At 68.9% G+C, this 41,496-nt stretch carries 44 protein-coding genes (1 of these 44 cut by a window edge); 28 read left to right on the forward strand and 16 right to left on the reverse strand.

The features are described from left to right. A protein-coding gene (locus tag ACXJKJ_RS09055) for a hypothetical protein (protein ID WP_457389879.1) crosses the window boundary here: on the reverse strand, positions 1–124 show its start. It extends 1,613 nt beyond the left edge of the window; 124 of the gene's 1,737 nt are visible here — the first part of the coding sequence; its start codon is at positions 122–124; its stop codon lies off the left edge, out of view. Positions 125–282: 158 nt separating this feature from the next. Between ACXJKJ_RS09055 and ACXJKJ_RS09060 the strand changes: the two genes are divergently transcribed. Next, complete coding sequence (locus ACXJKJ_RS09060; RefSeq protein WP_457389880.1) at positions 283–573, forward strand: hypothetical protein; 291 nt, start codon at positions 283–285, stop codon at positions 571–573. On the opposite strand, the gene ACXJKJ_RS09065 is transcribed toward ACXJKJ_RS09060, so the two are convergent. The 3 genes from ACXJKJ_RS09065 to ACXJKJ_RS09075 are packed head-to-tail and all read right to left on the reverse strand — an operon-like array spanning position 570 to position 2,257. Next, on the reverse strand, positions 570–1,115 hold the full coding sequence (locus tag ACXJKJ_RS09065) for a DUF924 family protein (protein WP_457389881.1): 546 nt from the start codon (positions 1,113–1,115) through the stop codon (positions 570–572). The two genes, ACXJKJ_RS09060 and ACXJKJ_RS09065, sit on opposite strands and share 4 nt — an antisense overlap. After that, the gene (locus tag ACXJKJ_RS09070) at positions 1,112–1,330 is read right to left on the reverse strand and encodes a hypothetical protein (protein ID WP_056200707.1); all 219 of its coding nucleotides are present in this window, start codon (positions 1,328–1,330) and stop codon (positions 1,112–1,114) included. Before ACXJKJ_RS09070 ends, ACXJKJ_RS09065 begins: the two co-directional genes overlap by 4 nt. Positions 1,331–1,369: 39 nt before the next feature. Beyond that, positions 1,370–2,257 carry a hypothetical protein gene (locus ACXJKJ_RS09075; RefSeq protein WP_457389882.1) on the reverse strand — a complete coding sequence of 296 codons (888 nt, stop codon included), beginning with the start codon at positions 2,255–2,257 and terminating at the stop codon, positions 1,370–1,372. A gap of 144 nt (positions 2,258–2,401) precedes the next feature. Here ACXJKJ_RS09075 and ACXJKJ_RS09080 point away from each other — a divergent pair, with 144 nt between their 5' ends. From ACXJKJ_RS09080 to ACXJKJ_RS09115, 8 genes are all read left to right on the forward strand, one after another. Next, positions 2,402–3,301: an AAA family ATPase gene (locus ACXJKJ_RS09080; RefSeq protein ID WP_457389883.1), complete on the forward strand. Its 900-nt coding sequence runs from the start codon at positions 2,402–2,404 to the stop codon at positions 3,299–3,301. Positions 3,302–3,304: 3 nt separating this feature from the next. Next, positions 3,305–4,549, forward strand: a complete 1,245-nt coding sequence (locus ACXJKJ_RS09085; protein WP_457389884.1) for a vWA domain-containing protein — start codon at positions 3,305–3,307, stop codon at positions 4,547–4,549. 117 nt (positions 4,550–4,666) lie between these two features. After that, positions 4,667–4,981, forward strand: a complete 315-nt coding sequence (locus tag ACXJKJ_RS09090) for a BON domain-containing protein (protein WP_056200713.1) — start codon at positions 4,667–4,669, stop codon at positions 4,979–4,981. Between the two features lie 90 nt (positions 4,982–5,071). Continuing rightward, the gene (locus ACXJKJ_RS09095) at positions 5,072–5,620 is read left to right on the forward strand and encodes a CoxG family protein (RefSeq protein ID WP_457389885.1); all 549 of its coding nucleotides are present in this window, start codon (positions 5,072–5,074) and stop codon (positions 5,618–5,620) included. A gap of 219 nt (positions 5,621–5,839) precedes the next feature. Then, a complete protein-coding gene (locus tag ACXJKJ_RS09100; protein WP_457389886.1) occupies positions 5,840–6,943 on the forward strand; it encodes an acyltransferase family protein in 1,104 nt (367 codons plus the stop codon). Between the two features lie 137 nt (positions 6,944–7,080). Continuing rightward, complete coding sequence (locus ACXJKJ_RS09105) at positions 7,081–9,072, forward strand: ferritin-like domain-containing protein (RefSeq protein WP_457389887.1); 1,992 nt, start codon at positions 7,081–7,083, stop codon at positions 9,070–9,072. Next, a complete protein-coding gene (locus ACXJKJ_RS09110; protein WP_457389888.1) occupies positions 9,053–11,869 on the forward strand; it encodes an ATP-binding protein in 2,817 nt (938 codons plus the stop codon). The genes ACXJKJ_RS09105 and ACXJKJ_RS09110 overlap by 20 nt, the downstream gene beginning before the upstream one ends. Positions 11,870–11,882: 13 nt before the next feature. Continuing rightward, positions 11,883–12,269, forward strand: a complete 387-nt coding sequence (locus ACXJKJ_RS09115) for a DUF488 domain-containing protein (protein ID WP_457389889.1) — start codon at positions 11,883–11,885, stop codon at positions 12,267–12,269. A gap of 173 nt (positions 12,270–12,442) precedes the next feature. Here the strand turns inward: ACXJKJ_RS09115 and ACXJKJ_RS09120 are convergent, their stop codons facing one another. Together ACXJKJ_RS09120 and ACXJKJ_RS09125 are read right to left on the reverse strand one after the other, a co-directional pair. Beyond that, complete coding sequence (locus tag ACXJKJ_RS09120; protein ID WP_056200736.1) at positions 12,443–13,138, reverse strand: helix-turn-helix transcriptional regulator; 696 nt, start codon at positions 13,136–13,138, stop codon at positions 12,443–12,445. Positions 13,139–13,368: 230 nt separating this feature from the next. Next, on the reverse strand, positions 13,369–13,764 hold the full coding sequence (locus ACXJKJ_RS09125) for a VOC family protein (protein ID WP_457389890.1): 396 nt from the start codon (positions 13,762–13,764) through the stop codon (positions 13,369–13,371). Positions 13,765–13,849: 85 nt separating this feature from the next. On the opposite strand from ACXJKJ_RS09125, the gene ACXJKJ_RS09130 reads away from it, so the two are divergent. Together ACXJKJ_RS09130 and ACXJKJ_RS09135 are read left to right on the forward strand one after the other, a co-directional pair. Then, the gene (locus ACXJKJ_RS09130; protein ID WP_457389891.1) at positions 13,850–14,428 is read left to right on the forward strand and encodes a TMEM165/GDT1 family protein; all 579 of its coding nucleotides are present in this window, start codon (positions 13,850–13,852) and stop codon (positions 14,426–14,428) included. Positions 14,429–14,493: 65 nt separating this feature from the next. After that, on the forward strand, positions 14,494–14,814 hold the full coding sequence (locus ACXJKJ_RS09135) for a DUF805 domain-containing protein (RefSeq protein ID WP_457320852.1): 321 nt from the start codon (positions 14,494–14,496) through the stop codon (positions 14,812–14,814). Here the strand turns inward: ACXJKJ_RS09135 and ACXJKJ_RS09140 are convergent. After that, a complete protein-coding gene (locus ACXJKJ_RS09140; protein ID WP_457389892.1) occupies positions 14,803–15,696 on the reverse strand; it encodes a LysR family transcriptional regulator in 894 nt (297 codons plus the stop codon). The two genes, ACXJKJ_RS09135 and ACXJKJ_RS09140, sit on opposite strands and share 12 nt — an antisense overlap. A gap of 105 nt (positions 15,697–15,801) precedes the next feature. On the opposite strand from ACXJKJ_RS09140, the gene ACXJKJ_RS09145 reads away from it, so the two are divergent. Next, on the forward strand, positions 15,802–16,668 hold the full coding sequence (locus tag ACXJKJ_RS09145) for an oxidoreductase (RefSeq protein WP_457389893.1): 867 nt from the start codon (positions 15,802–15,804) through the stop codon (positions 16,666–16,668). 41 nt (positions 16,669–16,709) lie between these two features. On the opposite strand, the gene ACXJKJ_RS09150 is transcribed toward ACXJKJ_RS09145, so the two are convergent. Together ACXJKJ_RS09150 and glpK are read right to left on the reverse strand one after the other, a co-directional pair. Beyond that, the gene (locus ACXJKJ_RS09150) at positions 16,710–17,183 is read right to left on the reverse strand and encodes a hypothetical protein (protein ID WP_457389894.1); all 474 of its coding nucleotides are present in this window, start codon (positions 17,181–17,183) and stop codon (positions 16,710–16,712) included. 33 nt (positions 17,184–17,216) lie between these two features. Next, positions 17,217–18,683: a glycerol kinase GlpK gene (gene glpK, locus ACXJKJ_RS09155; RefSeq protein WP_457389895.1), complete on the reverse strand. Its 1,467-nt coding sequence runs from the start codon at positions 18,681–18,683 to the stop codon at positions 17,217–17,219. A gap of 22 nt (positions 18,684–18,705) precedes the next feature. On the opposite strand from glpK, the gene glpD reads away from it, so the two are divergent. After that, the gene (gene glpD, locus ACXJKJ_RS09160) at positions 18,706–20,190 is read left to right on the forward strand and encodes a glycerol-3-phosphate dehydrogenase (RefSeq protein ID WP_457389896.1); all 1,485 of its coding nucleotides are present in this window, start codon (positions 18,706–18,708) and stop codon (positions 20,188–20,190) included. On the opposite strand, the gene ACXJKJ_RS09165 is transcribed toward glpD, so the two are convergent. Then, positions 20,174–20,845 carry a hypothetical protein gene (locus ACXJKJ_RS09165; RefSeq protein WP_457389897.1) on the reverse strand — a complete coding sequence of 224 codons (672 nt, stop codon included), beginning with the start codon at positions 20,843–20,845 and terminating at the stop codon, positions 20,174–20,176. The genes glpD and ACXJKJ_RS09165 overlap by 17 nt on opposite strands. A 55-nt stretch (positions 20,846–20,900) precedes the next feature. Between ACXJKJ_RS09165 and ACXJKJ_RS09170 the strand changes: the two genes are divergently transcribed. Continuing rightward, positions 20,901–21,869, forward strand: coding sequence for a DMT family transporter (locus tag ACXJKJ_RS09170; RefSeq protein ID WP_056201328.1), 969 nt, complete (start codon positions 20,901–20,903; stop codon positions 21,867–21,869). A gap of 22 nt (positions 21,870–21,891) precedes the next feature. Here ACXJKJ_RS09170 and ACXJKJ_RS09175 read toward each other — a convergent pair whose 3' ends face one another. Further along, a complete protein-coding gene (locus tag ACXJKJ_RS09175; RefSeq protein ID WP_457389898.1) occupies positions 21,892–22,656 on the reverse strand; it encodes a metallophosphoesterase in 765 nt (254 codons plus the stop codon). Positions 22,657–22,710: 54 nt separating this feature from the next. Beyond that, positions 22,711–23,472: a YecA/YgfB family protein gene (locus tag ACXJKJ_RS09180; RefSeq protein ID WP_056200764.1), complete on the reverse strand. Its 762-nt coding sequence runs from the start codon at positions 23,470–23,472 to the stop codon at positions 22,711–22,713. 380 nt (positions 23,473–23,852) lie between these two features. Between ACXJKJ_RS09180 and ACXJKJ_RS09185 the strand changes: the two genes are divergently transcribed. The 4 genes from ACXJKJ_RS09185 (at position 23,853) to ACXJKJ_RS09200 (ending at position 30,025) form a co-directional block, all read left to right on the forward strand. Continuing rightward, positions 23,853–26,393, forward strand: coding sequence for a TonB-dependent receptor (locus tag ACXJKJ_RS09185; protein WP_457389899.1), 2,541 nt, complete (start codon positions 23,853–23,855; stop codon positions 26,391–26,393). A 45-nt stretch (positions 26,394–26,438) separates the two neighbouring features. Further along, positions 26,439–27,695, forward strand: coding sequence for an MFS transporter (locus ACXJKJ_RS09190; protein ID WP_457389900.1), 1,257 nt, complete (start codon positions 26,439–26,441; stop codon positions 27,693–27,695). Next, positions 27,692–29,263, forward strand: a complete 1,572-nt coding sequence (gene treF / locus ACXJKJ_RS09195; protein WP_457352187.1) for an alpha,alpha-trehalase TreF — start codon at positions 27,692–27,694, stop codon at positions 29,261–29,263. The genes ACXJKJ_RS09190 and treF overlap by 4 nt, the downstream gene beginning before the upstream one ends. A 69-nt stretch (positions 29,264–29,332) precedes the next feature. Next, complete coding sequence (locus tag ACXJKJ_RS09200) at positions 29,333–30,025, forward strand: CAAX prenyl protease-related protein (protein ID WP_457389901.1); 693 nt, start codon at positions 29,333–29,335, stop codon at positions 30,023–30,025. On the opposite strand, the gene ACXJKJ_RS09205 is transcribed toward ACXJKJ_RS09200, so the two are convergent. Further along, positions 29,994–30,770 (reverse strand): helix-turn-helix domain-containing protein, encoded by a 777-nt coding sequence (locus ACXJKJ_RS09205; RefSeq protein ID WP_457389902.1) that lies wholly within the window; start codon positions 30,768–30,770, stop codon positions 29,994–29,996. The two genes, ACXJKJ_RS09200 and ACXJKJ_RS09205, sit on opposite strands and share 32 nt — an antisense overlap. A gap of 198 nt (positions 30,771–30,968) precedes the next feature. Between ACXJKJ_RS09205 and ACXJKJ_RS09210 the strand changes: the two genes are divergently transcribed. The 7 genes from ACXJKJ_RS09210 (at position 30,969) to ACXJKJ_RS09240 (ending at position 37,170) form a co-directional block, all read left to right on the forward strand. After that, positions 30,969–31,436, forward strand: coding sequence for a YiaA/YiaB family inner membrane protein (locus ACXJKJ_RS09210; protein WP_457389903.1), 468 nt, complete (start codon positions 30,969–30,971; stop codon positions 31,434–31,436). A gap of 15 nt (positions 31,437–31,451) precedes the next feature. Further along, complete coding sequence (locus tag ACXJKJ_RS09215) at positions 31,452–31,892, forward strand: hypothetical protein (protein ID WP_457320002.1); 441 nt, start codon at positions 31,452–31,454, stop codon at positions 31,890–31,892. Continuing rightward, positions 31,889–32,674, forward strand: coding sequence for a DUF2145 domain-containing protein (locus ACXJKJ_RS09220; RefSeq protein WP_457389904.1), 786 nt, complete (start codon positions 31,889–31,891; stop codon positions 32,672–32,674). The genes ACXJKJ_RS09215 and ACXJKJ_RS09220 overlap by 4 nt, the downstream gene beginning before the upstream one ends. A 134-nt stretch (positions 32,675–32,808) precedes the next feature. After that, positions 32,809–34,713: an MFS transporter gene (locus tag ACXJKJ_RS09225; protein WP_457389905.1), complete on the forward strand. Its 1,905-nt coding sequence runs from the start codon at positions 32,809–32,811 to the stop codon at positions 34,711–34,713. Further along, positions 34,710–34,964 (forward strand): hypothetical protein, encoded by a 255-nt coding sequence (locus ACXJKJ_RS09230; RefSeq protein WP_056200783.1) that lies wholly within the window; start codon positions 34,710–34,712, stop codon positions 34,962–34,964. The genes ACXJKJ_RS09225 and ACXJKJ_RS09230 overlap by 4 nt, the downstream gene beginning before the upstream one ends. Further along, on the forward strand, positions 34,961–35,704 hold the full coding sequence (locus ACXJKJ_RS09235) for a prolipoprotein diacylglyceryl transferase (protein ID WP_457389906.1): 744 nt from the start codon (positions 34,961–34,963) through the stop codon (positions 35,702–35,704). The genes ACXJKJ_RS09230 and ACXJKJ_RS09235 overlap by 4 nt, the downstream gene beginning before the upstream one ends. Then, a complete protein-coding gene (locus ACXJKJ_RS09240) occupies positions 35,701–37,170 on the forward strand; it encodes a radical SAM protein (RefSeq protein ID WP_457389907.1) in 1,470 nt (489 codons plus the stop codon). Before ACXJKJ_RS09235 ends, ACXJKJ_RS09240 begins: the two co-directional genes overlap by 4 nt. Here the strand turns inward: ACXJKJ_RS09240 and ACXJKJ_RS09245 are convergent. The 3 genes from ACXJKJ_RS09245 to tgt all read right to left on the reverse strand — a co-directional run bounded on the left by ACXJKJ_RS09245 (position 37,136) and on the right by tgt (position 39,471). Continuing rightward, the gene (locus ACXJKJ_RS09245) at positions 37,136–37,645 is read right to left on the reverse strand and encodes a hypothetical protein (RefSeq protein ID WP_457352176.1); all 510 of its coding nucleotides are present in this window, start codon (positions 37,643–37,645) and stop codon (positions 37,136–37,138) included. The genes ACXJKJ_RS09240 and ACXJKJ_RS09245 overlap by 35 nt on opposite strands. A 141-nt stretch (positions 37,646–37,786) precedes the next feature. Then, complete coding sequence (cysC, locus tag ACXJKJ_RS09250) at positions 37,787–38,329, reverse strand: adenylyl-sulfate kinase (RefSeq protein ID WP_457389908.1); 543 nt, start codon at positions 38,327–38,329, stop codon at positions 37,787–37,789. Positions 38,330–38,343: 14 nt separating this feature from the next. Beyond that, on the reverse strand, positions 38,344–39,471 hold the full coding sequence (gene tgt, locus ACXJKJ_RS09255; protein ID WP_457352174.1) for a tRNA guanosine(34) transglycosylase Tgt: 1,128 nt from the start codon (positions 39,469–39,471) through the stop codon (positions 38,344–38,346). Positions 39,472–39,539: 68 nt separating this feature from the next. On the opposite strand from tgt, the gene ACXJKJ_RS09260 reads away from it, so the two are divergent. From ACXJKJ_RS09260 to ACXJKJ_RS09270, 3 genes are all read left to right on the forward strand, one after another. After that, positions 39,540–40,343 carry a substrate-binding periplasmic protein gene (locus tag ACXJKJ_RS09260; RefSeq protein ID WP_457389909.1) on the forward strand — a complete coding sequence of 268 codons (804 nt, stop codon included), beginning with the start codon at positions 39,540–39,542 and terminating at the stop codon, positions 40,341–40,343. 32 nt (positions 40,344–40,375) lie between these two features. After that, positions 40,376–40,981, forward strand: coding sequence for an IMPACT family protein (locus tag ACXJKJ_RS09265; protein WP_056200808.1), 606 nt, complete (start codon positions 40,376–40,378; stop codon positions 40,979–40,981). A 348-nt stretch (positions 40,982–41,329) separates the two neighbouring features. After that, a partial coding sequence (locus ACXJKJ_RS09270) for a transposase (RefSeq protein ID WP_457389911.1) occupies positions 41,330–41,496 on the forward strand: 167 nt, incomplete at its 3' end.

Consider the following 41,496-nt stretch of genomic DNA (forward strand, 5'->3'; position numbering starts at 1 on the left):
GCAGGCCCGGCGTCGCCGGGTCGACGACATGCACGTTGGGGCCGAAGTCCGGCACGTCGACCGCCAAGGCCTGGGCCGCCAGACCGACGGCCAGCACGGCCGCCATCGCTCGCTTGCACTGCATGTCTCTTCCTCGCCAGGTCTCTGGTTGCCGCTGTTTGGAATCGGTTCCAATTCGCATATTGGATCATGTCGAGGCCGCCTGGTCTTCAGGGTTACTGCGGCGGCGGGCGGCGCACAATGGCGGCACTTGAGCAGCCTGCAACCAGGCGAGGAGGCCAGATGAGCCAGGGCTTCGGTCACGAATTGCCATCACGGCACAACCAGCAGGAGCACCGTCAGGTCTCCCGCTACCTGATCGTCATCGCGTCAAGCGGCGGCCCGGTCGCCAAGCTCTTTCTGGACAGCCGCGAACAGGTGGGCGAATTCGATGCCAGCACTGAAGAGGTCGCCGTCATGACGCGCAACGCGTCGTCGTCGACGGGCGCTTCCGGCCCCGAATGGAACAAGGCCCTCGCCGGCCACAGCGCCGAGGAGCGCGCGACCGCGACGGTCTACCTGCTCGACGTCTAGAAGCTCGATCCCGGCTGCTTCAGGAAGGCTTCTTCCTCGGCCGTCGACGCGCGGCCAAGGATGGTGTTGCGGTGCGGGTAGCGCCCGAAACGGTCGATGATGGCCTTGTGCTTGAGCTCGAAGTCGTGCGTGCCTTGCGGCGCGCGTTCCTTCATCAGCGGCTCGCCCGCCGCGTGGATGGCGGCGGATTCGCTGTGCATATAGGGCATGAAGAGGAAGGCGCGCTGCTCGACCGGCAGGGCCAGGTCGGCACCGGCAGCGACGGCCTCCTGCGCCAGCGCGAGGGCCAGCGGATCGGCCGCGAAGGCGCCGGGCGTGCCGCGGTGGATGTTGCGGGCAAACTGGTCCAGCACGATGACCTCGGCGAGCCGACCTTCGGGCACCGCGCGCCAGGCGAAGAGTTCGCAGCGTTTGGCCTGTTCATGCAGGGCGCCGAAGCGCGTGCGGACCAGCTCGTCGAAAGCGGTGTCCACCGTCCACCACTGCGCAGGCTTGATCTCCTGGAACCAGAAGCGAAGGATGTCGTCAGGCGTGGCCCTCATTTGCGCCCGCCAAATACCAGCAGCAAGCCGCCGACCGCAATTGCGCCCACGCCCAGCCACACCGGCAGATTGACTTCCTCCTTCTGCTTGGCCGACAGCTCCAGCGGCCCGAGCTTCACGACGGTGCTGTCCTTGGTGTAGCTGAAACCGCCAGTGGCCAGGCTGGCGGCGCCGGCGATGAGGAGGAGTACGCCGACGATCTTGGCGAAGTTCATAACAGGGCTTCCATGGGGTGAAGACCCAAGCTTAGAGCCTCACCACGCGTAGCTCGCCCCCAGCAACCCGTAGTTCACGCCTCCCTGGGGCCCGCGGCTGCGGCCGACGCCGGGCGTGACGGTCCAGCCGGCCCCCGCGGCGATGGCCGCCTTCATCTGCACGCTGCGCAGGTTGCCGCCATCGTGCAGCCGGTCCTGCATCACCTCGCCGTTCAGCGCCACGCGCTCGCTGACGCGGTAGGTGGCGCCGAGCTGGTGGCTGCGGTCCAGCGCCGCCTCGTCGCGGTTGATGGCCGTCACGCGATTGCTCAGCAGCGGCACACCGGCCAGCAGGCCGCCGCTGTTCGTCGCTTGCGTCGTGCTCGTCGTGTAGCGGTTGCGCATGACGGCGCCGTAGACGCTCAGGCGCGGCGTGACCGCCACCGCGCCGTGCACGCCCAGGCCATGGCCCCGCAGGCGCTGCTCGACCGGCGTGGCCGCGCCGCCGCTTGACGCCACCGTGCCCCGCGCACGGGCACTGCGCTTCACCGCATCGATACCGACGTTGACGCCCTCCGCCGGCCGCCAGTCCACCGCTGTAGCCAGGTCCGTCTGGCGCAGGCGCTCACCGTCGCGGCGCTGGCTGGCGTTCACACTGGCCTGCCAGGCCTTGCCGGCCACGCCACCACCGACCGCGACCTGCCGGGGCTTGACGCTGTTGCCACTGGCCAGGTCGTGGCTGCGCGACTGGCCGGCGCCCAGTTGCACCCAGGCGCGCTCACCCACGGGCAGGCTCACCGCCGCCGCCGCACTCTGATTGCGCTGGCCGTCGCGCTGCACAGCGAGGTTGACGGCGCGTTTGTCGGCATTCGGTGCCGCCTCCTCGGCGTGGGCCATGCCGGCCAGCATCAGGGCGGCGGCGATGAGGCAGAGTTTGGACGTGTTCATGAGCGGGCTCCATGGATGTCGAGGGCTGCGGGACGCTTCGGTCCCTCAACCCGACAACGCCGCCCGCGGCACAAAACTTCCCCGCCCAGATGTAAGCAGGCGCAGCCCACCGCATACTTGCTCCAACTACCCATGAGGCCTGCCGTGCCCGATCCCGCTCCGGACAGCAGCATCGACGCCGTCGCCCAGGCCCTTCAGGCCCAGGCCTATCTGCCCTCGCGCGAGCTGGCGACAGCCGCCTTCCTCGCGCTGCGCCTGTCGCGGCCCTTGCTGCTGGAAGGCGCGCCRGGAACCGGCAAGACGGCCATTGCSGCGGCACTCGCCASSGCSCTSGGCCGGCCGCTGATCCGCCTGCAGTGCTACGAAGGCCTGGACCTGGCCGCRGCSGCCTACGARTGGAAYTACGCGCGGCAGATGCTGGAGATCCGCCTCGCGCAGGCACACGAAMGTGAACGCACGGCCGACGAACTCTTCGCGCGCCGCTTCCTYATCGAACGCCCGCTGCTGCAGGCGCTGACGACAACCCCGGCGCCCGTGCTGCTCATCGACGAGCTGGACCGCGCCGACGCGCCCTTCGAAGCCTTTCTGCTGGAGTTCCTGGCCGACTTCCAGATCACCATCCCCGAACTCGGCACCCTCACGGCCGCCACACCACCGCTGGTCATCCTCACCAGCAATCGCAGCCGCGAGATCCACGACGCCGTCAAGCGCCGCTGCCTCTATCACTGGGTGGACTTTCCCGATGCCGCGCGCGAGCTCGCCATCGTCAGCGCGCGCTTGCCGCAGATCGAGCGGCGGCTGGCGCAACAGGTCGTCGCCTTTGTGCAGGGCCTGCGCCAGCTCGACCTCTACAAGCTGCCCGGCCTGGCCGAAACGCTGGACTGGTCGCGCGCCCTCATTGAGCTGAACGCCATCAGCCTGGACCCGGCCACGGTGCAGTCGACCTTGGGCGTGCTGCTGAAATACCAGGACGACATCGCCCGCGTGCAGGGGAGCGAGGCCGCAAGGCTGCTTGCAGAACTGCGGCAGAGCGTCGAGGGCTGAGCCGTGGACCCGCATGCCGAGCGCTGGGCCGCTCCCGAGCCGGCATGCATCCCCTCGGGGGATCGGCTGGTGTACCCGCCGGCCGAGGGGCACCACCTGGCGGAAAACCTTGTGCATTTCGGCCGCGTCTTGCGCACGGCCGGCTTGGCCCTAGGCACCGACCGGCTGCTGCTCGCCGCCCAGGCGCTGGAAGTCGGCGGCCTGGCCTCGCGTGCCGACTTCAAGGCGACGTTGGCCGCCTGCCTGGTCGACCGGCCCGAGCACCGGCCGCTGTTCGAGCAGGCCTTCCACGTCTTCTGGCGCGACCCCGACCTGCTCGGCCGCATCATGGCCCTGCTGCTGCCGCGGGCCCAGGGCCGTGCGGGCGCACCGCCACCACCCGAGAACCGGCGCCTGGCCGATGCGCTGTTTCCTGGCGCGCCTGCCGATTCGCCGCGCGCCGAGCAGGTCGAGATCGAGGCGCGTCTGGACGCCGGCAACCGCGAGCTGCTGCAGCGGCGCGATTTCGACACGATGACGGCCGCCGAATGGGCCGCCGCGCGCCAGGCCCTCGCCGCGTTGCAGCCGCGMCTGGCGCAACAGCTCACGCGCCGCCATGCGCCCGCGCCGCAAGGCCGCATYGCCTGGCGCGCCACGCTGCGCGCCGAGGCGCGGTGCGACTTCGCCCTGCCCACCCGTGAGCGCGCCCGCCGCCGCCCGACACCCCTGGTGCTGCTGGCCGACATCTCGGGCTCCATGGGCCGCTATTCGCGGGTGCTGCTGCATCTGGCCCAGGGCCTGTTGAATCCGGCCGGCGCGGGCGAGGCCCCCGTCGTTGAAGCCTTCGTCTTCGGCACCCGGCTCACGCGCATCACGCGCCAGCTCAAAGCCCGCGACCCCGACGCGGCGCTGGCCGCCGTGTCCGCCGCCGTGCCGGACTGGGCCGGCGGCACCCGCATCAGCCAGAGCCTGCATGCCTTCAATCGCGACTGGGCGCGCCGCGTGCTGGGCGGCGGCGCGGCCACGGTGCTGCTCGTCACCGACGGCCTGGAACGCGACGCCGAGGACGGCGGCTCGCACCTGGCCTTCGAAGCCGAGCGGCTGCGCCTGTGCTGCCGCGAGCTGATCTGGCTGAACCCGCTGCTGCGCTTCAAGGCTTTCCAGCCGCGCGCCGCGGGCGTGAAGGCACTGCTGCCCCAGGTGACTCGCCATCTGCCGGTGCACGACCTCGACAGCATCGACCGCCTGCTCGACGCCCTGAAGCGATAGCCCACGTCCTACAGGCTGGCGGCGCAACGTCCGCCCTGCACGGGCAGTCCCACTGCTTAGATTTCGGTTTCGGCGGTGCGCATCCAGTGCTACCGCTTCCGATTGAAAGGAAGAGTCATGAAGATTTCGCAACTCGCTTCGCTGCTGGTCGCCGCTGCCCTGGTCACGCCGCTGGTCGGCCATGCCGATGACAAGCCGCCCGGCGCGGCCAAGGCCTGGGTCAAGGACTCGGTCGTGACGACCAAGATCAAGACGCAGCTCGCCACCAGCAAGATCTCGTCGCTGGCCATGGTTCACGTCGAGACCGACGCCAACGGCTATGTGCAGCTGACCGGCAAGGTCGCCACGCAGGCCGAGAAGGACCGCGCCGAAGCCATCGCCAAGGCAGTCGACGGCGTGAAGTCGGTCGACAACCAGCTGACCGTCAAGTAAACAGCGCCCCCCGGCCTCCCGCGCTGCCCGTCAGGCCCTGTCTGGCGGGCAGCGCTTTTTGTTGGCCGGGCCGACGGTCAGAATCGGTGCATGAATCTGACCGGCCAGCAGCATCTGCCCGTGTCCCAGGCCCAGGCCTGGGCCGCGCTGAACGACACCGCGATGCTGCAGGCCGCCGTGCCCGGCTGTGAGGCCCTCACGTCGACCGGCGACAACGCCTTTGACCTGTTGATGGCCGTGTCCATCGGGCCCGTGAAGGCCAGGTTCAAGGGCAAGCTGCAACTGTCCGAGTTGACCCCGCCTCTGAGCTACCGCATCGGCTTCGAGGGCTCGGGCGGCGCGGCCGGCCATGGCAAGGGCCAAGCCTTCGTCCAGCTGCAGGCCGTGTCGCCCAGCGAAACGGTGCTGAGCTATGACGTGACGGCCAGCGTCGGTGGCAAGGTGGCGCAGATCGGCTCGCGTCTGGTCGATGCGGCGGCACAAAAGCTGGCGCAGGACTTCTTCATCCGCCTGCAGGCCGCGCTGGTTGAGCGCCATCCGCCAGCCGCCGCGCCGGCCCTCGCCGCAAGTGCCGCGCCGGCCGAGCGCCGCCACGCGCTGCAGCGCCTGCGCGCCTGGCTGCGCCGCTGGTTCGGGTGAGGCGGTTTGCAAAGAACAAGCACCTCTTCGTGACCAGCTGAAACACCATGGGGATTTCCCCAGCGCGCCACCGGTACAATTTCACATGTCCGAGACAACGGGCCTGCCTGCGCAGGCCCGTTCTTTTTGTGCAATGAATCCACAGCCCCCGCACCCACTTCGCTCGCCGCCCTCCCGGGGTGTGCGTCAGCGCGTGCCAGCGGCTGGGCCGCATTGATCATGTCCAGCCCCGCCGGCCGACTGCCCCATCTTGACGTCCTGAAGGCGCTCGCGGCACAGATCATCGTGCTGCACCACCTGGTCAGCTACGGGCCGATCGCCCGCGCCGCCCACGCCGCCCTGCCCCTGCTGGCCGGCGCCATGCATCAGTACGGGCGCATGTCGGTGCAGATCTTCCTGGTCGTCGGCGGCTATCTCAGCGCGCGCGGCCTGTCGCCGCGTGGACAGGCCCTGCAGGCCGCCGTGCCCGAGCTGCTGTGGCGGCGTTATCTGCGGCTGGTGCTGCCCTTCCTGGCGGCGCTGGCCCTGACACTGGGCATCTCCGGCCTCATCGCTTCGTCCTGGCCCGAGCTGGTGCCCGCCGACATCAGCGTCGGCCAGCTTCTCGCTCACGCGCTGCTGCTGCATGACGTGCTGGGCTACGAAGCGCTGACCGTGGGCGCCTGGTATGTGGCCATCGACCTGCAGCTGTTTGCCCTGCTCGTGGGCCTGCTGTGGCTGGCACGGCGCGGCTGGCGGCACCCAAGCCGTCTCGTCGTCGGCCCCGTCCTCGTCGCGGCCGCCGCGCTGGCCTCGGCCTGGGTGTTCAACCGCCAGCCGGAGCTCGACGCCTACGCACCCTACTTTTTCGCGTCCTATGGCCTGGGCGCTCTCGTGCATTGGCTGGGCCTGTCGCGTCACCGCCGCGCCGGCCTGCTGCTGCTGGCAGTGGCCGTGAGCGCCGCGCTGATGGTGGAATGGCGCGACCGCCTCGCCCTGGCGCTGGCCACGGCGTTGTGGCTGTCCTGGGCGCAGGCCCGCCATGCCGAGGGCCGTCAGCTGCTGCCGGCCGCCTTGGCTTCGGCCTTCGCCAGCGCCGCAACGCCCTCCTACGCACTGTTCCTGCTGCATTTCCCGGTGCTGCTGCTGAGCAACGCCCTGCTCGCGCATCTGCCGGGCGCGACACCCGAAGCCGGCCTGGTGCTGCTCGTGGCCACCTGGCTGCTGGCCAACGGCCTGGCCGTGCCCTTCCACCGCTGGGTGGAGGCGCCGGCCGCCCGCTTCGATCCACTGGCATGGCTGCCGCGCCTGCAGTGGGCCCCTCGCCCAGCCTCGCGTCGCTGAACGCGCGCGGTCTGATCGGTCCCGCGAGGACGGGCGATGCTTGCGGACCGGGCGCTCGGCCCGTAGCCGCGAACAACCGCCGACATCCCGCAACTGCGTGCTAATGTCGCGCGCTGCTAGTCCCAGGCCGCGCTTCCATGACGATTCAAACCCCGGCCGCGGCCCCCAGCCGCGAGCAACTGCTGCACAGCCTTTACGAGGCCGCCGAGCTCGAGCACAACCTCATGTGCACCTATCTCTACGCGGCCTTCAGCCTCAAGCAGGGCGAGGCCGAGGGGCTGGGTGCCGTCGAGGCCGAGGCCGTCGAGCGCTGGCGGCGCGAGATCATCGCTGTCGCCATCGAGGAGATGGGCCACCTGGTGGCGGTCTGGAACATCACGGCGGCGCTGGGCGGCGCGCCGCGCATCGGCCGCGGCAACTTCCCGCTCGACCCCGGCAATCTGCCAGCCCGCGTCGTCGTCAAGCTCGCACCTTTCAATGACGCGACGCTGCAGCACTTCATCTTCCTGGAGCGCCCCGAGGGCAGCGCTGAAGAGGACGGCGAAGGCTTTGCCGCCGAGCGCCTGTTCACGCGCGGCTCGACGGCACCGCGCGTCACGCCGATGGCGCGCGACTACGACACCGTCGGCCATTTCTACGCCACGCTGAGCGCCGACCTGCGCGCCTTTGTCGAGCTGCACGGCGAGGCCGTGGCCTTCTGCGGCAACCGCTGGCTGCAGCTCGGGCCCCAGGAGCTCAACCTCTGCGGCGCCCGCCATGTGCTGTGCTCCAAGACGGCGCTGGCGGCCTTCGACGCCATCGTGCAGCAGGGCGAAGGCGCCCCCAGCGACAGCGCCACCTCGCATTACCACCGCTTCGCCGCCATCCGCGAGGAGCTGGCCCAGCTGCGCGCCGCCCACCCGGGCTTCGAGCCCGCCTGGCCGGCCGCCACCAACCCGGTGCTGCGCCGCCCGCCGCGGCCCGAGGGCCGGGTCTGGCTGGAGAACCCGGCTGCGGCGGCGACGGTGGACATCGCCAACGCCAGCTACGGCCTGATGCTGCGCCTGCTGGCCCAGAGCTATCTGCTGCCCGGGCCGTCGGCCGAGAAAAGCCTGATGGTGGATCTGGGCATCTGCCTGATGCGCGCCTTCACGCCGTTGGCCGAGCATGCCGCGCGGCTGCCTGCCGGCCCGAGCAATCCGGGCTGCAACGCCGGCGTCAGCTTCACCGCCCTGCGCGACGCGGCAGCGTTGCCACCGGGGCCGGCCGCGCGGCGCTTCGTCGTCGAACGCCTGGGCCAGATCGCCGACGCAGCGGCCAGCCTGCACGCCGAGCTCGGGGCCGAACGCAGCGGCCGCGCGGCACGCCTGCTGCAGTCGCTGCGCGAACGCGCCGAGCGCGGGCTGGACCTGAACGCGCCCGTCGCCGCGCCTGCACCCGCCGCTGCGCCCGCCGCAGCACCTGCCGCGGCAGCACCGCCCCCGCCACCCACGGAGACCGTCGACGGCATCGAGATCGTGCAGGGCGACAAGCTCGAATTGCGCTTCGAGGCCCAGCGCTGCATCCATGCACGCTTCTGCGTGACCGGCGCGCCCAAGGTCTTCCTCGCCAATGTGCAAGGCCCCTGGCTGCACCCTGACGCCATGCCCGTCGAGCGCCTCGTCGACATCGCCCATGCCTGCCCGTCGGGCGCCATCCAGTACCGCCGCAAGGACGGTGAAGACGACGAGGCGCCGCCGCCGGTCAACTTGCTGTCGGTGCGCSAGGCCGGCCCCTATGGCATACGCGGCGAGCTGGTGCTGCGCGGCCAGGCCATCGGCACGCGCGCCACGCTGTGCCGCTGCGGCGCGAGCAAGAACAAGCCCTTCTGCGATGGCAGCCACCACGACATCCACTTCGACGCGACCGGCGAGCCCGAGACCGGTCTGCTGGGCCTGCCCACCGACATGCCCGCCATGCGCGATGGCCGCATCGACATCGAGCCCGAGCCCAACGGCCCGCTACAGCTGCGCGGCCAGGTCGAGGTGCTGAGCGGCACCGGCCGCATGGTCTGCCGCGTCGCGCAGGCGCGGCTGTGCCGCTGCGGCGGCAGCCAGACCAAACCTTTCTGCGACGGCACGCATGCCCGCAATGGCTTCAGTGCCGACTGACGCCAGCGACACCCGAAGCGCGCTGCAGCAGATGGCGGCGCGCACGCTGATCTGGATCGTCGGCGTCGTGGGTACCGTGGCCGCGCTGATCGGCGCCGGCGAGGCCGCCCTCGGCCTGCGCGCGCTGTGGGGCAGCCAGCGCCTCGTCGTCGGGCTGGCGCTGCTGGCAGTCAGCGGCGCAGGCTGGCTGCTGTGCCGCGCCGGCCGCGCGCGGCTGGCCACAACCCTGATCCTCGGCGGCACGCTGATCGCCCTCGTCGCCCACGCGGCCCATATCGGCCTGGGCGTGCACACCGTCATCCTCGCGGCCGGCGCCCTGGTCATCGCGCTGGGCGGCGGCGTGGCCGGCAATGCGGCGGCAGCCGTGCTGACCGTGCTCTACCTCGCCGCCATCGGCGTGCTGGCCGCGATGGAAGCCCAGGGCCTGCTGCCGGGCTTGAGCGCGCCGCGCCAGCCGCAATTGATCGATCGCGTCGTCGCCCACTTCCTGATCGCCACCAGCGGCCTGGCCTCGGCCCTGCTGCTCAACCGCATCCTGGGCACGGCACTGGCGCGCGCCATCGGCGAGGAGGCCCGCCTGGCTCGCCTCGTGCAGGCCGCCCACAACTGGGCCTGGGAAGCCGACGCCAAGTTCCGTGTCACCATGCTGTCCGATGAGTTCGAGGCCCTGTCCGGCCACAAGCGCGAAGACTTCCTGCGCATGGGCGAGCCCGGCGGCGCCATGCTCGTGCGCGACGCCGACTACCCCGGCCTGCTGGAGGACATCCGCGCCAAGCGCGCCTACCGCGACCGCATCAACGGCTTTCGCGCGCCCGACGGCCGGCTGCTGTGGACGCTGGGCTCGGGCGAGCCCGTCTTCGATGGGAACGGCAGCCACATTGGCTGGCGCGGCGTCAGCCACAACATCACCGGCGAGCGCCTGGCGCTGCAACAGCACCAGCGCACCGCCAACATGCTGGACCGCGTGCTGCGCGCCAGTCCCGACGCCATTTGCGTGGCCCACATGGAAGACGGCCGCATCCGCTTCGCCAACTCCGGCTTCTGTGCCCTGGTGGGCCTGTCGCGCGACGAGCTGATGGGCCACTCGGGCCGTGAGCTCGGCCTGTGGCCCGACAGCGGCGAGCCCAGGCGCCTGGCCGCCGAGCTGGCCGCGTCAGGCATCGTGCGCGACTTCCGCTCGGCCCTGCTGGTGCACGGCGAGTGGCGCGACGTGCTGGTGTCGGCCGCAACGCTGGACTGGGAGGGCGAGCCGGCCACCATGCTGATCGCCCGCGACATCACCGAGCGCGAGCGCGCGCGCATCGAGGCCGAGGCCATCCTCGACCACGCCAGCGTCGGCATCGCGCTGACGCGCGGCGAGCGCTTCGAGCGCGTCAATCGCCACTGGCAGGAGATCTTCGGCGGCACCGAGCCGCAGCTGGCCGATGGCCACGCCTGCCTGCCTTCGGCCCAGGAGGTCGCCAGCGCCGCACTGGCATTCGAGCGCGACTTCATCCGCCCCGATGGCCGGCGCATCACCGTGCAGTTCAACGCCCGCGGCCTGCCGGCGACGCTGGCCGGCCGCAGCGAAGGCCGCAACGACCAGGACTGCGACCACGCGACGCTGTGGGTGGCCGAGGACGTCACCGAACGCCGCCGCCAGGAGCGCGAGCTGCGGTCTGCCAAGCAGCAGGCCGAAGGCGCCAGCCACGCCAAGAGCGCCTTCCTCGCGACGATGAGCCACGAGATCCGCACGCCGCTGAACGGCGTGCTGGGCCTGGCGCGGCTGCTGCAGCAGGCCGGGCCGGACGAGCGTCGGCCGCAGTACCTGGCCCACCTCGTGGCGGCGGCCGAGTCGCTCAATGAGATCGTCTCCAACGTGCTGGACTTGTCCAAGATCGAGGCGGGTCATCTCGAGCTGGAGACCATCGAGTTCGACCTGCACGCGCTGGCCCAGGCCGGCTTCGAAGGCTGCGCGGCACTGGGCCGCGAGCGCGGCCTGGACATGCAGATCGAACTCGCACCAGGCCTGCCGCGCCTGGTCATCGGCGACCCGCTGCGGGTGCGCCAGATCATGGCCAACTTCCTCGTCAACGCGCTGAAGTTCACCGAGCGGGGCCACATCCGGCTGAAGCTGTCGTCGGCCGGCGAAGGCCGCGTGCGCATCGTCGTCGCGGACAGCGGCATCGGCGTGCCGCTGGAGTTGCAGAGTCGACTGTTCCGCCCCTTCGCCCAGGCCGACGACTCGACGACGCGGCGCTTTGGCGGCACCGGCCTGGGGCTTTCCATCTGCCGCGAGCTGGCCGCACGCATGCAGGGCCGCGTCGGCGTGCAGAGCGACGGCGCGAACGGCTCCAGTTTCTGGGCCGAGCTGGCCCTGCCTACGGCCCTGACCATCGACGACACCGCTGCGCGCAAGCGCATCCCGATGCCGCCGCGCTACCCGCTGGCCGGCCAGCGCCTGCTCGTCGCCGAGGACAACCCGGTCAACCGCCTCATCATCACGGCCCTGCTGCAGCGCCTGGGCGCCGAGGTCGTTGAGGCCGAGGACGGCGAGCAGGCCGTCTGCCTCGCGCGCGAGCAGGCCGGGCGACTGGACGGGGTGCTGATGGACCTGCACATGCCCAAGGTCGATGGCCTGAAAGCGACGCAGCTGCTGCGCGCCGACCCGATCACCGCCCAGCTGCCCATCCACGCCTTCACGGCCGCCGTGCTCGACCAGGAACGCCAGGCCGCGCTGGCCGCCGGCATGAACGGCTTCATCGCCAAGCCGGTGGCCGAAGAAGAAGTGATCCGCGTGTTGGGGCGCCAGCTCTGAAAGGACGACCGCCATGCCCATCCGCATCGTCAGGCTCGGCAGCCCGCGTGCCAACGATGAGGGCACGCGCATCGGCACCGTGCGCCGCCCGCCGCGCGGCGTGCCCAAGGCCGAGTTCGCGTCACGCGATTTCTACGACGTCTGGTTCCCCAATCTCGCGCCCAGTCTTGAGACCATGAAGCTCGGCCAGGCGGCTGAGACAGACGCCGAGTGGAAGATCTTCAAGAAAAAGTACAGCGCCGAGATGGCCGAGCCCGAGGCCCAACATGCGCTGAGCTTGTTGGCGACGCTGTCGGCGCAGACGAATTTCTCGGTGGGCTGCTATTGCGAGGATGAGGCGAGATGTCATCGCCCCCTGTTGCGCGCGCTGCTTGAGGACAAGGGCGCGCGCTGTACTTAACTCGCCGGCGGCATGCTGGTGTCGAATTGCGGGCCGAGCGCTGGGCCGCTCCCGAGCCGGCCCGCGTTAGGCGATGTGCTTGCGGCTCGATGCCGCAAGCATCGCCGTCCCCTCGGGGGACCGGTCAGGCACGCCCGCGTTCAGCGGCGCGAGACTGGACGAGGGGCTCCATTTCAAGCTCCGCCGTTGTCCTGCGCCTCGCGCTTGCGGTTCATGTCCGCCAGCGTCTTGCCCGCCTCGTCGCGGAAGGTCTCCTCCAGCACCTCCAGCGTCTCGACACGGTCGACGCGGAAACTGCGGAAGTCATTGCGCAGCTCGCACCAGGCAGCCAGCGTCCAGACCGGGCCCCAGAACAGGCAGGCCAGCGGGCGCACGATGCGCTCGCTCTTCACACCGCCCAGGTCCAGATAACCCACCTTCAGCTTGCGCCGGTCCTCGGTGGCCTCGCGCATGGCCGTCAGGTGGGCGCTGGTGGCCGGGTCCAGGGCCGGCAGCGGCGCATACAGCGCCAGGCTCTCGGCCGCGGCGCGTGCGTCTAGCGGCAGCACGGCGAGGATCTTGGACAGCGCGTTCTCGGCCTGGCGGGCCAACGCCGCATCCAGCCGCGATTCGGCCATGCGCACCGTCGCGACCAGGGCCTGGGCCTCCTGCTTGCTGAACATCAGCGGCGGCAGGTCAAAGCCTGCCCGCATGCGGTAACCGACGCCCGCCTCGCCCTCGATGGGCACGCCCTGCTGGCCCAGCGCGGCGATGTCGCGGTAGACGGTGCGCATCGACACCTCGAGGCGACTCGCGAGGTAGTCGGCCGTCGTGAGGCGGCGTCCGCGGATGAGCTGGACGATCTGGAAGAGGCGGTCTGCGCGGCGCATAACCGGTCATTGTGCGGGACCGGGCATGCCCCTTGCAGAAGACACGTGTCACCGACAACGAGGTCGAGCTTCATCATGGCCATCTACGCCTCCTTCCAGGCCCGCGGTACCCGCGGCGCCGAACTGGCCACGCTGGGCGCCATCAGCGCCCCACTGGCTTCCCTGGCTCAAGACCAGCTATTCACGGCGCGCGCCGTGCCGGGGCGAAACCGCCCCGTGAAAGGGAAATCTCAGCCCATGGCCGTGCAGAGTTCCACCAGCGTGCCGTCCGGGCAGCGCACATAGGCCACCGTCTGGCCCCAGGGCTTGGTGACCGGTGCGGCCAGGGCGCGGGCACCGGCGGCGACGGCTTTGTCATAAGCGGTCTGCACGTCGGTCACCGTGAAGCCGATCTCCATGCCCAGCGGCTGCGGGCTCGCGTCGGCGGCCACGTAGTCGTGCTGCACGCTGTCACGGGCCGTTGCGTGATCGACAAAGGCCAGCGTCGTGCCGCTGGCGCCGGTGTCAACCTCGCCATAGGCGCCGCTCTCGTGCAGGAAGCGCTTCTTGAGGCCGAAAGCCTGGTCGAAGAAGGCGAGGGAAGCGGCCACGTCGGACACGTAGACGAGGGTGTAGGCGAAGTTCATGCGGGTCTCCTGAAGTGCAATGCCCGCATGCTGCGCCGGGTTGGCTGTCAGCGCGTGTCAGGAGCGGCTGAGAAAATCCGCCGCAATGCAAGCCTTCCTCATCGCCACCGGCCTGGTGGCCCTCGCCGAGATTGGCGACAAGACCCAGCTGCTCGCCTTCATGCTTGCGGCCCGCTTCAGGCGGCCGGTGCCCATCGTGCTGGGCATCTTCGTTGCGACCGTCTTCAACCACGCCGCTGCGGGCGCGTTAGGTAGCTGGCTGACAAGCCTGATCAGCCCGATGGCGCTGCGCTGGATCCTCGGCCTGTCCTTCCTGGCGATGGCGGGCTGGATGCTGATCCCCGACAAGCTCGACGAGGACGACACGCCCAAGCCCGGCCATGGCGTCTTCTTGACGACGGTCATCGCCTTCTTCCTGGCCGAGATGGGCGACAAGACACAGATCGCCACCGTGGCGCTGGCGGCGCGCTTCCCGGCCGATTTCATCGGTGTCGTCGCCGGCACGACGGCCGGCATGATGATCGCCAACGTGCCGGCGGTGCTGGTGGGGGATAAGTTGGCGCAGAAGCTGCCGGTCAAGCTGGTGCACACGGTGGCCGCCGTCATCTTTGCGAGCCTGAGCATCGCAACGCTGGCCGGCCTGGGCGAAAGCCTGGGTTTTTGAGGGGTGGTGAAGCCCGGCCGGTGGCCTAGCATGCCGGCGACTCAACACCACCTCGGGGAGAGGCCATGACCTTCCAGGAATCCGTCCAGACCTGCTTCAGCAAATACGTCGACTTCTCGGGCCGCGCCAGCCGCTCGGAGTACTGGTGGTTCGCACTGTTCGTCTTCGGCGCGAGCTTCGTGCTGGGCATGTTCAGCCAATGGCTCAACATCATCTTCCTGCTGGGCACGCTGCTGCCTCAGCTGGCCGCCGCCACGCGCCGCCTGCACGACACCGGCCGCAGCGGCTGGTGGCAGCTGATCGGCTTGATCCCCCTCATCGGTTTCATCGTGCTGATCGTCTTCCTGGCGCAGGAAAGCGGTGAGGCGACCGAATCAACCGCCTGAGCGGGCGGCGTCGATGAAGGCGCGCAGCTTGGGCGCCAACGCTGCGCGCCGCGGAAAGTAGAGGAAGAGGCCGGGCTCCTCGAAGGCCGACTCGGGCAGCAGTTGCTGCAGACGGCCGCTGCGCAGTTCCGCGTGCACCAGCGGCTCGAAGATGTAGGCGATGCCGACGCCGGCCAGGGCCAGGTCGCGCGCGAAGCTGGCGTCCGTGATGACGGCACTGCCCGTCGTGCGCACGGCCACCGTCTCACCGGCCTCGCGCAGCTCCCAGTCGTAGAGGCTGCCGGCGGCCAGCAGGCGAAAACCGATGCAGTTGTGCGCCGCCAGCTCGGCCACGCGGGACGGCGCGCCGCGGCGGGCGAGGTAGTCCGGCGAGGCGACGAGGATGGCCTTGAACGGCGGCGTCAGGCGCACGCTGACCATGTCCTGCTGCACCTGCTCGCCCAGACGGATGCCGGCATCAAAGCCGCCGGCCACGACATCCACGAGGGCGTCGTTGTCGTGCACCTCCACCGTCAGCTTGGGGTGGGCCACCGCCAGCTTCGCGAGCAGTGGCGGCAGCACCATTTGCGAAGCCACGCGCGAGGAATTCAGCTTCAGCACGCCGCCAACCTCGCCGCGGGCGGCGCCCAGATGTTCGACGGCCGCGCCTATGTCCTCCAACGCCGGCCCCACGCTGGCGAGAAACCGCCCGCCCGCCTCGGTCAACGCCACGCTGCGCGTCGTGCGCGCGAACAGCGGCTCGCCGAGGGCGTCCTCCACCACGCGCACCGCATGGCTGACGGCCGAGGCGCTCATCCCCAGTGCCTGGGCAGCCGCCGCAAAGCCGCGCTTGTCGGCCACGGCAACGACGATGGGCAGATGGGCCAGCAGTTCGCGGTTCATTCATGAACCATATCGCATGACCCATGCGATTGAAGCACCTTTATCCGATCACATCGTTTCAAGACACTGGACTCCGTCGCAACCCACCACCCCACGGAGCCCACCATGACCGCAGCCACCAACACCCGCCCCACCTGGTTCATCACCGGCGCCTCGTCCGGCTTTGGCCTGTCCTTCGCCAGGTACGCCCTGGCCCAGGGCTACAACGTCGTCGCCACGGCCCGCCAGCCGGCCCGCCTGGCCGCCCTGGCCGACAGCGCCCCGGACCGCGTCCTCGTGCTGCCGCTGGACGTGACCGCTGCTGGCGACGCCGAGCGCGCCACGGCTGCCGCCCTGGCGCACTTCGGCCGCATCGACGTGCTGATCAACAACGCCGGCTACGGCATCGTCGGCGCCGTCGAGGAGACACCCGACGCCGAGCTGCGCGCGCAGATGGAAACCAACTTCTTCGGCGCCGTCGCCGTGACCCGCGCCGTGCTGCCGGCCATGCGCGAGCAGCGCAGCGGCGCCATCGTCAACCTGTCCAGCATGGGCGGCCAGATGTCCTTCGGCGGCTTCGGCGCCTACTCGGCCTCCAAGTTCGCGCTGGAAGGCCTGTCCGAAGCCCTGGCCCAGGAAGTCGCCCCCTTCGGCATCAAGGTCCTCATCGTCGAGCCCGGCGCCTTCCGCACCGGCTTTGCCGGCGCCGACGTGCTGCGCCAGATGCCCGTGCTCGCGGCCTATGACGAGATCGTCGGCGGCACGCGCAGCTTTGCCAAGGGCATGGATGGGACGCAGGCCGGCGACCCGGACAAGGCGGCGGCGGCGATTGATCAGGCGCTGAAGTCCGAGGTCACACCCCTGCGGCTGCAGCTGGGTGCGGATGCGATCGACGCGGTGCGGGCGCACAGCGAGCAGCTGCTGAAGGATCTGGCTGCGTGGGAAGTGGTTGGGCGGGCGACGGCGGTGGATGCAGGGGACCTCGTTCAATGAGCATCGCCGCGCAAGGATGCCCCAGCGATTGGGGCCGAGGCTCAGTCAGTTGCTGCCAGATGGAGCAACCATCGACCGCGATCTGAGGAGAGGGCTATGTCTTGCCAAAAGGCCGCGTACCAAACAGGTGGAATTGTCCGGACCTCGGTGACCTCCACCTCTCCAACCACGTCAAGAATATGCGAGCACAGAGCACTGGCAACATTCCTCTGCACCCACTCGCGACCTACACCGAGGGAAGGTGAGAAGTGATTTCCAAACGCCCAATGCATGAGGACTGGAGCAAGAAGTTCGGCCGCGTTGCTGCCCAACTTGGATGCTTTGATTTCCCATTCAAACCCCGAATCGGCAGTTGCATGCGACTCGGCGGCTATTGACGCGAAGTGTTGAACAAGCGCCTCCTCAAGCGACGCTCCGGTCCTGAGTTCAATAAGCTCGAAAGTGCATTGGTAATCTGACGCCTCGTTCAGCAAAGCGACAACTTCGAGAGCTGCATTGACAGTAGCGAGTGACATTTACTAAGCCCTGATGGGTTTCCGAAAGGCAGCTCAGTCAGCCAACACCTGCCTCACCGCCTTGTCCCATGCCATCAGCCGCGCCCCCGCCTCGTCGCGCGATATGCGGGGCTCGAAGGCGCGGTCCAGCTGCCAGATGGCACCGATTTGTTCTGTGGACTCGTAGACACCAGCGCCCAGCCCAGCCAACAGCGCAGCACCCAAGGCCGTCGTCTCGATGACCTTGGGGCGCAGCACCGGGATGCCGAGCAGATCGGCCTGGAACTGCATCAAGAGGTCGTTGGCGCTCGCACCGCCGTCCACGCGCAACTCGGTCAGCCGCTCGCTGGCGCCGACATCCGCATTCATCGCCGTCAGCACCGCCGCGCTCTGGAAGGCGATGCTCTCCAGCGCCGCGCGGGCGATGTGGGCCTGCGTCGTGCCGCGCGTCAAGCCCAGCAGCGCGCCACGCGCATCGGGCCGCCAGTAGGGCGCGCCCAGGCCCGCGAAAGCCGGCAMGAACATGACGCCGCCGGCGTCCGGCACGCTGCTGGCCAGCGCCTGCACCTCGCCGCTGCCGCCAATGGCCTTCAGGCCGTCGCGCAGCCATTGCACGACGGCGCCGCCGACGAAGACGCTGCCCTCCAATGCGTATTGCGCGGTGGCGTCCACCTGAGCGGCGCGCGTCGTGATGAGGCCTTGCGTGGAAGTGCGCGCCTGGGTGCCGGTGTGCATCAGCAGGAAGCAGCCGGTGCCATAGGTGTTCTTGGCCTGGCCGGGCTGCAGCGCCGTCTGGCCGAACAGCGCGGCCTGCTGATCACCCGCGATGCCGGCGATCGGGACGCCAAACTCGGCCGCCTGGCCGAACACGCCGGCCGAGGGCCGCACCTCGGGCAGCAGGCTGCGCGGAATGTCGAAGGCCGCCAACAGCTCGTCGCTCCAGTCGCCACGGTGGATGTCGTAGATCAACGTGCGCGAGGCATTGCTGGCGTCCGTCGCGTGCACCTTGCCGTCGGTCAACTTCCAAAGCAGCCAGCTGTCGATGGTGCCAAAGGCCAGCTCGCCGCGGGCGGCGCGCTCGCGGGCGCCGGGCACGTGGTCCAGCAGCCAGCGCAGCTTGGTGGCCGAGAAATATGGGTCCAGCACCAGGCCGGTCAGCTCGCGCACGCGCGGCTCCAGGCCCTGCTGCTTCAGCTGCTCGCAGAAGGCCGCCGTGCGCCGGTCCTGCCAGACCAGGGCCTTGTGCAGGGGCTTGCCGGTCTTGCGGTCCCACAGCACAACCGTCTCGCGCTGGTTGGTGATGCCGATCGCCGCGACCTTCACACCTGCCTTGGCCATAGCCTCTCGGGCGCATTCAACCTGATGCGTCCAGATCTCCTCGGCGTCATGCTCCACCCAGCCCGGCTGGGGGAAATGCTGGGGCAGCTCGCGCTGGGCCGAGGCGAGCAAGCGGCCGTCGCGGCCAAAAACTAGAGCGCGCGAACTAGAGGTTCCCTGGTCCAACGCAAGCAAGGCGTCCATCACCATCCCTTAGAGTGAGTGCATGGTGGACGATTTTGACGTGGTGGTGGTGGGAGGCGGCATCAACGGCACGGGACTGGCCCGCGACCTGGCCGGGCGCGGCTGGCGGGTGCTGCTGGCCGAGCGCGATGACCTGGCCTCGCACACCTCATCGGCGTCCACCAAGCTCGTGCACGGCGGGCTGCGCTATCTGGAGACCTATGAGTTTTCGCTCGTGCGCAAGGCCCTGCAAGAGCGCGAGGTGCTGCTCAGGAGCGCGCCTCATTTGATCCAGCCGCTGCGCTTTGTGTTGCCGCATGCGCCGCATCTGCGCCCGGCCTGGATGATCCGCATCGGCCTCTTCCTCTACGACCACCTGGCCCGCCGCGAGCTGCTGCCGGGCTCGCACGGCCTGCGGCTGGCGGGCAGCGTCTATGGCGCGCCGCTCAAGCCAGAATTCACGCGCGGCTTTGTCTATTCCGACGGCTGGGTGGACGACGCCCGCTTCGTCGTGCTGAACGCCCAGGACGCGCAAGCCCGCGGCGCCGAAGTGCTGACGCGCTGCGCCGTGACCCGGGCCGTGCGCGGCGCGGACGGCTGGCAGGTCACGCTGCAAAACGGCCGCCAGTTCCAATCACGTGCCCTGGTCAATGCAGCCGGCCCCTGGGCCGAGCGCTTCCTGCGCGACCACACCCAGGGCGCCAACGGCCAGCCGCTGCCGGCGCGCGGCCTGCGCCTCGTCAAGGGCAGCCACATCGTCGTCGACCAGCGCTTCACCCACGACCACGCCTACATCTTCCAGAACGCCGACGGCCGCATCATCTTCGCCATCCCCTACCAGGAGCGCTTCACGCTGATCGGCACCACCGACGTCGAGCTGCCCGAGCATGAGGACCCGCCGTCGCGCGCCACCATCGCCGAAGACGAGATCGCCTATCTCTGCGAGCAGGCCAGCCGCTATCTGGCCCAGCCGGTGAAGCCCGCCGATGTGCTGTGGACCTATGCCGGGGTGCGCCCGCTACTGGACGAAGGCGGCTCGGCTTCGGCCGTCACGCGCGACTATCTGCTGGAGGCCAATGCGGACGGTGGCGCGCCGCTGCTCAATGTCTGGGGCGGCAAGCTGACGACCTATCGCAAGCTGGCCGAGGACGGCGCGACCCAGCTCGGCGAATTGCTGGGCGATGCGCGCAAGGCCTGGACCGCCGGCACCACGCTGCCCGGTGGCGACCTCGGCGCACATGGCGTGAACATCGACGCCTTTGCCGCCGAGCTGCAGGCGGCCTACCCAGCTCGACCCGGCGTGCGCCGCATCGCCCGCGCCTACGGCAGCAAAGCTCGCGAGCTGCTCGCCGCGCCGACGGGCGCCGAGATCGCGCCGGGCTTGTTCGAGTCCGAACTGCGTCACCTGATGGCAAACGAATGGGCGACCGGCGCCGACGACGTGCTGTGGCGGCGCAGCAAGCTCGGCCTTCATTACACCGCCGAACAGCGCGAGGCCGTGGCGGCCTGGTTCAAAACGCGAACTTGAAGCCGACAGTCTTCAGCCGGGCGCGAGCGCCTGCGAACTGCCGGCCATAGGACGCGTCGACGAAGACGCGATCGGACAGCAGGGCCACGCGCAACGCCGCATTGGCCCAAGGCCGACCGCGGTCATCRCCAAACACTTCGGCCATGGGCTGCCAGCGCCCACCCTCGCCGAAACCGCCATGCTCGACGGCCAGGGCCCAGGTGGTGCTGCGGCGGCCCACCATCTCGTCGCGCTGATGGCCCAGGTTGGCATGCAGGGACAGCTCGCGCGTCAGCGGCACGCTGCCGACGAGGATGAGCCCCGCACTGCTGCGTCGCCACACGGTTTCGACATGGCGATGCGAGAGGCTCCACGCCAGCGTGAGCTGGGCGTCGCCATCGGCCCAGGCGGCGCTGGCCAGCAGGGTCTTGCCGTTCAGCGCCAGCTCGCGCGGCCGGATGACGTTGAGCGCGACCTCGGTACCCCAGCCGATGCCGCAGCCGAGCTGCAGGCTGGTCTGGCGCTGGCCGTCTTCGCCCAAACGCCAGTCACCATGGGCACCTTCGATCTCGCAGGCCTGCGGGTCCATGACGGCGGCGTCTTCGGCCTGCAGCGGCCGACCGGCCTGGGCCGTGCAGGCGCCCAGGGCGAGGCTGAGGACGAAGGCGGGGCGCATGGGGGAAAGAGCCTAGCGCCCCGGTGTGACGAAGGCATGGGTGATGATGCCGGCCATGCTGTTTGGTCTGTTGTTCGCCCTCGCTGCCGGGCTGATGTGGGGACTGGTGTTCGTCGCGCCCGTGATGTTGCCGGGCTATGCGCCCGCCTTGCTGACGGTGGGCCGTTACCTGGCCTTCGGCCTGATCGCCGTGCCGCTGGCCCTGGCCCTGGACCGGCGCGCGCTGCGCGAGTTGCGGCCGGGTGACTGGTGGGAGGCGGCCAAGCTCAGCCTGATCGGCAACTTCCTGTACTACCTCTGCCTGTCGGCCGCCATCCAGCGCGCCGGCGCACCGCTGCCGACCATGATCATCGGCACCTTGCCGGTCGTCATCGCCATCTGCGCCAACCATCGCAACCGCGTGCGTGACGGCCATCTGCCGTGGGCGAAGCTGGCGCCGTCGCTGCTGCTGATCGCCGCGGGCCTGGCCTGCGTCAATCGCGACGAGCTGGCGGTGCTGCAAGCCGAGGCCGGCGACCCGCGCCGCTATGCCGAGGGCGCGCTGCTGGCCATCGCCGCGGTGGCCTGCTGGACCTGGTATCCGATCCGCAATGCCGACTGGCTGCGCGCGCACAGTGATCGCAGCCCCAGGGCTTGGGCGACGGCGCAGGGCCTCGTCACCTTGCCGATGGCGCTGGTGGGCCTGCTGCTGCTGGCGCTCGCGTACCTGATGGCGCCGGGCAAGCTGATTCCCGCGGACTACGCTTTTCCGCTCGGCGACAGGCCGCTCGCGTACGTGGGTCTGATGGCGGCCATCGGCCTGTGCTCATCCTGGTTGGGCACGCTGTGCTGGAACGAGGCCAGCCAGCGGCTGCCGACCTCGCTGTCGGGCCAGCTCATCGTCTTCGAGACCTTGGCCGCGCTGGCCTACGCGTTTGCGTGGAAGCAGCGCATGCCGCCGCCAGCGACCCTGGCCGGCGTGGCCTTGCTGATCGCCGGCGTCGTCTGGGCTCTGCGCATCAAGCCGGTGAAGCACGCGGCCTGATCGGGCCGCCACGGCGCAAGTCTCAGGCCGCGAAGACCTCGAACACGCGCTGGCCATCGAAGCCATCGGCCTCGCCGCGCTTCATGTGGCCGCGGGCGTTGCTGACGACGCGCGTCTCGCCGATGCGGTAATCGTGGCGGCAGTGAAGGTGACCATGCACCCAGAGCTGCGCGCCAGGCAGCAACTCCTCATCGTTGTTGCAGAAGCTGGCCGTGCCGGGCTGGCGGCCATAGCGCGGGTCGGCGCTCTTCAGGCTGGGTGCGAAGTGGGTGATGGCCACCGTGGCGTCCCAGTCACCCGTGCGCGCGAGTTCGCCGGCCAGCCAGGCGCGACTCTCCAGCGCCAGTTCGCGCACCGCCTCGACGCCGAAGACCTCGCCATGGCGCGTGGCCTGCATGACGTTCTGGAAGTAGCCCCCGGCGCGCATCGCACGATCACGGCCGCCGGGGCCGAAGGCGTCGAAGTCGCACCAGCGCGTGCAGCCAATAAAGCGCACGCGCCGGCCCTGGGCGTTGGTCATGACGATGGATTCGTCGTCCAGCATCTGCAGGCCGACGGCCTTGACGTGAGCACGCAGGGCCTCACGCGCCTCGTCCACGTCACGGCGGTCGTACTCGTGGTTGCCGGGCACGAACAGCACCGGCACCGGCCAGCCGCGGAACAGCTCGAAGCTGCGCCACGTGGTGTCGATGTCGCCGGCGAGGATCAGCAGCTCGGCGCCCGGCGCGGGGATGGGCTGGTAGGACTCCGTTTCGAGGTGGAGATCCGAGAGGAGCTGTAGTTTCAAGTCAGTTGAGGACAGAGCTTGGCGCAAGCGCCTGCGGTCTGTCCCGCAAAGTCATCAGTTGCTGCCATGACAGACCTTGTATTTCCTACCGGAACCGCAAGGGCAGGGATCGTTTCTGCCAACCTTGGGCGTGTCGCGCTTGATGGTGTCGACACGGTAGCGTTCGGCCTCGGTCAGATCGGCGAGGTCGGCCACCGTGACAACCAGTTCCTCGATCGCATCGTCCAGATCCTTCAACGGATGCTCGCGGTTGAGTGTTGCGACGACCTCCTTCTCCTCGGCCGTCTCGGCCGGCAGATGGCGGTACAGACGCGCGAGCGCGGCGGACACCGCGTCGTCGGGCATGTCGGCCAACTCGGGGAAGCACAGCGCCGCATGCTGGAAGCCGGCGACCCAGGGCATCAGCGCGCGCGACAAGGGGCCGAGGGCGTCGTAGCTGGCGCGGGCGGAGCGCTCTTCCTCGCTGGCGTCTTCCGGCAGCGGGTCGGGTTCCTGTTCCTCATCGACCTCCAGGATGACGGGATCGAACCAGCCATCTTCAGCCAGGCCGCGGTTCAGGGCGGCATGGCGACGCTCGACAAGCTGGGTCAGCTTGTCCAGCCAGCCGGCGTCTACCGTCTCGGGCAGCAGGCCGCCGTCGTAGTCAAAGATATTGGGCAGCCACTCGTCGGCCTCGATGAGGCGGGGCTGCACGATGACGCCACACAGATAGCCATCGAGCATGGAGGCGTCCAGCGGCTGCAGCGGCTCGGGCGTGGCGGCGAGGAGTTCGTCGAGTTCGGCGAACTCGGCGTCGGTGAGGTCTTGGGTGCTCATGGGCGCGGATTGTCGGGGTTTGCCCCCTTCGGGCAAGCCGCCGCGCCGAAAACGTTCAACTCCCTAGAACCGAAATCCATGTCATCGATGTCAACGATCAGCCACATTGGTAAAAACCCAAATGACATCGATAACATTTGCCATCAAAGTCCGGTCCATCGAAAGTGGCGACGGCCGCGCTGGCTTTCGGGATCGGAATCGCTGAATAAGTCACCGCGATGCGGCGCGCCCTGGTTTGGTATGGGCTGCAAGGCGCAAAGCGCAGTCATAGCTTGGCTATGGCGAGCATTTGCAACGCCGCAGACCGCCCAAAGCAGGGATGCGCCGCACGCGAGGGACTTGTTCAGCGATTCCACAACAACAACCATCGGAGACCACCCATGCTGAGCCCCCATGCCGCGCCGCGCGCCGGCGTCCGCCTCGTTCGCACCGCCTTTCGTCCCCAGCTGATCGCGCTGGCCGCCGCCGCCCTGTGTGGCGCCGCGTTCGCGCAAGACGCCGCCAAGCCTGCGGAAAAACCTGCCGCACAGTCCCCCGAATTGAAGGAACTCGACGCCGTCGTCGTCACCGGCACGGCGCGCCGCGAGGGCGTGCGCAAGCTCGAAGCCGGCTTCTCGATCACGACCGCCACCGAAGAGCAGATCAAGCAGGCCGCGCCCACCAGCACGGCCGACATCCTGAAGACTGTGCCAGGCGTCTTCGTCGAAACCTCGGGCGGCCAGGCCGGCGCCAACATCCGCGTGCGCGGCTTCCCGACACCCGGCGACGGCCCCTACTCGACCTTCCAGCTCAACGGCGCGCCGCTCTACCACCTGCCCACGCTGAGCTTCTTCGAGCACTCGCAGCTGTTCCGCCTGGACGACACCATCGACCGCATGGAAGTGCTGCGCGGCGGCCCCAGCCCCATCTTCGGCAGCGGCCAGCCCGGCGTGACGGTCAACTTCATCCAGAAGGACGGCCGCAACCCCGAGGCCAGCCTGCGCGTGACGACCGGCACCGGCAGCTTGAAGCGCGTCGACGGCGTCTATGCCGGCAAGCTGAGCGACCAATGGAATGTCATGGTCGGCGGCTTCTGGCGCCAGAGCCAGGGGGTGCGCGACACGCAGTTCCCGGCCGACGAAGGCGGGCAGGCCAGCGTCGTGCTGAGCCGCAAGCTCGAAGGCGGCAGCCTGCAGCTCTATGCCCGCGCGCTGCGTGACCGCAATGCCTTCTTCACGGCCATTCCGGTCGTCGGCAGCACCGACGGCAAGAGCGCGTCCAGCTACCCCGGTTTCGATGCGTTGAAGGACTACTTCTACGGCAACGAGCTGCGCAACATCGTGCTGGAAACCGGCCGCGCGACGGGCCGCACCCTGCCCAACGGCAAGCCCGAGATCCAGCGCAGCACCGTCACCAAGGACCTGGCCGACGGCCGCGGCGCCGACGTGCAGACCTATGGTGCCAACCTCGACACCAAGCTGGGCGACTGGACGCTGACCAACAAGCTCAGCCACACCACCGGCGACACGCCAACCTATGCGTTGTTCTCCGGCGCGAATCCGCAGACGCTGTCGAGCTACATCACGTCCCAGGTCACTGCAGCCAATGGCGATGCAGCCGTCGTTGCTGCGGCCGGCCGCGCGGCGACGACCGGCACCGCCACCTTCACCAACGGCGGCGGCGCGGTCGCCGGCAGCACGCCCGTCATCGTCAACGGCATGTGGGCCGTGGACAAGGCGCTGCGCTCGACCAGCAATGAGACCCGCCTGTCGCGCGAGATCGCGCCGGGCAACAACCTGACCGTCGGCCTGTATCTGGCCGGCTACAGCTCTCACGACGTGTGGACGCTGGGCCAGGCCCAGCTGATGACGGTGCAGTCGCACGCCCGCCTCATCGACGTGGCCCTGGACAACGGCGTCAAGGCCTCGCGCAACGGCTATGTCACGCCGCCGTTCTCCTTCAACCTCGACGCGAACTACAGCGGCAACACCCACGCCTTCTTCGTCGCCGACGAGTGGCAGCTGAGCAAGGAACTGCGCATCGACCTCGGCGCCCGCCGCGAGACCCAGCGCATCACCGGCACCATCGCCAACGTCAGCAGCGGCGACCTCGATGCCGACCCGACGACGATCTACAACAACAACCTCTCGTACTTCAACGGCACGAACACGCTGATCGACAGCAAGCTCAGCCGTTCGTCGTTCACCGGCGGTGCCAACTACGCCTTCAGCCGCGAGTTCAGCGCCTTCGTGCGCGTCAACAAGGGCCACCGCCTGCCCGACTTCGACGTGCTGCGCGGCCGCGGCGCCAACGAGACCAAGGATTCGGTCGAGGACATCACCCAGTACGAGATCGGCCTGAAGACCGCCACCAAGCTCTACAGCGCCTTCCTGACGGCCTACGCCAACAAGCTGACCAACTCGCAGACCCAGCAGTTCACCAACGCCGGCAACGTCGTGCTGCGCCCCAACAGCAAGGCCACGGGCGTCGAGTTCGAGCTGGCCCTGCGGCCTGGCTATGGTTTCGAGATCGCCGCGACCGGCAATTTCCAGGACGCCAAGTACAAGGACTTCCAGCAGTTCACCGGCAATCGCGTCGAGCGCGCGCCCAAGTTCCAGGCTCGCCTGACGCCGAGCTGGCAGACGCAGACCGGCTTCGGCCAGCTGCGCACGTTTGCCACCTTCAGCCACGTCGGCGAGCGCTTTGCGGACCAGACCAACACGCTCAAGCTGCCGGCCTACCGGACCATCGACGCGGGCGCCGTGTTCTCGATGGACAACGGCCTGGAGGTGCGCCTGACCGGCACCAACCTGACCAACAAGGTCGGCCTGACGGAAGGCAACTTCCGCGTGCCGGGCCAGGGCGCGGGCCAGGACGGTGTGTTCCTGGCGCGGCCGCTGTTCGGCCGGGCCTACGAGCTGAGCGTCGGCTTCCAGTTCTGACGACGCGCCAAGATGGCGACGCCTGAACTCAAAGCAGCCCTCGACATGACACAACCCACGACTCTCCCGGCGGTGCCCCTGTCGAGCGGCGGCCTGCGCATTCGGCTCGCCATCATCCTGACCTACATGCTGTTCGGCGCGCTGCTGAACAGCGTCGGCGCGGTCAACCTGCTGGTCGTGCAGACCCTCGGCGTGCCGCGCGCCGAGGCCGCGCTGCTGGACGCGTGGAAGGACCTGCCCATCGCGCTGACGTCCTTCCTGGTCGCCTCGCTGCTGCCGCGCCTGGGTCTGAAGCGGTCGATGCTGCTGGCCCTCGCGGCCGTCGGCGCGGCCTGCCTGGCGATGCCGGTGCTGTCGGCCTTCTGGGCCATCAAGCTGCTGTTCTGCACCCTGGGCGCGGGCTTTGCCCTCGTCAAGGTCTCGGCCTATTCCATGATCGGCCTGGTCACGCACGACCGCGCCGGCCATGCGCGCTTCACCAACCTGCTCGAAGGCCTGTTCATGGTCGGCGTGCTGGGCGGCTATCTGCTGTTCAGCCAGGCCGCGCATGCCGAGGGGCGAGGTTGGCTGCAGGTCTATCCGCTGCTGGCCGCGTTGGCTGCCGGTGCCTTCGTGCTGCTGCTCACCAGTCCGCTCGACGAAGGTCCGATCCAGTCCCCGAACACCAGCGTGCGCGAAGACCTGCTGGCGATGGCGCCGCTGCTCAAGATGGCCCTGGTTGTCGTCTTCCTGCTGTCGGCCTTCCTCTACGTGCTGATCGAGCAGGGCATCTCGACCTGGCTGCCCAGCTTCAACAACGAGGTGCTGCACCTGCCCACGGCGATGAGCGTGGGCCTTGCGGTCATCATGCCGGCGACGACGGCGCTGGGCCGCCTGACCAGCGCAGCCGTCATCGGGCGGCTGGGCTGGTTTGCCGTCGTCATCGCCTGCCTGGTCGGCATCGCAGCGCTGATCCTCATCACGCTGCCGCTGTCTCTGAACGTCGCACCGCTGGGCGCCGACGCTGGCTGGTTGAACGCCCCGCCCGCGGCCTATCTGCTGCCGCTGACCGGCCTGCTGCTGGCACCCATCTACCCGGCCATCAACTCGGCCATGCTGAGCGCTCTGCCGCAGCGCCAGCATGCGGCCATGACCGGCCTCATCGTCGTCTTCTCGGCCTTGGGCGGCACGCTGGGCAGCTTCGTCACCGGCCGCCTCTTCGTCGCCTTCGACGGCACCACCGCCTTCGGTCTGCTGCTCGTGCCCGTCACGGCCCTGGCCATCTCGCTCGCCCGGCTGCGCCGGCATCTCGCATCGTCATGACTTTCCGCTCCCAGCGCCCCGGCGACCTCTTGGCCGCCGCGCCCGTTCACGCCGCCGCGCACAGCAGCGCAGCCACCCCGCACGAGCTCTACGGCGAGCTCTTCGTCGCCGTGCAGATGACGCGCGTCTTCGGCGACGGCAAGAGCTTTGTCGACGCACGGCCCAAGACCGCGCCCGCCATGATCCGTGCGCGCTTCGAGGTCGAGCGTCGCCTGCCGGGCTTCTCGCTCACCGACTTCGTCCACGGTCATTTCGTACTGCCCGGCCATGACACCGCCGTTGGCCCGCGCCTGGGTGTGCGCGAACACATCCGCGCGCTGTGGCCGCTGCTGGTGCGCGAGCACCGCCAGGCCGAAGACGGCGAAAGCCTGCTCGCGCTGCCCAAGCCCTATGTCGTGCCAGGCGGGCGCTTTCGCGAGCTCTATTACTGGGACAGCTACTTCACGATGCTGGGCCTGGTGGCCGACGGCCGGCGCGACCTGGCCGAGGCCATGCTGGCCAACTTCGCCCACCTGATAGCAACCTACGGCTTCATTCCCAATAGCAGCCGCAGCTACATGCTGAGCCGCTCGCAGCCACCGTTCTTCTTCAGGATGGTCGAGCTGCTGCACGCCGACGACCCGGCCGCCGGCTTCGCGGCCCATCTGGACGCGTTGAAAACAGAACACGGCTTCTGGATGGCCGGCGAGGCCACGGTGGCACCCGGCCAGGCCCATCGCCGCGTAGCCCGCACCGCCGACGGCGCCCTGCTCAACCGCTATTGGGACGACCGCTGCACGCCGCGCGAGGAGAGCTGGCGCGAGGACGTGCTGACGGCCGAGGCCGCGACCGGCCGCACGCCGACAGACGTCTGGCGCGACCTGCGCGCCGGCGCCGAGAGCGGCTGGGACTTCTCCGGCCGCTGGTGCGCCGATCCCGCCGACATCGCGACGATCGAGACGACAGCGCTGGCACCCGTCGATCTGAACGCGCTGCTGGCCGGCCTGGAGAGCGCGATCGCCCTGGGTGCTGCGCGCAGCGGCGACACCGCCACGGCCCAGGCCTTCGAGGCCCGCATGGCCGCCCGCCGCCAGCTGCTGCAGACGCGCTTCTGGCGCGCCGATGCTGGCCCAACGGGTCACTATGCCGACCTGAACTGGCGGCAGGCCACCGACCCGCGCCCGCTGACGGCCGCCGCCCTCGTGCCCCTGTACCTCGGCATGGCCACCCAGCCGCAGGCCGACGCGATGGCCGCCCAGGTGCAGCGCCACCTGCTCGGCGCCAATGGCCTGTTGACGACGGCCCTCACGACTGGCCAGCAGTGGGATGCCCCCAACGGCTGGGCGCCGCTGCAATGGATGGCAGCCCAGGGCCTGCTGCGCTACGGCCATGCGGCGTTGGCCCGCGACATCGCCGAGCGCTGGTGCGCCAGCGTGCACCGCGTCTACCTCGCCACCGGCCGGCTGCTGGAGAAATACGACGTCGCCCAGGACAAGCCCGGCGGCGGCGGCGAGTACGAGACCCAGGACGGCTTCGGCTGGACCAATGGCGTCTTCGTCGCCTTCAAGGATGGCCTTCTTAGCCCCTAGTTCCGGTGCCCACCCCTGAGGCTTGGGGGGGCCCAGCGCCCTGAGTCGTCACGGCCTCGGGCTAAGCTGATGGCCGACATGCCTGCCGACACGCCCACGCTCAGCCCCGCCGCCCTCGCCCGTTGCATTCCCTTCTTCGTCTTCATGGCGCTGCTGGCACTGCGCGGCTACCTGCCCGCCGACGGCGGCCTGGACACACGCTGGATCTACGGCGCCCAGACTGTCATCGTCGGCGGCCTGCTGGCCTGGTACTGGCGCGGCTATGGCGAGCTGGTGCGGCAAAACCTGCCCGACGCGCGCGAGACCGGCTGGGCCGTGGTTGTCGGCATCGCCGTCTTCGCGATCTGGGTGCAGCTGGATGCGCCGTGGATGCAGCTCGGCTCAGCCACGGCCAGCTTTGTGCCGCTGGATGCCAACGGCCAGCTGATCTGGCCACTGATCGTGCTGCGCCTGGCCGGCGCAGCCCTGGTTGTGCCGGTCATGGAGGAGCTGTTCTGGCGCAGCTTCCTGATGCGCTGGGTGCAGCATCCTGGCTTCGAGCGGGTCAACCCGCAGACAGTCGGTGCGCGTGCCGTCGTGCTGTCCACCTTCGTCTTCACGCTGGCCCACACGCTGTGGCTGGCCGCCGTTGTCGCTGGCCTCGCCTACGCCTTGCTCTACCGCAGGAACGGCAAGCTGTGGAGCGCCGTCATCGCGCATGCGGTGACGAATGGGCTGCTGGGCCTCTGGGTCATTTGGACCGGGCGTTGGGAGTTCTGGTAAGGCCTAAACCAGGCCTTTCGAGGTCGCGGAACGCCTCGAAGATCCATGACCTCAGGCCAATGACCACGCTGTAGGGCCGCTTCTCAGAGGACGGCAGCTTCTGGTCCAGCAGGTGCTGGCGGGCGAAGTCGTCGGCCGTGCGCTGCAGCCGTTCGGCCAGCTCGCGCGCATGGCCGGCGCCGAACTCGCCATGCACCAGCGTCAGCAGCTCGCCTTCGCCATCGAAGCCGCCGGCGAAGAAATCGGCCATCACCCGCTCGCGGAAGAACTGCATGACCGGCCCCTGCGGCCGCCAGCGCAGCGTCTTGGCCACCTTGAGCTTGTAGCGGTTGTGCGGGCGCAGTTCGATGACGCCGAGACGGTCGAGCTGGGTCAGGGCCGCAACGGCATCGGACTCGGCAATGCGATAACGCGACAGCACGTCCTCGATGGCCCAGTGGCTCAGGCAGCAGATGGCAACAAGCAGCAGCACGGGCGAGGCCACGACGGCACCCTCCTGCTCCAGTGTCAGCTCGCGCAAAGCCGGCGCCTGTTGCCCCAGGCGCGCGGCCAGCTCGGCGAACTCCAGCTTCAGCACGCGGCAGATCTCGTCCACGCGCGACAACGGCATCTCGCCACCGGGTGCCAGCATGCGCTTCACGCTGGACTCCGACAGATCCAGGGCCAAGGCCAGCTCCGCATAGCTCAGGCCCTGCGTCTTCAGCTCGGCCTTGATGAGGGCCACCAGCGATTGCGTGCTCGACATGAGGCGAGACGGTAGCGCATGACGACACCGGCGGCTCGGCGCCTGCGCGACACGGGTCCCCCCCGACCGCCGGGCAGTGTCATGAAGCGCTACTTTGCGGCGCTTGCCACGCGCCTTGGAACTATTCCCGAGGCCAGCCACCCCGGCTTCACGCAAGATCGCGGCCATCGCAACATTCGTTCACAAGAAGACACCCGCATGGCTCAAACCCCTTTCATCCGCCGCGACACCAACGCCTGGCGCCTGCAAGTCTGGATCTCCTTCGGCCTCAGCGTCATGCTGTGCGGCTCGGGGCTGGCCTGGCTGCCGGGGCAGGATCTGGACCGCGCCTTCATGGTCATGGGCTATGTGTTCTGCCTTTCCACCGCCTTTGCGCTGGCCAAGTTCATCCGCGACAACCAGGACCGCCAGGTCGACACGCCCATGTGGCGCCTCGTTGTCTGGTGCGGCTTCGCGCTCGCCATGGGCCTCACCGGCTGGGGCCTGTGGCGCATGGAGATCCAGCCCGTCTGGAAGGCCTATCTCGGCGTCTGCTGGCTCTACCTGATCTCCAACGTCTTCACGCTCGCCAAGATGCTGCGCGACGCCCACGATGCCGACATGCTCGAAGCCCGCATGCAGGGCCGCCGTGAAGCGGCTGCGCAGGCTGACGCCGCAGCCCAATAACCCAAGGAGCCTTTGATGAAGCGCCTGCTCGCCCTCTCCAGCCTGTCACTCGCCCTGGCCCTGCCCGCCCAGGCCCACAACAGCCCGTCCGAGGCCAGCGCGGTGCTGTCCCTGGCGCCCGTCGTGCTGTCGGTCGGCGCGGTCAGCGCCGGCGGCGTCGCACTCAGCGCCATCCCCGCCGGCATCCTGTCGGCCGGCGTGACGTTGGTGGTGGTGTCCGTCGAGGTCGTCGGCAGCGCGACGGTCTGGGTCCTGGAGCGCGCCTCCGACGGCGCCCGCATCAGCATCAAGGCCACCGGCAAGCTGGCCGAGGGCGTCGTCGTGTCCACCGGTGCGGCCGTCGTCGTCTCCGTCATCGGCGCGGGCACCCTGCTGTCCGCCGCCGGCGAGGTCATCGCCTTCATCCCCAATGAGATCGGCAAGGCCCTGCTCTACAACGAGCAGGTGAGCCGTTGAGGCAGGCCCTCGCCCTGGCCGGCGCACTGGCTGTCGCAACCGCCGCCCACGCCGGCCGGCCTTGCGAGGAGAAGCAGCCAACGGCGCGCCAGATCGAGCAGGGGCTCAACCTCGCCCAGGCCACGGCCCGCCAGCTCGATGCCAGCGGCGCCCAGGTCGTCGTCCTTGCCCGCGCGGGGCAGGACCTCTCCAAATACGGCCTGCAATGGTCCCACCTGGGCTTTGTGTACAAGGACACGACGCAGCAGCCGGCCGTCTGGCGCGTCATGCACAAGCTCAACAACTGCGGCACCGACCATGCGGCGCTGTATCGCCAGGGTCTCGGTGAGTTCTTCCTCGACAACCCGCACCGCTACCAGGCCGCCTTTGCCGTGCTCAAGCCTGAGTTGCAGCAGGCCTTGCTCCCCGTGCTGACGGACAACAGCCGTGTGGCGCGTTTCAACGAGCGCCGCTACAGCATGGTGGCCTATGCCTTCGGCACCACCTACCAGCAGAGCAACCAGTGGGTGCTGGAGACCCTGGCAGGCAGCGCGGCACCGAGCGTGAACAATCGCCGCGACGCCCAGGCCTGGCTGAAATCCCAGGGCTACCAGCCTACCGACCTGCACCTGTCCACACTGACCCGCCTGGGCGGCCGCATGACCCAGGCCAACATCGCTTTCGACGATCATCCGAGCGCGCGTCGTTTCAGCAGCCATATCGACACCGTCACCGTGGATTCGATGTTCGCGTGGATGCAGCGTGCCGGCCTGTCCCAATCACCCCAACTCGTCCAGCAATGACGGAATAGCCCACCCCCTACCGGCTTCGCCGGCCCCCTCAAGGGGGCACCGCCAGTGGACCGGCAAAGCCGGATCCACGGCAGTCACTGGGTGGTGCACCATGACTCGGCCCATCCCCCTCTCCGGAACAACGCATGTCTGATCCTCATTCGCATCCGAATCAATTTGCGCTGCTGGGCCAGCGCCGCTTCGCGCCCTTCTTCTGGACGCAGTTCCTCGGCGCCGCGAACGACAACGTCTTCAAGTTCGCGTTCACGCTGATGATCACCTACCAGCTGCAACTGGATTGGCTGCCGTCCAAGATGGCCGGCCTGGTCATCGGGGCGCTGTTCATCCTGCCCTACGTGCTGTTCTCGGCCACCAGCGGCCAGCTGGCCGACAAGCACGACAAGGCCAGGCTGATGCAGCTCGTCAAGAGCCTGGAGATCGCCATCATGGTGATCGCGGCCTGGGGCTTCTACGCGGCCAATGTGCCAGCGCTGCTGGGCTGCGTCTTCCTGATGGGCCTGCACTCGACGCTGTTCGGCCCGGTCAAGTACGCCTACATGCCGCAGCAGCTCAACGAGCGCGAGCTGACCGGCGGCAATGGCATGGTGGAGATGGGCACCTTCGTCGCCATCCTGCTGGGTCAGCTGCTCGGCGGCATCCTGGTCGATACACCGGTCGTCGGCCCGCAGCACGTGGCCTGGGCCTGCCTGGCGCTGGCCGTGGCCGGCCGCGTGACCGCGCAGGCCATTCCCGCCAGCCCGTCAACCGACCCTAATCTGGTCATCAACTGGAACCCCTTCACCGAGACCTGGCGCAACCTCAAGCTCGCGCATGAAGGCCTGGCGGTGTTCCGCTCGCTGCTCGGCATCTCGTGGATGTGGTTCTTCGGCGCCGTGTTCCTCAGCAACTTCCCCGCGTTCGCGAAGGAGGTGCTGCACGGCAGCCCGCAGGTGGCGTCGCTGCTCCTGGCGGTGTTCTCCATCGGCATCGGCATCGGCTCGCTGATGTGCGAGATGCTGTCCAAGCGCCATGTCGAGATCGGCCTCGTACCACTGGGCGCCATCGGCATGAGCGTGTTCGCCATTGACCTCTATTTCGCCGCCTCGGGCCTGCCCGCGGCGGCGCCCTACAGCGTCAGCACCTTCCTGGCCGTGACCGCTCACTGGCGCGTGCTGGCCGACCTGACGCTGCTGGCCCTGTTCGCCGGCCTCTACAGCGTGCCCATGTATGCGCTGATCCAGCTGCGCGCCCAGCCCAGCCACCGCGCCCGCATCATTGCGGCCAACAACATCCTGAACGCGGTCTTCATGATCGCCAGCTCCGTCATCGCCGGCGCCATGCTGGGCGCGGGGCTGACCATCCCGCAGATCTTCCTGGCCGTCGGCATCGCCAACGCGATCGTCGCGTTCTACATCTTCCTCATCGTGCCGGAGTACCTGCTGCGCTTCGCTGCCTTCGTGCTGACGCGCATCGTCTATCGCTTCCGCGTCGTCAACGACGAGCGCATCCCGACCACCGGCCCGGCCGTGCTGGTCTGCAACCACGTCAGCTTCGTCGACGCCGTGCTGCTGATGGCTGCCAGCCCGCGGCCCATCCGCTTCCTGATGGACGCGCAGATCTTCCGCATCCCCGTGCTCGGCTGGATGTTCAAGCTCGCCAAGGCCATTCCGATCGCGCCGCAGAAGACCGACCCGGCCACCTATGAAGCCGCCTTCGCGGCCGCCCGGGCCGTGCTGGCCGATGGCGAGATGGTCTGCATCTTCCCGGAGGGCGGCATCACGCGCGACGGCGAGCTGCAGCCCTTCAAGGGCGGCGTCATGAAGCTCATCGAAGGCATGCCCGAAGTGCCCGTCATCCCGATGGCGCTGGGCAATCTGTGGGGCAGCTATTTCTCGCGCGTCGAGGGCGGCAAGGCGATGGTCAAGCCGATGCGGCGCGGGGTGTGGAGCCCGGTCAGCCTGACGGTGGATCAGCCCATGCCGATGGCCACCGTGTCGCCTGATGGCCTGCGCACGCGGGTGCAGACCTTGCTCGCAGGAGCTGCATCATGAGCGACGCCCAGACCTCCTTCGGCCGCTTCGTCCTCGTCTGCATCCTGGTCGTCGCGACGCTGGGCTTCGGCCTCGCCGGCCTGTGCGGCGGCGTGTTCACCGTGGGCGCTTTGCCCGATCTGTTCTCGAAAGGCCCGGAGAACTACTCCACCGCCATGCTGGTCATCTCCGTGCCCAGCCTGCTGATCGGCGGTGGCCTGGCCTGGCTGTGCGGACGCAAGCTGGCCCGGATGTTCAGCAGCAGAGATTGATCGCCGACGCCACCACCGCCGCCTGGGTGCACAGCGCCTTCGCCTATGCCGGCATGGCCCTTGGCGCGGCAATGTGGCGCGGGACGCTGAAACGTCGGGACCGCGGCGGCGCATTGGCGCCTGGGAATTTCGGTGTCCTCGTCGGCCTGCTGATCGGCGCAGCCCTGGGCAACAAACTCGTCTTCCTCATCGAGCGGCCCGATGTGGCAGCAGCTCTCTGGCAGGGCGGCCAACTCATGCTGCCTGGCCAAAGCATCGTCGGCGGCCTGCTAGGCGGGCTCATCGGCGTCGAGCTCGCTAAGAAGCTGACCGGCCAAACCCGCAGCACCGGCGACGCCATGGTGCTGCCCATCGCCGTCGKCCTCGCCATTGGTCGCATCGGCTGCTTCCTCGCTGGCCTGCATGACGACACCTACGGGCTGCCGACGGCGTTGCTCTGGGGCGTGGACTTCGGCGACGGCATCCCGCGGCACCCAACCCAGCTCTACGAGATCGCCGTCGTGCTGGTCCTCGGCATCACGCTGAGCCGCGCGCGCTTCACCACACCCGGCCTGGCCTTCAAGCTCTTCCTGAGCGCCTACCTGCTGTGGCGCTTCGCAGTCGAATTCCTCAAGCCCGTGCCGGTCCCTTATCCGCTCGGCCTGTCCGGCATCCAATGGACCTGCCTCATCGCGCTCGCCGTCTACACCCCCATCGTGCTGCGCGCCTGGCGCCGGCCGCCCTTGCTCGCCACGCCATGACCCGCAAAGTCCGTCCCTACCTGTTCTACGACACGACGCAGTCCGTCTGCACGACCTGCCTGCGCCCTGTCGAAGCCAAGATCGTCATCAAGGACGATCACGTCTACATGGACAAGTGGTGCCCCGCGCACGGCACCGAGCGCGTGCTGGTCAGCGACGACGCGGCCTACTACCGGCAGTGCCGCGAGGTGTTCGTCAAGCCACCAGAGATGCCGCAGAGATTCGCGACGCCGATGAAGTACGGCTGCCCCTATGACTGCGGCCTGTGCCCCGACCACATGCAGCACAGCTGCCTGTCCCTCATCGAGATCAGCGACCACTGCAATCTGCGCTGCCCGACCTGCTATGCGGGCTCGGGCCCCGAGCGGCTCAGCCACCGCACGATGGAGGAAGTCATTGCGATGCTGGATGCCGTTGTTGCCAGCGAGGGCGAGGCCGATGTCGTGCAGATCTCCGGCGGCGAGCCGACGCTGCACCCGCAGTTCTTCGACATCCTGGATGCTGCCAAGGCCCGGCCCATCAAGCACCTGATGGTCAACACCAACGGTCTGCGCATCGCCCAGGACGAAGCCTTTGCCGAGCGGCTGGCAGGCTATGCACCGGGGCTGGAGGTGTACCTGCAGTTCGACTCGCTGCGGCGCGAGGCGCTGATGGACCTGCGTGGCGCCGACCTGCGCGGGCCGCATGACGCTGCGCTGGCCAGGCTGGACGCGCTGGGCATCTCGACCACGTTGGTCATGACGGTCAAGCGCGGCATCAACGACGACGAGATCGGCGACGTCATCCGCCACGGCCAGAGCTACGCCTGCGTGCGCGGCGTGACGCTGCAGCCCATCCAGAACGCCGGCCGTGTCGAGGCCTACGACGCGGCGAAGCACCGCCTCACCGTCAGCGAGCTGCGCCGCCGCATCGCCGAGCAGAGCGGTGTGTTCACGCTGGCCGACGTGCTGCCGGTGCCCTGCAACCCCGACACGCTGGCGATGGCCTACGCGCTGCGCAGCCAGGACAAAGAGAAGGGCCTGGTGCCGCTGACGCGCTATCTGGACGCCGCCACGCTGCTGTCCGGCGACCGCAGCACCATCGTTTTCGAGGGCGACCCGGCGCTGAAGGCCTCGGTCTTCAAGCTGTTCTCCACCAACCACTCGCCCGAGAGCCAGTCCAACTGCCTGTCCGAGCTGCTGTGCTGCCTGCCCAAGATCGACGCGCCCCAGCTCAGCTATCGCGACGTGTTCCGCGTGCTCATCGTTCAGTTCATGGACGCCCAGTCGCTGGACATCCGCGCGCTGAAGAAGAGCTGCATCCACATCGCCAGGCCGGACGGCCGCATGGTGCCCTTCGAGGCCTACAACCTGTTCTATCGCGACGAGCGCCAGGCCGAGCTGGCTCACATCCGCGCCGAGATCGATGCGCAGCGCGAGCAGCGCCTGCACTTCAAGCCGAAGGCGGTTCCACTCGTGCGCGCCTGAACAACCGCTTCACCCTCAGCTTGATCGCCCGCGCGGTACGCCAGGCCGAGCTGGCCCGCACCCAGGCCAGCAGCTCGGTCTTCCAGGCCGTCCAGCGAGCATAGAAGCGGGCGAACCAGGGCAGCTGCATCAGCGCCGGCTGGATGAGCTGGAACAACCATGCCAGCAGCGCCGTGCCCAGCAGTTTGGCCGCAACGACGATGCCCACGCCCAGCATGACGTGGCCCTCGGCCACCAGCCAGACGGCAGCCAGCTTGATCGGCAGGATCAGCAGGCTGGGCAGCACCAGCACGACGAAAGCCCAGCGCGGCGGCAGGCGCTGGAGCAGGGCCTCGAACTGGCGGATGAGCGGCAGCTTGGCCAGCAGCGCGAAGACGCGCCGCAACGGCTCCCAACCCCATTCCTCGAACAGGATGAGCAGGGCCAGGACGACGCGGACGAGCCAGCGCAGCGGAGCGAGCATCGACTTCAACATGGTCGGGGATCATGCCAGGGCGACGACGCAGTGCCAGAATCCCGGCGGCCCGATTCCAGGCCATGGACGACCCGGTTTTTCCAGCTGCGTGGCACCCCCACCGGGGATCTGTCCGCCGGGCAAGGGTGATGCAGGCGATCGCTAGCCGCTGATGACGCCGGCCGCGCGCAGATGCTCGAATGCCACGGCGGCGGCCTCGTCCGGCGACAGCGTGGCGGTCTGCAGGTGCAGCTCGGGCGACACCGGCGGCTCATAGGGCGAATCGATGCCGGTGAAATCCTTCAGCAGGCCGGCGCGGGCCTTTCGGTACAGCCCCTTGGGATCGCGCGACTCGGCAACGGCCAGCGACACGTCCACGTAGACCTCGAAGAACTCACCCGGTGCGAAGCGTTCGCGCACCGCCTGGCGGTCGCGCCGGAAGGGCGAGATCAAGGCCACGATGACGATCAGGCCCGCATCGGCCATCAGCCTTGCGACCTCGCCCACACGGCGCACGTTCTCGGCCCGGTCTTCGGCGCTGAAACCGAGGTCGCGGTTCAGGCCGGTGCGCAGAACGTCACCGTCGAGCAAGCAGGTGAGCAGACCATGGGCACGCAGGCGTTGATCAAGCCGACCGGCCAGCGTGGACTTGCCGGCGCCCGACAACCCTGTCAGCCAGACCACCGCGCCGCCAGGACGTTCCACTGCGGCGCTCATGTTCAGATGCCGCGCGCCCGATCGGCGTGGAACTGCACCCGCCAGGCCTCAAAGCGGCCCGCATCCAGCGCGTCGCGCATCTCCTGCATCAGGTTCAGGTAGTAGTGCAGGTTGTGCACGCTGGTCAGCATGGGGCCTAGCATCTCGCCGCAGCGGTCCAGGTGGTGCAGATAGGCGCGGCTGAAGCCCTTGCAGCATTCGCAGCTGCAGGTCTCGTCGACCGGCTTCTCGTCGGCCTTGTAGCGGGCATTGCGCAGGCGCAGGTCGCCAAAGCGCGTGAACAGATGGCCGTTGCGCGCATTGCGGGTGGGCATCACGCAGTCGAACATGTCGATGCCCTGGGACACGCCTTCGACCAGGTCCTCCGGCGTGCCCACGCCCATCAGGTAGCGCGGCTTGTTCGCCGGCAGCTTGTGGCCGGTGTGTTCCAGGATGCGCTGCATCTCGGCCTTGGGCTCGCCGACCGACAGGCCGCCGATGGCGTAGCCCGGCAGGTCCAGTTCGGCAAGGCCCGCCAGCGACGCGTCGCGCAGGTTGGTGAACATGCCGCCCTGCACGATGCCGAACAAGGCGTTCGGGTTCTCAAGGCGGTCGAACTCGGTGATGCAGCGCCTGGCCCAGCGCAGGCTCAGCTCCATGGACTGCTTGGCCTCGCGCTCGGTCGTCAACACGCCCTTGCTCTCATACGGCGTGCACTCGTCGAACTGCATGACGATGTCGGAATTGAGGATGGTCTGGATCTGCATGCTGACCTCGGGGGTCAGGAAGAGCTTGTCGCCATTGACGGGCGACGCGAACTTGACGCCTTCCTCGCTGATCTTGCGCATGGCGCCGAGCGACCACACCTGGAAGCCGCCGGAATCGGTCAGGATGGGCTTGTTCCAGCTCTCGAAGCGGTGCAGGCCGCCGAATTGCGTGACGACGTCCAGGCCCGGCCGCATCCAAAGGTGGAAGGTGTTGCCCAGGATGATCTGCGCACCCATCTCCTGCAGCGAGCGCGGCGTGACGCCCTTGACCGTGCCGTAGGTGCCCACGGGCATGAAGATGGGCGTCTGCACGACGCCATGGTTGAGCGTGAGCGTGCCGCGGCGGGCGCGGCCTTCGGTCTTGAGGAGGTCGAACTTCAGCATGGGGGCGCGATTGTCGCAGCCGGCCGGGGCTGGACGCGAAGCTGCCGAACCGCCACCATCGGCCCATGATGCGCGCATCGCTCCAGCCGCTGATTGCAGGCCTGCTACTCGCCCTGATAGGGGAGCAGGCGGCCGCCCAGGCCTGCGGCCCGTACACAGCGGCGCTCTACCCCTATGCCCGCTTCTATTACGAAGACCCGCATACCGGGCCCGCCGGCATCGACAAGGACATGTTCGACGAGCTGGCGCGCCGTTCGGGCTGCCAGTTGCGGCTGGTGGTCGAGTCGCGCGTGCGCATCTGGGACCAGATGCGGCGCGGTGGCGTGCAGCTGACGCTGTCGGCGCTGGTGAGCCCGGAGCGCCGCGAGATCGCCGAACTGGTGCCCTATGCCCAGGGCCGCTACCAGGTGCTGATGCGCCGCGAGCTGGCGGCGCGCACCCCGACCATCGCCGCCTTCGAGGCCAATACCGAGCTGCGGCTGCTGGACGTGCGCGGCTACGCCCACGGCCCGACCATCGACGCCTGGGTGCAGCGCATGCGCAGCCAGGGCCGCCTCGTTGAGGCCGGCGACTTCAAGACCGCCACTCGCATGTTCAAGGCCGGCCGCGCCGACGCCCTGCTGGCCCTGCCCAGCGGCTGGGGCATCGCCTTGGCCGCCTTCGACGACCCGGACGAACTCGTCCCCGTGGACGTCACACCCACCGAGCGCAATGCCGTCGCGCTGGCCATGGTGCGCAGCATGCCGGAGGACGACCGCCAGCGGCTGCGCCGCGCGCTGCAGGCCATGCTGGCCGAGGGCAAGGTCCACGAGATCCTGCGTCGCCATCTCGGCGACAAGGGCGCCAAGGCGGCGGCCTATACCGGCGACTGAAGCGGGCCGAGGCCGCGGGACAATCCCGCAACATGCCCCTGACCCTCGCGGCGCCGGCCGAACACGAACTCGTCATCAAGAAGAGCCGCTTCCTCGGCCGCGTCGAGCCGTGCGCCGATCGCGCGGCCGCCCTGGTCCGGGTCGCCGAGCTGCGCGCCGCCCACCCCGGCGCGGCCCATGTCTGCTGGGCCCTGCTCGCCGGCGGGCATTCGGCCGCCAACGACGACGGCGAACCCGGCGGCACCGCGGGCCGGCCCATGCTGGACGTGCTGCGCCATCAGGGCCTGGACGGCGTGCTGGCGACCGCCGTGCGCTACTGGGGCGGCGTCAAGCTCGGCGCCGGCGGGCTGGTGCGGGCTTACACCGACTGCATCGCCCAGGCCTTGCTGACTGCCGACAAGATCGAGCGCGTCGCCCAGGTGGAGCTGGGCTGCGAGCTGCCCTATGAGCTGGAAGGCCGGCTGCGCCGGTTGGCCGAACAGCATGGCGCGCAGCTCGTCGACGTGAAGCACGAGACGCGCGTCAGCATGCGCTTCAGCTTGCCCGTGACGGCACGAGCCGCATTCGCGGCCGCCATCGACGAAGCGGCTCAGGGCCGCGTGGCGTGGACGCGCGAGAGCAGCATCGCATCGCCATAGCTGAGGACTGACGGCGCTCGGAATTCTTCGTGCTTGTGGACAGGTGCAAGCTGGCGCCAACGGAGCGCCGCCGAACGCGTCTACTTGGCGGCTAGGGAGCGGAATGGCTGAAAGTGCCGCAAATACGCGTCAACGTCCCAGCCCTGGTGCTCATGTCGGATGTTGGGCACTACTTCTTGCTCCACCCAATCCTTTACCGTGAATTGACAAACCGAATCACGTGCGACTGCACCCAGCCCATACGTCGTTGCAAAAACTCGTCCTGGGCGTTTCGCCAGCCCCGGGAAGCCTAGCGCTTTGAACCGCCCCGGTTTCCGAGGAGGCCCCAACCTTTGAGAGGATGGAGCCATGAGGAAGTCAGTGAAGTTTTCGCCGGAGGTGCGTGAGCGCGCCGTGAGGCTGGTATTCGAGCAACGCGGCGAGCACGAGTCGCAATGGGCGGCCGTCGTGTCCATCGCGGGCAAGATCGGCGCCACGCCGCAGACGCTGTTGAACTGGGTGCGCCAGCATGAGCG

This window comes from Roseateles sp. P5_E1 (assembly GCF_054049335.1).

Bases quoted from the DNA above. Each gene is read 5' to 3' on its own strand.
- ACXJKJ_RS09095 (WP_457389885.1), top strand. From the start codon at position 5,072: ATGAATCTGACCGGCCAGCAGCATCTGCCCGTGTCCCAGGCCCAGGCC.
- glpD (WP_457389896.1), top strand. From the start codon at position 18,706: ATGGTGGACGATTTTGACGTGGTGGTGGTGGGAGGCGGCATCAACGGC.
- ACXJKJ_RS09240 (WP_457389907.1), top strand. From the start codon at position 35,701: ATGACCCGCAAAGTCCGTCCCTACCTGTTCTACGACACGACGCAGTCC.
- ACXJKJ_RS09200 (WP_457389901.1), top strand. From the start codon at position 29,333: ATGGCCGACATGCCTGCCGACACGCCCACGCTCAGCCCCGCCGCCCTC.
- ACXJKJ_RS09170 (WP_056201328.1), top strand. From the start codon at position 20,901: ATGCTGTTTGGTCTGTTGTTCGCCCTCGCTGCCGGGCTGATGTGGGGA.
- ACXJKJ_RS09100 (WP_457389886.1), top strand. From the start codon at position 5,840: ATGTCCAGCCCCGCCGGCCGACTGCCCCATCTTGACGTCCTGAAGGCG.
- ACXJKJ_RS09205 (WP_457389902.1), bottom strand. From the start codon at position 30,770: ATGTCGAGCACGCAATCGCTGGTGGCCCTCATCAAGGCCGAGCTGAAG.
- ACXJKJ_RS09180 (WP_056200764.1), bottom strand. From the start codon at position 23,472: ATGAGCACCCAAGACCTCACCGACGCCGAGTTCGCCGAACTCGACGAA.
- treF (WP_457352187.1), top strand. From the start codon at position 27,692: ATGACTTTCCGCTCCCAGCGCCCCGGCGACCTCTTGGCCGCCGCGCCC.
- ACXJKJ_RS09145 (WP_457389893.1), top strand. From the start codon at position 15,802: ATGACCGCAGCCACCAACACCCGCCCCACCTGGTTCATCACCGGCGCC.
- ACXJKJ_RS09245 (WP_457352176.1), bottom strand. From the start codon at position 37,645: ATGTTGAAGTCGATGCTCGCTCCGCTGCGCTGGCTCGTCCGCGTCGTC.
- ACXJKJ_RS09110 (WP_457389888.1), top strand. From the start codon at position 9,053: ATGGCTTCAGTGCCGACTGACGCCAGCGACACCCGAAGCGCGCTGCAG.
- ACXJKJ_RS09070 (WP_056200707.1), bottom strand. From the start codon at position 1,330: ATGAACTTCGCCAAGATCGTCGGCGTACTCCTCCTCATCGCCGGCGCC.
- ACXJKJ_RS09090 (WP_056200713.1), top strand. From the start codon at position 4,667: ATGAAGATTTCGCAACTCGCTTCGCTGCTGGTCGCCGCTGCCCTGGTC.
- ACXJKJ_RS09125 (WP_457389890.1), bottom strand. From the start codon at position 13,764: ATGAACTTCGCCTACACCCTCGTCTACGTGTCCGACGTGGCCGCTTCC.
- ACXJKJ_RS09260 (WP_457389909.1), top strand. From the start codon at position 39,540: ATGCGCGCATCGCTCCAGCCGCTGATTGCAGGCCTGCTACTCGCCCTG.
- ACXJKJ_RS09135 (WP_457320852.1), top strand. From the start codon at position 14,494: ATGACCTTCCAGGAATCCGTCCAGACCTGCTTCAGCAAATACGTCGAC.
- ACXJKJ_RS09185 (WP_457389899.1), top strand. From the start codon at position 23,853: ATGCTGAGCCCCCATGCCGCGCCGCGCGCCGGCGTCCGCCTCGTTCGC.
- ACXJKJ_RS09120 (WP_056200736.1), bottom strand. From the start codon at position 13,138: ATGCGCCGCGCAGACCGCCTCTTCCAGATCGTCCAGCTCATCCGCGGA.
- tgt (WP_457352174.1), bottom strand. From the start codon at position 39,471: ATGCTGAAGTTCGACCTCCTCAAGACCGAAGGCCGCGCCCGCCGCGGC.
- ACXJKJ_RS09190 (WP_457389900.1), top strand. From the start codon at position 26,439: ATGACACAACCCACGACTCTCCCGGCGGTGCCCCTGTCGAGCGGCGGC.
- ACXJKJ_RS09265 (WP_056200808.1), top strand. From the start codon at position 40,376: ATGCCCCTGACCCTCGCGGCGCCGGCCGAACACGAACTCGTCATCAAG.
- ACXJKJ_RS09210 (WP_457389903.1), top strand. From the start codon at position 30,969: ATGGCTCAAACCCCTTTCATCCGCCGCGACACCAACGCCTGGCGCCTG.
- ACXJKJ_RS09225 (WP_457389905.1), top strand. From the start codon at position 32,809: ATGTCTGATCCTCATTCGCATCCGAATCAATTTGCGCTGCTGGGCCAG.
- ACXJKJ_RS09230 (WP_056200783.1), top strand. From the start codon at position 34,710: ATGAGCGACGCCCAGACCTCCTTCGGCCGCTTCGTCCTCGTCTGCATC.
- ACXJKJ_RS09215 (WP_457320002.1), top strand. From the start codon at position 31,452: ATGAAGCGCCTGCTCGCCCTCTCCAGCCTGTCACTCGCCCTGGCCCTG.
- ACXJKJ_RS09075 (WP_457389882.1), bottom strand. From the start codon at position 2,257: ATGAACACGTCCAAACTCTGCCTCATCGCCGCCGCCCTGATGCTGGCC.
- ACXJKJ_RS09065 (WP_457389881.1), bottom strand. From the start codon at position 1,115: ATGAGGGCCACGCCTGACGACATCCTTCGCTTCTGGTTCCAGGAGATC.
- ACXJKJ_RS09140 (WP_457389892.1), bottom strand. From the start codon at position 15,696: ATGAACCGCGAACTGCTGGCCCATCTGCCCATCGTCGTTGCCGTGGCC.
- ACXJKJ_RS09115 (WP_457389889.1), top strand. From the start codon at position 11,883: ATGCCCATCCGCATCGTCAGGCTCGGCAGCCCGCGTGCCAACGATGAG.
- ACXJKJ_RS09060 (WP_457389880.1), top strand. From the start codon at position 283: ATGAGCCAGGGCTTCGGTCACGAATTGCCATCACGGCACAACCAGCAG.
- ACXJKJ_RS09130 (WP_457389891.1), top strand. From the start codon at position 13,850: ATGCAAGCCTTCCTCATCGCCACCGGCCTGGTGGCCCTCGCCGAGATT.
- ACXJKJ_RS09150 (WP_457389894.1), bottom strand. From the start codon at position 17,183: ATGTCACTCGCTACTGTCAATGCAGCTCTCGAAGTTGTCGCTTTGCTG.